The organism is Niabella digestorum, assembly GCF_036409055.1.
GTDB classification, from domain to species: Bacteria; Bacteroidota; Bacteroidia; order Chitinophagales; family Chitinophagaceae; genus Niabella; species Niabella composti.
Map to the genome: position 1 here is coordinate 1 of NZ_JAZGLY010000010.1, position 44,713 is coordinate 44,713.

47 protein-coding genes are annotated in these 44,713 nt (G+C 39.0%); 36 read left to right on the forward strand and 11 right to left on the reverse strand.

Features of this window, described 5'->3' with window-relative positions; translation table 11 throughout:
• The first annotated feature begins 83 nt into the window (after nt 1–83).
• From V2H41_RS13995 to V2H41_RS13400, 7 genes are all read left to right on the forward strand, one after another.
• On the forward strand, nt 84–338 hold the full coding sequence (locus V2H41_RS13995) for a winged helix-turn-helix domain-containing protein (RefSeq protein WP_409965727.1): 255 nt from the start codon (nt 84–86) through the stop codon (nt 336–338).
• A gap of 17 nt (nt 339–355) precedes the next feature.
• A complete protein-coding gene (locus V2H41_RS13375; protein ID WP_330975671.1) occupies nt 356–685 on the forward strand; it encodes a hypothetical protein in 330 nt (109 codons plus the stop codon).
• Between the two features lie 83 nt (nt 686–768).
• Nucleotides 769–1,014 carry a hypothetical protein gene (locus V2H41_RS13380; protein WP_330975672.1) on the forward strand — a complete coding sequence of 82 codons (246 nt, stop codon included), beginning with the start codon at nt 769–771 and terminating at the stop codon, nt 1,012–1,014.
• Between the two features lie 91 nt (nt 1,015–1,105).
• The gene (locus tag V2H41_RS13385; RefSeq protein WP_330975673.1) at nt 1,106–1,432 is read left to right on the forward strand and encodes an ArsR/SmtB family transcription factor; all 327 of its coding nucleotides are present in this window, start codon (nt 1,106–1,108) and stop codon (nt 1,430–1,432) included.
• Between the two features lie 11 nt (nt 1,433–1,443).
• Nucleotides 1,444–1,917: an SRPBCC domain-containing protein gene (locus V2H41_RS13390; protein WP_330975674.1), complete on the forward strand. Its 474-nt coding sequence runs from the start codon at nt 1,444–1,446 to the stop codon at nt 1,915–1,917.
• Nucleotides 1,918–1,938: 21 nt separating this feature from the next.
• Nucleotides 1,939–2,319, forward strand: a complete 381-nt coding sequence (locus tag V2H41_RS13395) for a DoxX family protein (RefSeq protein WP_330975675.1) — start codon at nt 1,939–1,941, stop codon at nt 2,317–2,319.
• Nucleotides 2,320–2,341: 22 nt separating this feature from the next.
• Nucleotides 2,342–2,962, forward strand: coding sequence for a dihydrofolate reductase family protein (locus tag V2H41_RS13400; protein WP_330975676.1), 621 nt, complete (start codon nt 2,342–2,344; stop codon nt 2,960–2,962).
• A 525-nt stretch (nt 2,963–3,487) separates the two neighbouring features.
• On the opposite strand, the gene V2H41_RS13405 is transcribed toward V2H41_RS13400, so the two are convergent.
• The gene (locus V2H41_RS13405; protein ID WP_330975677.1) at nt 3,488–4,267 is read right to left on the reverse strand and encodes a phytanoyl-CoA dioxygenase family protein; all 780 of its coding nucleotides are present in this window, start codon (nt 4,265–4,267) and stop codon (nt 3,488–3,490) included.
• A 711-nt stretch (nt 4,268–4,978) separates the two neighbouring features.
• Here V2H41_RS13405 and V2H41_RS13410 point away from each other — a divergent pair.
• From V2H41_RS13410 to V2H41_RS13430, 5 genes are all read left to right on the forward strand, one after another.
• Nucleotides 4,979–6,058 (forward strand): L-dopachrome tautomerase-related protein, encoded by a 1,080-nt coding sequence (locus V2H41_RS13410; RefSeq protein WP_330975678.1) that lies wholly within the window; start codon nt 4,979–4,981, stop codon nt 6,056–6,058.
• Between the two features lie 279 nt (nt 6,059–6,337).
• On the forward strand, nt 6,338–7,381 hold the full coding sequence (locus V2H41_RS13415) for an agmatinase family protein (RefSeq protein WP_330975679.1): 1,044 nt from the start codon (nt 6,338–6,340) through the stop codon (nt 7,379–7,381).
• A gap of 3 nt (nt 7,382–7,384) precedes the next feature.
• A complete protein-coding gene (locus tag V2H41_RS13420) occupies nt 7,385–7,936 on the forward strand; it encodes a hypothetical protein (RefSeq protein ID WP_330975680.1) in 552 nt (183 codons plus the stop codon).
• A 13-nt stretch (nt 7,937–7,949) separates the two neighbouring features.
• Complete coding sequence (locus V2H41_RS13425; protein WP_330975681.1) at nt 7,950–9,248, forward strand: radical SAM family protein; 1,299 nt, start codon at nt 7,950–7,952, stop codon at nt 9,246–9,248.
• 87 nt (nt 9,249–9,335) lie between these two features.
• Complete coding sequence (locus V2H41_RS13430) at nt 9,336–9,749, forward strand: CAP domain-containing protein (RefSeq protein ID WP_330975682.1); 414 nt, start codon at nt 9,336–9,338, stop codon at nt 9,747–9,749.
• 3 nt (nt 9,750–9,752) lie between these two features.
• Here V2H41_RS13430 and V2H41_RS13435 read toward each other — a convergent pair whose 3' ends face one another.
• Nucleotides 9,753–10,901, reverse strand: coding sequence for a mandelate racemase/muconate lactonizing enzyme family protein (locus V2H41_RS13435; RefSeq protein WP_330975683.1), 1,149 nt, complete (start codon nt 10,899–10,901; stop codon nt 9,753–9,755).
• A 147-nt stretch (nt 10,902–11,048) separates the two neighbouring features.
• Between V2H41_RS13435 and sufB the strand changes: the two genes are divergently transcribed.
• The 8 genes from sufB (at nt 11,049) to V2H41_RS13475 (ending at nt 17,709) form a co-directional block, all read left to right on the forward strand.
• On the forward strand, nt 11,049–12,533 hold the full coding sequence (gene sufB / locus V2H41_RS13440; protein ID WP_330975684.1) for a Fe-S cluster assembly protein SufB: 1,485 nt from the start codon (nt 11,049–11,051) through the stop codon (nt 12,531–12,533).
• 54 nt (nt 12,534–12,587) lie between these two features.
• Nucleotides 12,588–13,337: a Fe-S cluster assembly ATPase SufC gene (sufC, locus tag V2H41_RS13445; RefSeq protein WP_330975685.1), complete on the forward strand. Its 750-nt coding sequence runs from the start codon at nt 12,588–12,590 to the stop codon at nt 13,335–13,337.
• A gap of 53 nt (nt 13,338–13,390) precedes the next feature.
• Nucleotides 13,391–14,695: a Fe-S cluster assembly protein SufD gene (sufD, locus tag V2H41_RS13450; RefSeq protein ID WP_330975686.1), complete on the forward strand. Its 1,305-nt coding sequence runs from the start codon at nt 13,391–13,393 to the stop codon at nt 14,693–14,695.
• A gap of 122 nt (nt 14,696–14,817) precedes the next feature.
• A complete protein-coding gene (locus V2H41_RS13455; RefSeq protein ID WP_330975687.1) occupies nt 14,818–16,065 on the forward strand; it encodes a cysteine desulfurase in 1,248 nt (415 codons plus the stop codon).
• Between the two features lie 47 nt (nt 16,066–16,112).
• Nucleotides 16,113–16,547, forward strand: coding sequence for a SufE family protein (locus tag V2H41_RS13460; protein ID WP_330975688.1), 435 nt, complete (start codon nt 16,113–16,115; stop codon nt 16,545–16,547).
• A 23-nt stretch (nt 16,548–16,570) separates the two neighbouring features.
• On the forward strand, nt 16,571–16,882 hold the full coding sequence (locus tag V2H41_RS13465; protein ID WP_330975689.1) for an SUF system Fe-S cluster assembly protein: 312 nt from the start codon (nt 16,571–16,573) through the stop codon (nt 16,880–16,882).
• Nucleotides 16,883–16,892: 10 nt separating this feature from the next.
• Nucleotides 16,893–17,354, forward strand: a complete 462-nt coding sequence (locus V2H41_RS13470; protein ID WP_330975690.1) for an RrF2 family transcriptional regulator — start codon at nt 16,893–16,895, stop codon at nt 17,352–17,354.
• 145 nt (nt 17,355–17,499) lie between these two features.
• Nucleotides 17,500–17,709 carry a hypothetical protein gene (locus tag V2H41_RS13475; protein WP_330975691.1) on the forward strand — a complete coding sequence of 70 codons (210 nt, stop codon included), beginning with the start codon at nt 17,500–17,502 and terminating at the stop codon, nt 17,707–17,709.
• 85 nt (nt 17,710–17,794) lie between these two features.
• Here the strand turns inward: V2H41_RS13475 and V2H41_RS13480 are convergent, their stop codons facing one another.
• The 5 genes from V2H41_RS13480 to V2H41_RS13500 form a co-directional block, all read right to left on the reverse strand.
• Entirely contained in the window at nt 17,795–21,550 is a 3,756-nt protein-coding gene (locus tag V2H41_RS13480) for a sensor histidine kinase (protein ID WP_330975692.1), read from the reverse strand.
• Nucleotides 21,537–22,337 (reverse strand): nucleoside triphosphate pyrophosphohydrolase, encoded by an 801-nt coding sequence (gene mazG, locus V2H41_RS13485; RefSeq protein ID WP_330975693.1) that lies wholly within the window; start codon nt 22,335–22,337, stop codon nt 21,537–21,539. Before mazG ends, V2H41_RS13480 begins: the two co-directional genes overlap by 14 nt.
• A 39-nt stretch (nt 22,338–22,376) precedes the next feature.
• Nucleotides 22,377–23,189, reverse strand: coding sequence for an alpha/beta hydrolase (locus tag V2H41_RS13490; protein WP_330975694.1), 813 nt, complete (start codon nt 23,187–23,189; stop codon nt 22,377–22,379).
• Nucleotides 23,190–23,334: 145 nt separating this feature from the next.
• A complete protein-coding gene (locus V2H41_RS13495; protein WP_330975695.1) occupies nt 23,335–24,489 on the reverse strand; it encodes a 1-deoxy-D-xylulose-5-phosphate reductoisomerase in 1,155 nt (384 codons plus the stop codon).
• Nucleotides 24,490–24,542: 53 nt separating this feature from the next.
• Complete coding sequence (locus tag V2H41_RS13500) at nt 24,543–26,042, reverse strand: GH3 auxin-responsive promoter family protein (RefSeq protein ID WP_330975696.1); 1,500 nt, start codon at nt 26,040–26,042, stop codon at nt 24,543–24,545.
• 153 nt (nt 26,043–26,195) lie between these two features.
• Between V2H41_RS13500 and rplU the strand changes: the two genes are divergently transcribed.
• The 4 genes from rplU (at nt 26,196) to V2H41_RS13520 (ending at nt 29,158) form a co-directional block, all read left to right on the forward strand.
• Nucleotides 26,196–26,495, forward strand: coding sequence for a 50S ribosomal protein L21 (rplU, locus tag V2H41_RS13505; protein WP_330975697.1), 300 nt, complete (start codon nt 26,196–26,198; stop codon nt 26,493–26,495).
• Between the two features lie 73 nt (nt 26,496–26,568).
• Nucleotides 26,569–26,832, forward strand: coding sequence for a 50S ribosomal protein L27 (rpmA, locus tag V2H41_RS13510; RefSeq protein ID WP_330975698.1), 264 nt, complete (start codon nt 26,569–26,571; stop codon nt 26,830–26,832).
• Between the two features lie 186 nt (nt 26,833–27,018).
• Nucleotides 27,019–27,369, forward strand: coding sequence for a hypothetical protein (locus V2H41_RS13515; RefSeq protein ID WP_330975699.1), 351 nt, complete (start codon nt 27,019–27,021; stop codon nt 27,367–27,369).
• 103 nt (nt 27,370–27,472) lie between these two features.
• On the forward strand, nt 27,473–29,158 hold the full coding sequence (locus V2H41_RS13520) for a helix-hairpin-helix domain-containing protein (protein WP_330975700.1): 1,686 nt from the start codon (nt 27,473–27,475) through the stop codon (nt 29,156–29,158).
• Nucleotides 29,159–29,162: 4 nt separating this feature from the next.
• On the opposite strand, the gene V2H41_RS13525 is transcribed toward V2H41_RS13520, so the two are convergent.
• Complete coding sequence (locus V2H41_RS13525) at nt 29,163–30,554, reverse strand: sugar porter family MFS transporter (protein ID WP_330975701.1); 1,392 nt, start codon at nt 30,552–30,554, stop codon at nt 29,163–29,165.
• 273 nt (nt 30,555–30,827) lie between these two features.
• Between V2H41_RS13525 and V2H41_RS13530 the strand changes: the two genes are divergently transcribed.
• Both V2H41_RS13530 and V2H41_RS13535 read left to right on the forward strand, forming a co-directional pair.
• Nucleotides 30,828–31,277: a hypothetical protein gene (locus V2H41_RS13530; RefSeq protein ID WP_330975702.1), complete on the forward strand. Its 450-nt coding sequence runs from the start codon at nt 30,828–30,830 to the stop codon at nt 31,275–31,277.
• Between the two features lie 221 nt (nt 31,278–31,498).
• Nucleotides 31,499–32,287, forward strand: a complete 789-nt coding sequence (locus tag V2H41_RS13535) for a dioxygenase family protein (RefSeq protein ID WP_330975703.1) — start codon at nt 31,499–31,501, stop codon at nt 32,285–32,287.
• 789 nt (nt 32,288–33,076) lie between these two features.
• Here V2H41_RS13535 and V2H41_RS13540 read toward each other — a convergent pair.
• Entirely contained in the window at nt 33,077–33,898 is an 822-nt protein-coding gene (locus V2H41_RS13540) for an alpha/beta fold hydrolase (RefSeq protein ID WP_330975704.1), read from the reverse strand.
• Between the two features lie 573 nt (nt 33,899–34,471).
• Between V2H41_RS13540 and V2H41_RS13545 the strand changes: the two genes are divergently transcribed.
• From V2H41_RS13545 to V2H41_RS13580, 9 genes are all read left to right on the forward strand, one after another.
• The gene (locus V2H41_RS13545) at nt 34,472–35,506 is read left to right on the forward strand and encodes an ankyrin repeat domain-containing protein (protein WP_330975705.1); all 1,035 of its coding nucleotides are present in this window, start codon (nt 34,472–34,474) and stop codon (nt 35,504–35,506) included.
• The gene (locus V2H41_RS13550) at nt 35,496–36,242 is read left to right on the forward strand and encodes an SDR family NAD(P)-dependent oxidoreductase (RefSeq protein WP_330975706.1); all 747 of its coding nucleotides are present in this window, start codon (nt 35,496–35,498) and stop codon (nt 36,240–36,242) included. The genes V2H41_RS13545 and V2H41_RS13550 overlap by 11 nt, the downstream gene beginning before the upstream one ends.
• Nucleotides 36,243–37,391: 1,149 nt before the next feature.
• Nucleotides 37,392–37,853, forward strand: coding sequence for a Crp/Fnr family transcriptional regulator (locus V2H41_RS13555; protein ID WP_330975707.1), 462 nt, complete (start codon nt 37,392–37,394; stop codon nt 37,851–37,853).
• A gap of 185 nt (nt 37,854–38,038) precedes the next feature.
• Nucleotides 38,039–38,482: an alpha/beta hydrolase gene (locus V2H41_RS14000; RefSeq protein WP_419784746.1), complete on the forward strand. Its 444-nt coding sequence runs from the start codon at nt 38,039–38,041 to the stop codon at nt 38,480–38,482.
• Nucleotides 38,483–38,532: 50 nt separating this feature from the next.
• Nucleotides 38,533–38,859: an ArsR/SmtB family transcription factor gene (locus tag V2H41_RS13560; RefSeq protein WP_330975708.1), complete on the forward strand. Its 327-nt coding sequence runs from the start codon at nt 38,533–38,535 to the stop codon at nt 38,857–38,859.
• A 4-nt stretch (nt 38,860–38,863) separates the two neighbouring features.
• The gene (locus tag V2H41_RS13565) at nt 38,864–39,430 is read left to right on the forward strand and encodes a hypothetical protein (protein ID WP_330975709.1); all 567 of its coding nucleotides are present in this window, start codon (nt 38,864–38,866) and stop codon (nt 39,428–39,430) included.
• Between the two features lie 61 nt (nt 39,431–39,491).
• Nucleotides 39,492–39,965: a DUF6428 family protein gene (locus tag V2H41_RS13570; RefSeq protein ID WP_330975710.1), complete on the forward strand. Its 474-nt coding sequence runs from the start codon at nt 39,492–39,494 to the stop codon at nt 39,963–39,965.
• A gap of 12 nt (nt 39,966–39,977) precedes the next feature.
• The gene (gene arsB / locus V2H41_RS13575; RefSeq protein WP_330975711.1) at nt 39,978–41,012 is read left to right on the forward strand and encodes an ACR3 family arsenite efflux transporter; all 1,035 of its coding nucleotides are present in this window, start codon (nt 39,978–39,980) and stop codon (nt 41,010–41,012) included.
• Nucleotides 41,009–41,437: an arsenate reductase ArsC gene (locus V2H41_RS13580; RefSeq protein WP_330975712.1), complete on the forward strand. Its 429-nt coding sequence runs from the start codon at nt 41,009–41,011 to the stop codon at nt 41,435–41,437. Before arsB ends, V2H41_RS13580 begins: the two co-directional genes overlap by 4 nt.
• 293 nt (nt 41,438–41,730) lie before the next feature.
• On the opposite strand, the gene V2H41_RS13585 is transcribed toward V2H41_RS13580, so the two are convergent.
• The gene (locus V2H41_RS13585; protein ID WP_330975713.1) at nt 41,731–42,738 is read right to left on the reverse strand and encodes a TQO small subunit DoxD; all 1,008 of its coding nucleotides are present in this window, start codon (nt 42,736–42,738) and stop codon (nt 41,731–41,733) included.
• A gap of 54 nt (nt 42,739–42,792) precedes the next feature.
• A complete protein-coding gene (locus tag V2H41_RS13590) occupies nt 42,793–43,167 on the reverse strand; it encodes a hypothetical protein (RefSeq protein ID WP_330975714.1) in 375 nt (124 codons plus the stop codon).
• Between the two features lie 342 nt (nt 43,168–43,509).
• On the opposite strand from V2H41_RS13590, the gene V2H41_RS13595 reads away from it, so the two are divergent.
• Nucleotides 43,510–44,514: a DUF5655 domain-containing protein gene (locus V2H41_RS13595; protein ID WP_330975715.1), complete on the forward strand. Its 1,005-nt coding sequence runs from the start codon at nt 43,510–43,512 to the stop codon at nt 44,512–44,514.
• Nucleotides 44,515–44,713 lie beyond the last annotated feature (199 nt).

The following is a 44,713-nucleotide window of genomic DNA, read 5'->3' on the forward strand; positions in this document are numbered from 1 at the left end:
CTATACAATAAAGAGCTATAATTTTACTATCGGAAAGCATGGCTTATATATTTTAGATGTGGTAATCCAAAATTATTATAAACATGCTTTCTTTTTTACTTCTTTACATAACTAGCAACTTAGGTTACTTAGACTTTAACACTTTGAAAGAATTGCTCGGTGTAACTGACGGTAATCTAGCCAGCCACTTGAAATATCTAGAAAAAGCGGGGTACTTAACGTACAAAAAAAAGTTTGTGGGACGTAAACCAAACACAAACTATACAGCAACAACATCAGGTATCAATGCATTCAAAAAGCATATCCATGCAATTGAAAAATTATTGAATAGTCATTAATCTTAAAACACACTAAAATGAAAACACCACATACATCAACAAACAAGTCTAATAAAAGAATCTTCGGTATTTTAGGAAGCATCGCTGTGCTAATGCTTACATTTCTTGTCCTCCAATTAACTATCGGTACTGGAGTAGACGGCCAAGGCTTTAATTGGAAACCTTTAGACTTCCTCGTTGCAGGACTTCTATTATTATGCACTGGCTTATCCTGTGAGTTAGTTTTAAGAAGTGTAAAAAGTTTCAAAAAAAGAGTAGTCAACTGTGGTATAATTTTATTGATATTGTTGCTGGTTTGGGCAGAGTTAGCAGTTGGTATTTTTGGCTCTCCCTTTGCTGGTTCATAACTAAAAAGAATAAAAAACACCATACTATAGGGGAAGCAAATAAAAAATTGACAACATCATATAGCTCAAACATAATTTTACCTTTGAGAGATGGGAAAGGTGAATATGATACTGACACTACACGCTACAAAGAGCTATTTATTACGGCAAAACCCAAAACCATCAACAAAGGCTTGCTACAAGCCGGTGAAAAGTTCTTCGATGAAGCATTTCTACAAGGTTCAACAGTTGTAATGCTGTTGAACCTTTGTGCTTTGATTCGCTCCCGAATACTAGTCCCTAGCCGCCATTGTAAATCGACCTCCTCCCCTATGCCTCTTCCTTTTTAGAAATAATTTTAAAAAACTGGCAAATAAATTTGCGCAAGTAAAAACTTGCATTTAAATTCGCAAGTAATTACTTGCTTATTAAATATGTATTATGAATACCAAGCGAGATGTTTTTCAAGCCATAGCCGATCCTACTCGAAGAGCTATTATTCATCTGGTGGCTCAACAGCCTCAGAATGTAAATGCGCTCGCGGAAAACTTTGATATGACGCGCCAGGCGGTTTCCTTACACGTTAAAATTTTAATAGAATGCGGACTTATTACCGTTAGACAGCAAGGCAGAGAACGTATTTGCGAACCCAAGCTCGATGGGTTAAGAGAAGTTTCTGGTTGGGTAGATCAATACCGAAAATTCTGGGACCGCAAATTTGACGCATTGGAAAATTATTTGGCAAAAATTCAAAAAAAGAAAAAATAAAACACCTACAAATGAAAGCATCCAACACCTTCAAACAAGAAGACAATATTCTTACCCATACAAGACTTCTTGATGCGCCAATAGATTTAGTTTGGGAAGTATGGACCACTCCCGAACATATAAAAGAATGGTGGGGCCCCAACGGCTTTTCGCTTACTACTAAATCAATGAATGTAGCAGTAGGTGATCAATGGGAGTTTGTCATGCACGGAATGGGCCGCGATTGGTACAACAAAATCCAGTATATAGAGGTAAAAAAGCCTCACCTTTTGTCTTATCGACACACAGGGGCAGCGCATGAAGATTATAATTTCACTGTTTCCGTTTTCTTTGAAGAAGTGGACGGCAAAACATTATTGACAATGCAATCCGTATTCAAGTCAAAAGAAATTATCGAAGAGTTAAATAGAAAAGTAAACGCCATTGAAGGTGGCAAGCAAACATTAAATAGACTTGAAAACTACCTTATCTCATTAGTTAATTAATCCTACATTCATCTAGAAACAATGAAAAATAAAACACTCTATTGGACAATAACGATAATATTTTCCTTATTTATGGCATTAGGTGCCGTCCCTGATATTTTAATGATTGATGCAGCAAAAGAAGTGGCCATGCATTTGGGCTATCCCCTGTATCTATTGCCGTTCTTGGGCATCGCTAAAACTTTAGGTGCCATCACAATACTGATACCTAAATTTGACAGATTGAAAGAATGGGCCTATGCTGGTTTGTGTATAAATTTAACAGGAGCTACCTACTCGATACTTCAAATTGATGGTTTTGGAATCAATATACTCATCCCCGCTATTGGCATGCTATTACTTGCAGTCTCTTATGTCTTTTGGGTTAGATTGAAATCATTTCAATTAGCAATACAAAATTAAACTAACGAAAAACAACTAAATCATGAGCAAAATAATCTTTGACAGCGGCATATCCCTTGACGGATTTTTCGCAGGAGACAACAGGGGACCCAATAACCCAATGGGCGGCGTTTCAGAAAAAATTCACAAATGGGTACTAAATCAAAAAGCATTTTGGGAATACTTAGGCATAGAAGGTGGCAAAGAAGATAATTTTGAAGGCCAACTTATTAGAGATGTAAATGCAAGAACAGGTGCATTTATTATGGGAAAACGCATGTTTGAAGAAGGTGAAGTCAGCTGGCCGGAAGATTTGTACAAAGCAGATGTTTATGTATTAACTCATGAAAAACGGGAACCTTGGGTTCAGAAAGGATCCACAACATTTTACTTCATTAATGATGGAATAGAAAATGCCTTGGAAAAAGCAAAACAATCGGCAAAAGGAAAGGATATCAGAATACAAGGCGGGGCTAATACAATTCAACAATTCTTAAATGCAGGACTGGTGGACGAGTTTTTTATTCATATTGCACCCGTATTTTTAGGTAGTGGTTTTCGGCTTTTTGACGGCATTGACAAAGACAAATATGAACTTCAAATTGCAGAAGTGATACCGTCTGACCTCACAACGCATATAAGGTATAAGCTGATTAAAAAATAGACACAACGACTGGCTACCTATGTATGCCCACCAAGTAAACACCATCGCAGCATGTAACCTACGATACGGGACTTAAGCACTTAGGGAAATAGATTGAGTTAAAAAATGAATACTTAAAACATCTCAAACTGCACTCATTATTTTTCGCTGATTCTCCTTCTGTTTTATTTTCACGATCGGATCCTTCGCAATCGTCCTGGTCAGGAGTAAGTTGCGCATATAGCTGCCGGCTTCAAGAATGAGTACTTTTGAATTATAGCGTTCCTATAGATAAAGAAACCTCTTGAAATGCTTATGCTTTTGATAAAAAAATGCATTGCCCTTTTTTCCATCGAGGCCAAAGTAGACTTGTATGAGGATGGATTAAAGAATATTGCTGTTGTGCTGAGCTATAAAGCAATAAAAAGAAAACCCAGACCAATGATTTCTTGCGATGGGATTGCAACAGCCCCCATAAACAACGGTACAATCTTAAAAGAAAGAGGCTGCCAAAAGCAACCTCTTTCTCGATAATATATTTCAAAACTAGCCAATTCCTAAGCGAATAGCTTCTTCCACAGGAGTATAACCGTTATCACTACCCGCAATACACAATTCACCTCTTAACAACAAAGGCGGTTGTGCCATAAACTTGGGGACAGTTCCTCTATGGGGTTGAGCAGCATGCACCAAGAACGGATGGCATAGATACACCGTACCTGCTTTACCGGTTGCATACACTTCTCTCCTTTTAGGCAACTCGTCAAGCTTAGCAGCAAGTTCCATAAAAGAAAGTCCTTGATCGCCTTCTTTAGCAAGCAATCTTGCAACATCGATATGAGAGCCTTCATAAATAATGGTAGGCGCATCATTCTCCGTAACATCTGAGTACAGCACCAACATTAAAAGTGCCCTACCTTTAGATTTGACATTGACACGCCATTCCAGAAAATTATTCGGGTCTTCTCCGGGAAAACTAGCATCCACATGCTTACCGGTATCGTTGGGTTGTTTATCCGAAGGAAATCTTACCGGAAATGTTCCTACATTTCGGCAAGGAATCCATCTATCTTTACCAATCAGTTGGTCAAAAATGGCATGCATTGTTTCGCTATTTAGTGACTCCACAAAAGGCTCTTGTGGATACATACCCAAACGTATAACAGGCGCTGTCCAGGTAGCAGCATCATTCCTATCAAAAGGAATATCCTTCCATAGAATATCTACGGCCTTATCTGCAATTTCTTTAGAAAAAGCATTGTCTATACGTACATAACCCTGATGAATAAATTGCTCTATTTCTTTTGTACTTAATATTTCAGACATATAAATGGATTTATGAAAAGCATATAGAAACGGTAAGTCCTTACCGTATCATATACTCAGTGAACACAAAAATTTAATATAGGAGAAAACGCGCTAATTGTAACGAATTAGCGGATTGCTTAGAAGTTAAGCCGAGAGGATATTATAACATTACGGTCATTCTCATAATGCAAAGGTAAAAAATATTGATAAAAGATAGCACCTCACATCCAATTACTACAACCTGCTTTCAGACATATTGCACCCGACTTAACATGAAAACATACCTTTATCATTGGATAAACATCGCATACCCTAAAAACTCTTCCTTCAATTGTACATTGTTGTATACACACTGTCACCATCGCATCCTTTTTTAGTTCATACAATGATTATTTTATTAAATAATCCGTCCCTCCTACTCTATCTATATAACTCATTATCATACTCATGACATAATAAAATGGTATATCCTCTGTACAGTATGACTGTTACTATACTTTTTATCCGTTATTGCATAGTTACCTTACTATACTTAGTTTTGTAACTATAAAAATTATAGTAAATAAATATTTTGAAAAACACTTTATTAAAAACCGATTAAGAATAGATATATAAGATATAAATCAAACGCTCCAATTACTAACGAAAAATACAGCAGCTAACCATCAATCATGTTTCACTTTACATACATCATTCACTCAATTTAAAAAAATGAAAAAGTATATTTTAATGGCAGCAGTTCTAATGAACTTTAAAGTTCAAGCACAAATTGTAAAACACGAAGTTTTCGCAACCGTAGAGCAATCTGTTGGTAATATTGCCTTTACTGCGAATGGCGATTTAGTTTATAGTCATCATCCCTTTTTTAACCCGCAGTTTCGGGTAGTGAAGTACAATGCTCACACCCAAACAATAACACCATTCCCCAATGAAGAGTGGAACACTCCACGAGAAACAGACGACCATTACCTGAGTAATGTTTTGGGCATCAGAAATGATGAAAACGGCATTGTATGGATTTTGGATATGGGACAACGCAACCCCATTACACCGAAAATTGTAGGGTGGAATACAGTTACAGATCAATTAGAGCGCATTTATTATTTACCGGAAACTTCAGTTGTGCCTACTTCTCAGCCAAACGACCTGATCGTGGATACAAAGCATAATGTTTTTGTAATAGCTGACGAAGGAATTGGAAATGGTGGAGATGGTAGTACGGCAGCATTAATCGTGGTGGATATGAAAACAGGTAAAACAAGGCGGCTGTTGCAAGGCACACGAAGCACATTACCTGAAAACGTACCCACCAACATCAACGGAAAACCTTTGGCTATTAATGGCAAAAACCTCTTAGTAGGTTGTGATGGAATCACAGCAGACAAAAATTTTGAATGGCTGTATTACGCACCGCTAAATGGTAGTAAATTATATCGCTTAAAATTAGAGGACTTATTAAACGAAAGTTTGACAGAAAGTGAATTGGATAATCGAGTAGAAATTTATTCAGACAAACCCAATAATGGCGGCTTAAGTATCGATGATGAAGGCAATATCTACCTAACAGCAATGGAAAATAACAGCGTAGCAGTTATTCTTGCTAAAGACAAAAGCATACACAATATCGTAGTAGACGAATACCTACTTTGGCCAGACGGCGTAAGCTATAATCATGTAGATGGCTATATGTATGTTTCGGCAGCCCAAGTGCATTTAGGTGCCGTTTTTAACAACGGAAAAAATTTAGCAAATGCTCCCCTTTATATTTTCAGGTTTAAGCCATTGGCAAAAGGCGTTCCTTATAGATAATATGAGGTAAGTTGATAAATATATCGCTATCATTAAGTTGGCTTGTTAGATACCTATACATGGTCATATTAAAGCCAACTTTTTGTTATAAATCTGTTTACACTTTTTAGAAAACAACTTCATATTTTAACAAAACGTGCATATAAAAAATGTAAGTTTGACTAATTATAGAAAGACTTGAACATTTAGTAAACGAAAAATCAACCGCATATCAAGCATCTCAGCTCCTTTAAGTTATAAAATAAGCGTATCTTGCGCGCTGGTTTTAAACTTTGCGTGATGCTGGATTTAAGGAACTTTGATCAAAACGCCGTAAGCAACCCCGATAACAATATTTTTGGTTTACCCAGTACGGAGGAAAATGCGGAGCTCATTATTATGAACGTACCTTGGGAAGTCACCGTAAGCTACGGTTCGGGTACGGCCAAAGCGCCGGAGGCTATCTGCAAAGCCAGCCTACAGGTAGATTTGTACGACCCCCATTTTCCCAATGCATGGAAAAGAGGTTTTTACCTTACCCCTACCGATAAGCAATTGCAGCTTCGAAGCAGTTATTTAAGAAAAGAAGCCGAGCTTTATATCGATTATATCTCACGCGGTGAATCACTCGAAGCCAATCAGTTCATGTGCAAAACCATCCGAGAAATCAACGAGGGTAGCGATTACCTGAACCAATGGGTGTACGACCAGGCTATGAGCTATCTGAACAAAGGAAAGCTGGTAGGTCTACTGGGTGGAGATCATAGCACCCCATTCGGGTTATACAAAGCCTTAGCCGAACGGTACGATGCCTTCGGTATTCTGCAAATTGATGCTCATTGTGATCTTAAAAAAGCTTATGAAGGATTTGAATATTCCCATGCCAGCATCATGTACAATACCCTCAAAGAAATACCTCAGGTAAAAAACATTTTACAGATAGGCGTGCGCGATATAAGCCAAGATGAGTGGGAATACATACAAGAACATCCGGATCGTATCGGCGTTTACTTCGATCAAAATATTAAGGAAAGGATGTTTGCCGGTGATACCTTTAAAAATATCGCCGGAGAAATTATAGACCGCCTGCCGCAGAATGTACATATCAGCTTCGACATAGACGGTCTAGATCCCAAACTTTGTCCGGATACAGGCACTCCCGTTCCGGGTGGCTTTGAGCTGGATCAGATATTTTATATTTTTCATGAAATCTTGAAAAGTGGACGCCGGATTATCAGCTTCGACTTGGTAGAAGTAGGTGTTGGCGAAACTGAATGGAATGCCAACGTAGGCGCCCGTGCTTTATTCAAACTTTGTAATGTGCTGGCAAGCAGTAATAGCTAAAGAATGTATCAATTTATCATACCCAATAAGAAGCAACAGATTTATTTTGTTTTTGCTGTAGGCATTATCCTGCTTAACATTATCGGAGCGGCGGTGTACAATTTTACCATCGGCGCAGATGCTACCAACGCCTGGGTGTTTGCAGTAGCCTGTATTGTCATCTTTAGCATCGTCCTTTATTTTTTCTCGGCACCAAGGCGATATCGCTTTGCTGGAACTTTGATACTGGTATTCGGTATTTTTTGGATGAGCCGTACTTTTTATCAGCTGTTTTTTGTGAATCTATTACTTTGGGGGCTGTACACAGTTGCGCGTCGAAATCTAGTGGTGACCGTATCGGAAAAACATATTTCTTATCCTTCCTTTCCGGTTAAAATGATTCAGTGGAATATGATAAACAATGTGGTGCTAAAAGATGATATCCTCACCATCGATTTAAAAAATAATAAAATCTATCAACATCTCATTGAATATCTCGACGGAGAAACAGATGAAGCAGAATTTAACGACTTTTGCAGAAAACAGTTGCAATACAGCCACTCTCAAGGCAGTTAAAATAAAATAGCACATGTCACTTCCATCATCACCATATCTTTTATATTCCGACGGGAAAGGAAATATTTTCGAAGACCGCAGTTTGTATGTAACCGGTCGCACCGGTTGGGACGCCGTACCTATCCCCAATGACGAATGGATTGAACTACCCGATGGCGGTTGTTTGTACGAACTTCCCGGACGCAGGGGTATTGGTATCGATGTGAAAACCGGAGAAATGCGCCTTTGTGAAAAAGGCTGGGCTGTGGCAGCTTTTATTCCTCCCGCTCATACGGGATTTTACCTCTCGGCTTACGAAACGGAACCCGGTGCACCTACCCTCCCTCTGTTCTGCTATACTGCTGTGGGTTGGTATAATGAAAAATTTTATGTACCTGCGGTAAGAATTGAGCAGGATATAAGGCAGGAATGTGCCGGTTTTGATGCTGGCAAAGTAAAGCAGGGCGTGGAATATCTTACTAAAGCTTATCCGCATAATCGTTTGGTTAAGCACCTGGCGGAGAATTGCGCACTCACTTATCATTGCCCTGCAGCACGCAATTATTTTATGGGCCGATGGGAATGTCCGGTACCGGCTTCTCCCGCCTGCAATGCCAACTGTATTGGCTGTATTTCCCTACAACCCGACGAAGAACCCATCGTTTCCACACAGGACCGTCTGCAATTCAAACCCTCAGTGGAAGAGATTGTAGAATTTACCGTTCCGCATCTGGAAACAGCCCCCTATCCTCTTATCAGCTTTGGACAAGGATGCGAAGGAGAGCCACTGTTGATGTGGGAAACCATCGAGAAAGCCATTATCGAAATTAGAAAGCATACCGATAAAGGCTCTATCAATATTAATACAAACGGCTCCCGCCCCGATGCCGTAAAGCGGCTCTGCGAGGCTGGACTCAACTCTATTCGTGTAAGTACCAACAGTGCCCGCCGCGAAATCTATATGCCCTATTACCGCCCCAATAATTACGATTTTGAAGATATTATCGAGAGTCTGAAAATCGTAAGCAGCTACGGAGGGTGGACATCCATTAACTACTTTGTATTTCCGGGCATGACAGACAGTGTAGCGGAGTATGAAGCATTGCGCAAACTCATCAGAGAAACCGATCTAAAAATGATTCAGTGGCGCAACTTTAATATAGATCCCGACTGGTATCTGGGAAAGATAGATGTTACCGATACTGGAGACTGTATGGGCATGAGCGTATTACTGCAGGAAATCAGAAAAGAGTTTCCCAACCTCAAATATGGATATTATAACCCACCCATGGAGCGGATTAAAGGGAACTACGAGGTAGACTTTGCACATTAACCTCAACCTAATATGAAACGATTCACATTTTTATTCCTAACAATATGCCTCGCTATTGTTGCCAGCCATTGTTCGTCGCAATCAAAAATGATGAGGGCATCTTCAGCTTCGGGACAGGAGTTGCTCCAGGCTATCAATGCCGTTAGAGCCAAAGGTTGCAACTGTGGCAACACATACATGCCTCCTGTAAAAGCGCTTCAATGGAATGCCAAACTGGAAGTCGCCGCCCAAAACCACAGCAATTATATGCACCGCAGAAAATTGCTAACGCATAGTGGCCCCCATAATACAACGCCCGCCGATAGGGTTAAAGCTGCAGGCTACCCATGGAGTTACGTAGCTGAGAATATCGCATTAGGACAGCCCTCGGTAAAAGAAGTTATGAATAGTTGGTTGCAAAGTGTGGAGCACTGTAAAAATATTATGAGCAATAAGGCAACAGAAATGGGCGCCGCCCTAAAAGGCGAATTTTGGACTGCCGTGTTTGCCGCGCCCATGTAACAGTTATTTTTTAAATAAGCCCTTATACGCTATCCCCAAGCCGGGGGCATTACTGTATATAATCTTTCCATTGTCGTACTCGATACCTGTAGCCAGATCTTCCTCCAACAACAAGGGGCCATCCATATCCACATGATCGATGAAAGGCAAAAGATGCGCAATAGCTGCAGAGCCGATAGTGCTCTCGTTCATCGAGCCTACCATCACATTCAGATTGAGTTTGCGGGCATTTTTAATCATGCGCAAAGCAGGCGTAATACCACTACATTTGGTGAGCTTTATATTGATGCCATGAAAATGCCCCACGCATTTTTCTACATCATTTTCAAATACGCAGCTTTCATCGGCATATAAGGGCAATGAGGATTCCTGATACAATACTTTCATTCCTTCCCAATTATCTTTAGCTAGTGGCTGCTCCACAAACTCTACACCCAATTCTTTCAGCTGAGGAATCAACTTAAGTGCCGTGTCCAAGTCCCATCCGGCATTGGCGTCTACGCGAATCACGGCATCCGTTTTTTCTCTGATGGCTTTTACAATGGCAATATCATATGCCGTTCCTACTTTAATTTTATAAATCGGCCAGGGCTTTTCTTCCACCTTCGCCAGCATTTTTTCCACCGTATCTATACCAATGGTATAATCCGTTATGGGATTATCAGCGGGATCACCTTTCCAAATCTGGTAAAGCGGTCTACCCGACATTTTGCCGAATATATCCCAGGCCGCTATGTCTAGCGCACATACCAAAAACGGATTTTGAGGTAACAGATGATGCAGAAAATGCCAGAAACGCTCGGGATCAGTAAAAGCAAACCTCTCAATCATACTACGCTTAGCTTCCAGATCGGCGATCATATCATCCACCGTAATATTATAATACGTAATAGCGGGCGCTTCCCCATAGCCTTTGATACCGAAATGTTCCAGCTCAACCACCAATGTGGGTTGATGTGTTTTGGTACCTTTAGAAATAGTAAAAGGATGACGGAATTTTAAATTGAACGGATGGTAATTTATCTTCACTGTTTTAGGAACTAATAGGTTAAAGGAATGTTCGCAAAGATAACCTGCTTTTGCCTCACAATCCGCAAAAGGTTGTTGTTTTTCATTATGCTCGACCTTTGAAGGGAACTGCCGTTTTTCCAATGAAAAATCACAGAATTGTAAAACCTCTCTTTTGCTAGTGTAAAACGCTTATACCTGCAACAAAATGCAGGAGGATGTGTTGGTATTTTAACCAGCTTTAACGTATTTCATTTATACTTTTTAGTATAAATAACTTACTTTTGCAACATGAATACAGATACAGAACAATTATCAAGTACACAGGCAGCGGAAACAGACTTAGACCCCATAGAAATTCACGTCAATAGCGAGTATAAATACGGGTTTGTAACCAATATTGAAATAGAATCTGCTCCCAAAGGACTTAATGAAGACATTGTGCGGTTCATTTCACAAAAAAAGAATGAACCGGAATGGATGCTGGAATGGCGACTGAAAGCATTCGCACAGTGGCAGAAAATGCAGGAGCCGCATTGGGCAAACCTGAAATACCCTCCTATCGACTATCAGGATATTATATACTATGCTGCCCCTAAACAAAAAACCAAGCCCAAAAGCCTAGACGAAGTAGATCCCGAATTGCTAAAAACTTTTGAAAAACTGGGTATCTCCCTGGAAGAACAAAAACGCCTTACAGGTGTGGCCGTGGATGCCGTAATAGATAGTGTGTCTATAGGAACCTCTTTCAAGGAGCAGTTGGCAGAACTGGGTATTATATTCTGTTCTATCAGTGAAGCAATTCAAGAACATCCAGATCTGGTACGCCAATACTTAGGTAGCGTAGTGCCGGTAACCGATAACTATTTTGCCGCACTAAACTCCGCCGTATTCAGTGATGGTTCTTTCTGCTATATCCCTAAAGGCGTACGTTGCCCAATGGAGTTATCCACTTACTTTAGGATTAATGCCGAAAATACCGGCCAGTTCGAGCGCACACTCATCGTAGCCGATGAAGGCGCTTACGTAAGTTATCTCGAGGGATGTACAGCTCCAATAAGAGATGAAAATCAATTGCATGCAGCAGTTGTTGAAATTGTTGCTTTAGATAATGCCGAAGTAAAGTACTCCACCGTACAAAACTGGTATCCCGGAGATAAAGATGGTAAAGGAGGTATTTACAACTTCGTAACCAAACGTGGTATTTGTAAAGGTATCAACTCTAAAATTAGTTGGACTCAGGTGGAAACCGGTTCATCTATTACTTGGAAATATCCTAGTGTAATACTGCAGGGTGACAATTCTATTGGAGAATTTTATTCTGTAGCAGTGACCAACAATTACCAGCAAGCTGATACCGGAACCAAGATGATTCACCTCGGGAAAAATACGAAGAGTCGCATTGTAAGTAAGGGAATATCAGCAGGTTATAGCAATAACAGCTATCGAGGTTTGGTACGCGTGGGGAAAAATGCTACTAATGCACGCAACTTCTCTCAGTGCGATTCCCTGCTATTGGGCGATAAATGTGGCGCACACACATTCCCCTACATCGAGGTGAAAAACAACACCGGCATTGTTGAACACGAAGCCACCACTTCCAAAATTGGGGAAGATCAAATCTTCTACTGTAATCAGCGCGGTATCGATACCGAAAAAGCTGTCGCCCTTATTGTAAATGGTTTCGCTAAGGAAGTAATGAACCAATTGCCGATGGAGTTTGCGGTTGAAGCTCAAAAACTATTGGCTGTCAGCCTAGAAGGAAGCGTTGGATAAAAATTAACTTGATATAAAATTCATAAAGTTTAAAATCAGATAATACCAGATAATATGTTGACAATAAAAGATCTGCGCGCAGGCATCGAAGGAAAAGAGATATTAAAAGGCATTAATTTACAAATAAACCCCGGCGAAGTACATGCGATCATGGGACCCAACGGTTCCGGAAAGAGCACCTTAGCTTCTGTACTTGCCGGAAAGGAAGATTACGAAGTAACAGGCGGCTCGGTAGAATTTATGGGTAAAAACCTATTAGAGCTCTCTCCTGAGGAAAGAGCAGGTGAAGGCCTCTTCTTGAGCTTTCAATATCCTATTGAAATTCCGGGACTTAGCACAACCAACTTCATGAAAACTGCAGTTAATGAAATTCGTAAATATCGCGGTCAGGAAGAGCTAGATGCAGTATCTTTTCTAAAGATGATGAAGGAGAAAATGGCGCTAGTGGAGATTGATCAGGCCATGCTAAGTCGTTCTCTTAATGAAGGTTTCTCGGGTGGAGAAAAGAAGCGTAATGAAATTTTCCAGATGGCTATGCTGGAGCCGAAGCTGGCTATATTGGATGAGACCGACTCAGGTTTGGATATCGATGCTATCCGCATCGTAGCAAATGGTGTAAATAAATTGCGCAATTCGGAAAATGCGGTGCTATGTGTGACGCACTATCAACGCTTGCTGAACTATATCGTTCCAGATTACGTTCACGTGTTATATAATGGTCGTATCGTAAAATCGGGCACCAAGGAATTGGCACTAGAGCTGGAGGAAAAAGGATACGATTTCATTAAAACAATGGCAGTTTAATTTGAGTTATTACATGCAAATTAACTCATTTTCAATTTATCAGATTAAATTAAATGGATACTATAACATATTTTAAAAAGCGTTTTGAAGAATTGCAAGCCCATCCGGTAGATGGACATATCAAGTCCATGCGGGATTCGGCATTTGCAGAATTTTCCCAAACAGGGATACCTACCGTAAAGCACGAAGAGTGGAAATACACCCGCATTAACGATTTTTTCAGCAAGGATTATCATTTTTCTACCGATATAAAAGAACAGCAGTTAACTGCGCAGGACTTAGCTCCTTTTCAGATTCCTGGGCATGAGGATGCTAATTTGGTGGTATTCGTAAACGGGCATTTTAATAGAGAGTTATCCCATACACGTTCTGAAGAACTGGAAATTTTGTCTTTACAGGAAGCTGCAGGTCATGAAAAGTATGCTCCCATCGTAAAGGAGCATCTGGGCCATAGTGCAGATTATCATAGAGACGGCGTCAATGCTTTAAACACTGCATTTATTCAGGAAGGTGTGTTTGTACACGTGTTTAGAAGCAAGGAAGCTAGTCACCCCATATATTTATACAATGTTACGGATGCCCGTCGGGGAAACATCTTTGCGCAACCACGTTGCTTGATTCATGTAGCAGAAAACGCCAAAGTGCAGATTGTAGAAACTTATATTACACTGGGGGCGGATGAAAGTTTTACCAACCAGGTAATTGAGGTTGCGGTGGAGCAGGATGCCATCTTCGATCTATACAAAATCCAGAACGATGCTCCCAACTCCAAGCTGGTAAGCACTACTCACGTACATCAGACCGGTAAAAGCATAGCCAATGTGGTGACCGTGTCCCTCAATGGCGGTTTGATCAGAAACAACTTGAATATGGTGATGTCAGCCGAGTATTGCGAAGCCAATCTTTTTGGCTTATATCTGGGCGACCAACATTCCCATATGGACAACCATACGGTGGTAGACAACCGTAAACCCAACTGTCTGAGCAACGAACTATACAAGGGGGTCTTGAACGGAAATGCTACCGGCGTTTTCAACGGAAAGATTTTTGTACGTCAGGACGCACAAAAAACCAACGCTTATCAGAGCAACCGTAATATTTTGCTTTCTGATAACGCTAGTGTGAACACCAAGCCGCAGTTGGAAATCTTTGCAGATGACGTAAAATGTTCGCACGGCTGTACCGTTGGCCGTCTGGATGAGGAAGCGTTGTTCTATATGCGTTCTCGTGGTATCAGCGAGAAAGCAGCCACAGCCCTCCTCTTACACGGTTTTGCTCAAGATATACTAGAGAAAATTCAGCACGTTACCACCCGCGAATTTGTAGAGCAGCTGGTGGCTGACAAGCTGCATTTATAATCGAGAGTGCTACTAATGAGAGGAAGACGGAGGAATAATATCAATAATAACCTTTAAAATATTGTCTTCTTAAACCCTTTAGCCCGACGGCAAAAAGAAGACGTGCGAATGAGGGGTTTGTTATGCAAACAGCAACTTTAAATACCAATAAGGCCTTTGACGTGCATTCCGTACGAAAGGACTTCCCCATTTTGAACCGGGAAGTGAAAGGCCATCGCCTGATATATTTTGATAACGCTGCGACTTCTCAAAAGCCTCAGTCGGTTATTGATGCATTGGTACATTATTATACACAGTATAATGCCAATGTACACCGTGGCATTCATTCCCTGGCGGAGGAAGCTACTGCTGCTTTTGAAGCCACCCGCGATGCGGTTAAGCACTTTATCAATGCTGCCGCACGGGAAGAAATCATTTATACGCGGGGTACTACCGAAAGTATTAATCTGGTAGCTTACAGCTGGGGACGTCAGCACCTTGCGCAAGGAGATGAAGTGATTGTCTCGGGTATGGAGCACCATTCCGACATCGTTCCATGGCAGATAGTATGTGAAGAAAAAGGCGCTCAACTCAAAGTGATCCCGGTGAACGAACAAGGAGAACTAGAGCTGGAGGAATATAGAAAACTCCTCAGTTCACGTACCAAATTGGTGGCTGTAAACCATGTATCCAATGCGTTGGGAACGGTAAACCCCATTCAAGAAATTATACAATTGGCCCATGCGCAAGGAGCTCTTGTGCTCATCGATGGTGCACAGAGCGCTATGCACCTCGATGTTGATGTGCAGGCATTGGATTGCGACTTTTTAGCTTTCTCCGCACACAAAATGCTAGGGCCAACCGGTATGGGTATCTTATATGGCAAGAAACATCTTTTGGAGTCTATGCCAGTATTTATGGGGGGTGGCGAAATGATTAAGGAGGTAACCTTTGAGAAGACCACCTACAACGAGCTCCCCTATAAGTTCGAGGCAGGTACGCCTAATATTGCCGATGCCATTGCCTTCAAGCCGGCTATTGAATATATCAATACAATCGGTAAGGAAAATATCCGCAAACAAGAAGACCTGTTGTTGCAGCACGCCACACAGCGCCTAAAAGAAATTGAGGGACTAAGAATCATCGGCGATAATGACCATAAAGTAAGCGTGGTGTCTTTTGTGATTGATGGGGTGCATCCTCAGGATGTGGGTATTTTGCTGGACAATAAAGGTATTGCTGTACGCACGGGGCATCACTGTGTGGAGCCGCTGATGCAGCGTTTTTGTATCCCCGGAACCATTCGAGCCTCTTTTGCGTTCTATAATACAGTAGAAGAAATAGATTTAATGGTTGAAGCTTTGCAGAAAGCCGTTAAAATATTAAGGTAATCCAAGGGAAGCTGCTGTTGATGGCAGCTCTCGAAAATAACAGACGAATGACCGAAACGCAATCTATCGAACAAATAGAAGCCGAAATCGTAGACGAGTTTTCGCTTTTTGAGAACTGGGACGATAAGTATGAATATATCATCGACCTAGGTAAAAAACTACCCCCGCTGACAGAGGAGCATAAGAAAGATGAAAATAAAGTAAAGGGATGTCAGTCTACTGTATGGTTGGTGGCCGATTACAAAGATGGTAAAATATTTTATCAGGCCGATAGCGATGCGATCATTGTAAAAGGGCTTATATCTATGCTGATAAGAGTGCTGAGTGGCCACACCCCCGACGAAATCCTGAATGCTAAGATGGATTTTATCAATAAAATAGGAATGACGAGCCATCTGGCTCAAACCCGTTCCAATGGATTACTGGCCATGGTAAAACAAATGAAGAATTATGCTTTGGCATTTAAAGCCTTGAACCAGTAACCATCATTCATAACCTAAAGAAAATGACTGAAGCCGAAATACGAGAAAAAATCATTGAAACACTCAAGGGTATATACGATCCCGAGCTGCCCGTAAATATTTACGACCTGGGATTGATATATAAAATTGAAATCAATGACGATCATAACGTTTTTATCCTCATGACGCTCACGGCTCCCGGCTGTCCGGCCGCACAAACTCTTATATTAGAAGTGGATGAAAAAGTAAGACAGCTTGAGGGGGTAAACGATGTGTTGGTCACCTTAACTTGGGATCCACCATGGGAGAAAAGCATGATGAGCGAAGCAGCTCAACTCGAACTAGGTTTTTTATAAAAAAAGCATTATGAAAATTACTGCTCAGGAAGAGTACGGATTGCGGATTCTCATACGCATCGCCTCCTGCAAAAGCGGCGAAGGTATGAGCATTCCACAACTCAGTGAAACGGAACAGCTCAGTCAGCATTACATAGCCAAACTAACCCGTCTGTTGAGGATGGCTAATTTTATCCGTAGTACCCCGGGTAATAAGGGAGGCTACGTATTGGCCCGCCCGGCATCGGAAATTATTATTAAAAATGTTTTGGAAGCGTTGGGCACCCCGCTCGACAAAGAATTTACGGATGAAACCGGTGCCGTAATGCGGTTTTGTACCAATTCGGTGGATTGTTCATCCAGGTCTCTCTGGCAAATGATTCAAATGACGGTAAATAACTTGCTGGAACGCATTACTTTACAAGATCTGGTTACTGAAAATGCCAATCGCGACACTATTTTTGATAAACTCAGTAAAGAATTTTTGGTATAAAGCAGATATTTTTATATTTGCAAATCGTAGTAACCTGTAACACAACCATTTAATTTAATAAAAAATTTTACGCATACAGGGTTACCAAATCGTGTTTTGCGTATTAATTAATAAATTATAATTTTTTAAAACAAAAAAAACAATCATGAAAAAATTATTTGCAATTGCATTAATCGCTGTATCATTTGCAGCTTGTAACAGTGGTGAATCTTCAACTGAAGCTTCTGCTGAAGCTACAGCTGACTCTTTAAGTGCTCAAGTTGAAGCTGTTGCTGATTCTGCTCAAGCTACTATTGACTCAGTTGTTGCTACAGTTGATTCTGCTGCAGCTGCTGCTGTTGATTCTGTGCAATAATTTGGCAACAAAGAAAAACTTCTTGAGAGTTAATAAAGAGCCGGTTGAAGACCGGCTTTTTTTATTGTCGAAGGATTTCACCGTATTAATCATCCACCAGCGGAATTGTCAGGAAGAAAGTAGTACCCTTTCCAGCTTCGGTTGTAAAACTGATATCCCCTCCTGTTTGCTCCAAGATACCTTTGCACATCGCTAGCCCTAAACCTGTACCTGAACTTTTAGTAGTAAAATTGGGGGTAAAGATTTTCTGTTTCATTTCCTCACTTATGCCTACCCCATTATCTATTACACTAATACGCACTTTGCCGTCCACTATTTCCTCCAAAATTGTAATCTGACAATTGGCATCATCGCGTTTGGCCTCATTGGCATTGGAAAATAAATTAGTGAAAACCCTGTTCATTTGTGCCTTATCGGCAAAAATATTCAGTTCTCGAGGCAGCGGCTTCCATACAAAATCAATATCTGGATTTTTACTGTAAATGGTAATCAGCGACTGAATCACTTCGTGCAGGTCGAAGATTTCCTTATTGGCATGATTGATATTGGCAAACTGTGAAAAATTCGCAGCGATTTTGGACAGATAATCTATCTGCTCTACCAAGGTTTTTGATACGCTGGCTGTAAGCTGCGGTACATTAGGGCTACCACTGTCAATGGCTCTTTGAAGATATTGCAAGCTCAACTTCATTGGTGTCAGTGGGTTTTTAATTTCATGCGCCACTTGGCGGGCCATTTCACGCCAAGCTTCCTGTCTTTCGGATTTGGCCAACGCGTCCGCATTTTCTCTAAGTTTTACCACCATTCTATTATATTCCGTAACCAGGCCCCCTATCTCATCATTTTTATTCCACACAATCATTTCATTGTTTTTGGACAGATTGAGCTGCATGATTTTTTCCTTAATTAGTGCGAACGAACGCGTAATACGGTTGGCAATTAACAGTGCCATCAAACCGGTGATCAGGAAGATAAAGGCATTTAGATTAATAAGGGTTACCAGAAAGCGGGACATCTCATGGTTGAATACTTGTTGCGAAGTAAAATAAGGGATGCTGAGGTATGCGTTGAAAAAACCATCGCTGCTGCGGATGGGTGCATACATACTGGTATATTGAAGATTGGACACCTTCTCTTTTTGTGCATGCTCGATGCGTCGCATTTTGAATAAGTAGAAAAATGCTCTTGGGTCAATCTGTGTACTCAGAAAGCCCTTAGTGTAAACATCGGGCTGACTGGTAGCCAACAAACGGCCGGTAAAATCATAGATATTAGCATCCACACCATGAATATCAGCAACGCGCTTAATAATTTCATCTAAGGGCGTTGAATTGATTGAATCCTGCCTAATTCTCTGCTCATAAATAAGACTTCCCAACTCCCGATGCGATTGTAGCTCATTCAGCATGATGCTCATGGTTTGACTCAGTCGCTCTTCATTGGAATACTCAAACCGCTTGGTATAAAACGAAATGGTTGCAACACCAATTACCACAAACGATAGAATCGTAATAAGGATAAAGGTATTGTGAATCTGCCCTCGGATACTGGTAGAGAATTTTATACGTGACGGTAGCTTTTTATTCAATATAAAATTGAGCAGACGAGTGGTAAGTCTTATTAAAGCCAGCAATAACAAAAATGTACAAAAGATATAAGAAAACAACGTTATTGTTTCTAATGCCACCTCCTTCTTTCGAGTCATCACTATAACTTTGTCCTTGCTAGCCCTATACCATAATTCGCTATATCCGTCTTGCTCGCGCAACTCAAACTTAGCTTTGGGTATCTGCGTCTCCACTAATGTGGAAGTAAAAGGATATTTTTTAGAAGAAGCTACGAGAAGCTTGTGCGAATAGATAGCATAATTGTATACGGTAGAGTTGGAAAATTCCCAATCCCGATATTGCCTGAAAAGTTCAGGACTAAGAGATACCACAGAAAACTTTTTAGGTTGGGAAATAATGTATACAGTTCCCAACGATTTACCGCTGGAGTCGCTAATAGGTCGGTAGGTGATATAGGCAAAACGGTCGTATTCCGGTTCATAAAAATAGAGGTCGGGGACATCGGTAGGTCTTGACTGTCGACTCAAGATGGTATTTAATGCCTCATAGGAAATATTATCCGGATTATATAATGGTTGATTGAGGCTATCGAAAATATAAAGCTGACCATCATAATTTTTAATATATCGAATGTAATTATTAGAGAGAATGCTGTCTCTCAAATAGCAATTCTCATTTTCATCATAAAACCTATGAAAATTGCGCTGAAAAAAGTCATTGTTCAGATAAGCACTGGCAATAGCCATCAGTCGCTCTGTAGAAGGATCACTTTGTGTATCCAGTTTCTCTATATAATTTTTTCGCTGAATCAGCTCGGCCTTTTTAATTTCACTGAGCATGAGCAATGACAAACTCACCGAAAAAATAAAAATCCACACTACAATACCTGCGATGTTGAATCTTATAAAATGGTTGAGGGTTTTTTCATAGTTAAAAAGAAATGTATATAACAACAACCATAACAAGCAATATAATGATAAATGGATGCTTGCAGGAGGAACGAATAGGGCGATATACATCAATCCAACTAAAGCGATCAACAAATACAACCAATATACATTGAATGCAAAAGACGGGAACAGATAACGATAAAGAATACGTGTAAAATAATGATAGCCTAATACCAGAAACGCCAACACAAGAAATCCTACCGCAGTATAAATATTCAGACTAAAAAAATTGGTAACATCAAAAGAAATTTTGGAATCAATTATGATGCTTCGAATGACATGAATAACGACAAATGTCAGCCCCAAGAGTAAGGATATACACGCCACGCCTAATAACCAGTTATTCCTACGTATGGGTGGCAATATCTCTTTATGTTCAGTAGACCGGATACGATTCCATATAAATACACCCAACCAACAAAATAATAAGCTATTAATAAGCAAATCACCTAGGCTAGGTAACAGAAAGCCTGAAGCGAAAATTTGTGGTGAAAACAACTCCAAGCTCCCCAACTTAAATGGTTCTCGGAAAACATATAACAAGGCACGAAAGGCAAGCATGCATCCAAGAAAAATGGAAATATCACTCTTACCTCGCTTTTTTACAACTTTTAAATACAGCAAAAAATACAAGGAAAGAAATATCAAAAAGAAACTAACCAGCCTTATAACTACAACTATTAGGCTTTCGTATTCATTTGTGATCTGTCCTGCTTCTTTTAAATAAATATACGTTTTCCCTGACGCAGATTTGATGGCATACTCAGTAGGTATTTCACTGATGTCGGCGATTTTATCCAGTTTGGTGTTTAAAGGAAAAGATTGCTTAAAAAATCGCGTGTCGACGAAAAATTGAGATTTGATCAGTATTGCACAATATATATTGATGCCCGGTACTTCCGGATTGTACAATCTTTTAATTAGATAATAACCGTTGCTTAGACGAACAAATTGTTCATCATTCTTATTATCGAGTAAGCTATCCGGCAACATGGTATGTGCCGAGCTCCAGAATTTCAGATACTGAGCCTTATCCAGTAATCTGTAAACATATAAAGAATAGTACTTATCGTACAACAATTCCAAATCGGCCTGCGTCTCTTTGCCTGTTTTCAATCTTTGCAGCAGAGCCGTATCATTTAAAACAGTAGCAATATCTTTTTCCTGTACGTGCAGTTGTCTTTGAAGCTCTTTTGCACGATGTTCTACGGATACTTTATCAAAAGGGAAGAATTTCAGCGCAAATGATACAATGAACAGGGCTATCGATGCGATTAGCATGAAATAAGCCCAGAAGATGCTATTTCTCTTAAACAGGTTCATTGTTTTTTTCTGCGGTCTTAATGCTGTTCCATATCGCATCCATTTCGGACAATGTCATATCGCCCAGATTCTTACCTTGACTTCGGGCGATATCCTCCATTTTTCCGAAGCGTTGTTTAAATTTTTTATTGGTGTATTCCAGTGCCGCATCTGCATCCACCTTCAAAAACCGTGCATAATTTACAATGGAAAACAAAAGATCGCCCAATTCTTCTTCCTGCTTTTTAATAGATTCCTTTTCCACTGCTTCTTTCAGCTCGTTCAATTCTTCCTGAATTTTTAGCCACACATCCTCTTTATTGTCCCACTCAAAGCCTACCTGCTTAGCTTTTTCCTGCAAACGCATGGCTTTTACCACACTGGGTAATGAGTCGGGCACTCCGCTCAATACAGATTTTTTGCCCTCTTTGAGTTTGAGCTTTTCCCAGTTTTGCTTCACGTCTTCTTCGTTGCGCACTTGCTTCAATCCTTCAGGCAGCTCATCCGGCGGATAAACATGTGGGTGGCGCACAATTAGTTTCTCACAAATACCCGTCAGTACGTCCTGAATGGTAAACTTTCCCTGCTCTGTGGCGATCTTTGAATAAAATACCATATGCAGTATGAGATCGCCCAGTTCCTCCTTGATATTATCCCAATCCTCCTCCAAAATAGCATCGGCAAGCTCGTAAGTCTCTTCTATCGTTAATTGTCTTAAAGACTGCAAGGTTTGCTTTCTGTCCCAAGGACATTTTTCCCTTAAGGTATTCATGATTTCTACGAGCCTGTCAAATTCCTGCTGCGCCATTGGTCTAAATTTATTAAATGATGATGAGTAAATCAACCTTTATTTTTGCTGAAAGAAATTGTGGAAAAAAAGCAACTGATATTTTACCGCATTTTCCCAATAGGGCCAATTATGAGCGCCCGGACGGACGATATAATCATGTTGTATATTTCGGTACAATAATGCTTCGTGCAATTTCTGATTCACTTCATAGAAGAAATCTTCTGTACCGCAATCGATGATAATCTTTAACGTTTTCGGTTCAATTAGGTGTAGCATATTGATGACGGTGTTTTGCTCCCAACGCTCAGGATACGCTGCATATTTACCTAAACGTTTAGCAATTTCCCAGTTATTAGGGAAAGGACGAAAGTCCACGCCTCCGCTCATACTTCCGGTAGCGCCAAATACATCCGGATGCTTGATGGCCAGATATAAAGCACCATGCCCACCCATGCTCAGTCCGGCGATAGCGCGACCTTTGGCACTTTTAATGGTGGAATACCGTTCATCTACCCATTGCACTAGCTCTTTCGAAATATAGGTCTCGTACTTATAGGAAGGATCAACAGGGCTGTCCCAGTACCAGCTACCAAAACCTCCATCTGCACATACAATAATCATATTGTATAAATCGGGAGCCTGCCGTACGGCTTCGGCTTTAGGCCAGTCGGCATAATTGCCGCTGTATCCGTGCAACAAATACACTACAGGATACTGTTTGTTTTTATCGTATTTATCAGGAGTAATAATTACAGCCTTGATAGTTTTGTTCATGGCTGTACTATGTGTTTCAACAGTATCCACTTTCGATGCATTAACCTGTGCAAAAGCAAAAATGGAGATAAAAAACAGTAAGGTTCTGAGCTTCATTTTTAAATGGTTTAAAGAACGAATATACATGTTGCAGCGCAAAAAATAAAGGCACAACATTTCAATGACCATAGTCATTACAGGTCTTGTAACAAAATTATTTTATTGGCGAAGGAATAAAGATAATGGCACGCGCACCTCATAGCTAGAGCCTAATGATGTCTGCTGCCAGCGTGCGGGCTTCGGCATCACTGTCAAGATACTCTTCCAATGTTGGCGATTCAATGAAGGGTATTTTACACATCACATTTTCGATAACATCGGTCATTTCCAGGAAGCCTATTCGGTTTTTAAGAAAGGCATATACCGCAATTTCGTTAGCGGCGTTCATAATACAGGGCAAATTACCGCCTTTATGTAGTGCATCTATAGCCAGCACCAAGTTTCTAAAGGTTCTATAATCCGGTTCTTCGAAGGTGAAAGTGCTGAACTTTTTGAAATCAAAACGAGGATAATTATTGGGGATACGCGCGGGGAACCCCAATGCATACTGAATAGGTAGCCGCATATCGGGAACCCCCAGCTGCGCCTTCATACTGCCGTCTTCAAACTGCACTATACTATGAATGGCACTTTGCTGATGGATGAGTACTTCTATCTGATCGGGATGTAAATTAAAAAGCCATTTGGCCTCGATCATCTCCAGACCTTTGTTCATCAATGTAGCAGAGTCAACCGATATCTTGGCCCCCATTTGCCAATTGGGATGCTGCAAAGCATGTTCTCTTTTTACATTTACCAAGAAGTTCGGCTTCCTTCCTACAAAAGGTCCTCCCGATGCAGTGAGATATATCTTTTCGATTTTATTTCGCGTTTCGCCAACAAGACATTGGAAAATGGCCGAATGTTCCGAATCCACCGGAATAATAGGCACCTGATTTTCCACTGCCATATTCATCACGATATCTCCCGCCACCACTAGGGTTTCCTTATTCGCGAGTGCAATGGCTTTTTTATTTTCGATGGCTTTCAAGGTGGGTTTTAAACCGGCAAATCCTACAATTGCCGCCAACATCATATCATAACAATCCATAGCGGCCACTTCTTCTAACGCATCTTCACCTGCAAACACCTTGATGGATGTATTAGAAAGTGCATCTTTTACTTTCGTATAATGTGTTTCATCTCCTATCACCACAATATTGGGATCAAACTCCAGCGCCTGCTCCACCAGTAATTCATGATTATTATAAGCCGTGAGAATTTCCACGGAAAACTTATCCGGATTGTCTTTGATGACTTCCAATGCCTGCTTTCCTATAGAACCCGTTGATCCGAAAATCCCTATTCGTTTTACCATTGCTTATACTAACTGTTAACTATAGCCCTGATGAATGAATTTGATTTCAATATTTAATTTTCCAAAGCCCACTGTTTAAGTACATCGGCAATTTTTCTGTCGTTACTTAAACGAGGCACTTTATTTTGTCCGCCCAATTTACCGATTGATTTCATATAATCAATGAATCCGTTTTTACGGATAGGTGTTATTCGCAACGTCTGCAAAATATGACCCGAAATTAAATCATCATAATAGATGTTCTTCTGTCGCAGATAATTGTCCACCTTCAACGCAAAGCTTTGCAAGTCTTGGGGCGGATTGGCAAATTCTATAAACCACTCATGATAACTTTTTCCCTCATCTTTACTGATATAAGGAGCAACTGTAAACTCTGTAATCTGCACATTTTCTTCCGCAGCAGCTTTCAAAATGCTGTATTCCACCTCCTCGCCTATCACATGTTCTCCAAAAGCCGAAATAAAGTGCTTGGTACGACCGGTAACAATAAGTCGATATGGTGCTGTTGATACAAATTTTACCATGTCGCCGATATCGTAGCCCCATAATCCCGCATTACTATTAATAATTAAGGCATAATTGACACCTTTTTGTACATCCTTTAGTGAAACGCGTTTGGGATTAGGTTTGCCGATTTCTTCTTCTGGAATAAACTCAAAGAAAATGCCACTATTGGTATTCAGCAGCAATCCGGGTTCGTTTTGCGAATCTTGAAAAGCAAAGAACCCTTCCGAAGCCGGGAAGGTTTCAATACCGTCCACTACTCGGCCGATGCTCTGATATAACTTTGCTTTATAAGGTTCAAAATTTACTCCTCCGTATACCATTACCGAGAAATTGGGAAAAATTTCCCCTACGGGTTTGCCTGTGCGTTTCGTTAGCTCATCGAAATACATCTGTACCCATGGTGGAATGCCGCTAATCAGGGTCATGTTCTGATGCAGTGTTTCGTCTACAATTTTATTCAGTTTGGTTTCCCAATCTTCGATACAGTTGGTTTCATATTCGGGCAACTGATTTCTGCGCAAATAGCGCGGTATGTGGTGGTTCACAATACCACTAAGGCGTCCAGTGGGGATACCACTTACCCGCTCCAGCTCAGGCGAACCACTCAGAAAAATCATTTTACCGTCGGCAAAGGCGGTATTACCGGTTTCATCCATATAGCACAATAGGGCATTGCGCGCGCCATTGATATGATTGCTGATGGAATCCTTAGTAATAGGAATATACTTAGTACCGCTGGTAGTGCCCGATGTTTTGGCAAAGTAAATAGGTCTGCCCTTCCACAGTACATTATGCTTTCCTTCCTTGATAAGATGGATGTAAGGCGAAAAAGCCTCATAATCTCTTATCGGAACAGCATCTCTAAACTCTTCATAAGTATTGATGGCATCGAAATGATGTTCTTTGCCAAAATGTGTATCTCGAGCGGTCTTAATAAGATTTTTTAGAATGGCTTGCTGATCATCTACAGCTGTAACCATTCCTTTTTTTATATTTTTGGAAACAATAGAGGCAAATGGCTTAGCTAAAAAAGATTTGATTTTCATTTATTTATCAAGTTTTCCTTATGGCTAGGGAGCCTTAAAGTTAGGCAAATATAACAGGTGTAAGTAATGAAGCAAAAATCCTTGAATAAACTTTAAGGATTTCTATTGTAAAATCAAAAATAATACATACCTTTGCGGCCTAATTTTTATACGATGATAGCAGTAATTAAGGTGGCAGGACAACAGTATAAGGTAGAAAAAGATCAAACCTTATATGTTCCCCATATCGAAGGAAAAGCAGGTGATCCAGTAAACTTGGAAGTATTGTTTGTACATGCCGATGGTAAACTTTCTGTAGGCGCTGATGTGAATGCAAAAGTAAGCGCTGAGATTGTTGACCAAGTTGCAGGCGATAAAGTTATTGCGTTCAAAACCAAAAGAAGAAAAGGTTTCCGTAAAAAGAAAGGTCACCGCACTCTTTACACTAAAATTAAAGTAACAGGTATCGCATAAACCTGTTCGGGTTGAAAACTCACAGAGTAATTTCAACAGTATTTAATGTATTCAACTTTTAAATCAATAAGAAATGGCACATAAGAAAGGCGAAGGTAGCGTAAAAAACGGTCGCGACTCAGAAAGCAAGAGATTAGGTGTTAAGGTATTTGGCGGACAACCGGTAATTGCCGGAAACATCATCGTTCGTCAACGTGGTACTGTTTACCATCCCGGAGCTAACGTTGGTATCGGAAGAGATTTCACACTCTTCGCTCTGACCGATGGTATTGTTGAATTTAAAAAAGGAAGAAAAAACAGAACTTACGTTTCTGTTGCCGAAGTTCCTCAAGCCTAAGAACGTTTTTTCGAGATTACTATATCCGAAAGTAAAGTACTTTCAAAGGGATGGCATTAGCCATCCTTTTTTATTTTAATCTCTTCAAACCCGATTCTACACTGCATTTCAGCCTACCAATGCTTTTCTTTTCTCATGTCACATAAATGCAGATGTGGATAACCTATGGAAAACTCTTGATAAGATGTGGAAAAAAAATTTGGCGATATATTAAATTTCAATAATTTTACCGACGATAATCCATTTACTAATCTATTAAATTCTAAAACAATGGCAAAAGCAGCAGCTAAAAAAGCAGCTTCCAAAAAAGCTGCAACTAAAAAAGCAGCTCCTAAAAAGGCAGCAGCTAAAAAAGCAGCTCCTAAAAAGGCAGCAGCTAAAAAAGCAGCTCCTAAAAAAGCAGCAGCTAAGAAAAAAGCAGCTCCTAAAAAAGCAGCAGCTAAGAAAAAAGCAGCTCCTAAAAAAGCAGCAGCTAAGAAAAAAGCAGCTCCTAAAAAAGCAGCAGCTAAGAAAAAAACTGCAGCTAAGAAAAAATAGCATTTTATCTTATCGAGCTTATAAAACCTCCTCTGCGGAGGTTTTTTTTTGCCCATTAATATTTCCCTCACACCACAGCCATATTTTTTAATATTTTGCACCTATGAATAATGCAGAGATAGCCGAACACTTTTCCCTTCTGGCCAAACTGATGGACATTCACGGGGAAAACCCCTTCAAATCAAAAACCTATTCTATTGCTGCTTATCACATCGAGAAGCTGGAGTACCCCCTTGCAGAGACCGACCGAAATGCTATTGCCGGCATTAAGGGACTGGGTCCTTCGGTAGCAGCCAAAGTGACGGAGCTACTGGACACCGGTACAATGACTATCCTGCAAGAATACATCGATAACACACCCGAAGGCGTTCGCGAAATGCTCCGACTGAAAGGCCTAGGCCCTAAGAAAATTCATACGATCTGGAAGGCAATGGGCATCCAGTCGATAGGTGAGCTGGAATATGCCTGCAACGAGAACCGCCTGACACGATACAAAGGTTTTGGCGCCAAAACGCAAGCAAATGTATTGGAAGCAATACAGTTCTATCATCAGCACCTCGGTCATTTTCTGTATGCGCAGGTGGATGCGGTCTACCCCACCATTCAAAACTATCTGGAACAACTATTTGGAAAAGATAAGGTATTGGTAACGGGCGAATACCGTCGGCAACTTCTTACGCTGAAAGAACTGGAATTTGTTGTGGATGCCACCAAAGCTATTATCAAACCTAAATTTCAAACAGCTTATCCTCCCGAACTACTGGAAGACAATGAAGATTCGCTTTTATATAAACTCACCAACGGATTGAAGCTACGCTTATATTGCAATTCAACAAACATTTTTGCCAAACAGTTTTTGACTTCCTGTAGTGAAAACTTTAAAACAGCTTTTTTTACAGAACAATCGCCCGAATCTTTTGCTGCAACCCACTATACAAGCGAAGCGGAAATATTTGAAAAAGCGGGATTGCCCTATATTCCACCATATCTGAGAGAAAAAGATAGTATCATTCAATACACAAAAAACAAAGGGGTACCTACTATTATACGTGAGGAAGATATCAAGGGCATTATTCACAACCATAGTACTTGGAGTGACGGTATCAATACGATTGAAGAAATGGCGGCTGAGCTCATTAGAAACAATTTTGAATATCTGGTCATTTCCGATCACTCGAAAACGGCCGCTTATGCCAACGGATTATCGGAAGAAAGAATATTGCAGCAACATGAACAGATCGATGAATTGAACAAAAAATTCGCGCCCTTTAAAATATTCAAAAGCATTGAAAGCGATATCCTCAATGACGGTAGCTTGGATTATGCCGATGAGATACTCAGCAAGTTTGATCTGGTTATTGCATCAGTGCACAGCAATTTGTACATGAGCGAAGAGAAAGCCATGCAACGCTTGCTAAAAGCAATTGAAAATCCCTATACCACTATTTTAGGCCACCCTACGGGTAGGCTGCTATTGAGCCGAAACGGCTACCCCATCGATCATAAAAAAATCATTGATGCCTGTGCAGCGAATCATGTAGCGATCGAAATCAATGCCAATCCACATCGTCTGGATTTGGACTGGCAGTGGATTGACTACGCCATGGAAAAAGGAGTTTTGCTCTCCATCAATCCAGATGCACACTCCATCAGCGGCTTCAGCGATATTAAATACGGCGTATTGGCAGCCCAGAAAGGCGGCCTTACTGCCGAATATAATCTGAGTAGCTTTAGCCTTGAAGCATTTGAAGCCTATTTGCAAAGAATCAAAAGCTTGAAGCAAGGATAAATGGTTAATCCTTCACCAGCTGCTGTTCCAGCTCCTCCAGTGAAATGCCTTTGGTTTCAGGCATCTTGGTGAGCACCCAAATCAGTTGTAATACCATCATAAAGGCAAAGAAGGCAAATATAGGCCATGGATTGTCTTTGAATATACCGTTTTCAGCATCCAAAAATACCGGTGTGATTAAAGTGATAATTGCAGCAAATACCCAGTGTATGCTGGAACCAAAAGCCTGTCCAGCCGCACGCACTTGATTGGGAAAGATTTCAGAAATGAATACCCATATTACGGCACCTTGCCCTATCGCATGTGATGCAATGAACAACATTAAAAATACTAATAGAAAAACGGCACCAGCTCCCGCATAAAACGCCCAAGCTACGATGGCCAGACTGATGATATAACCAATGGAACCTGCTATAAGCAAGGTTTTGCGCCCTGCCCGGTCAATAAAATAAAGGCCAACAAAAGTGAAAATAAGATTGGTAAGACCGATTAAAATAGAATTACCAAGAGAATCTTTTGCAGCCAGCCCTGCACGTTCCAGTATTTCAGGGGCATAGTACAAAATAAAATTGATTCCACTCCATTGATTGAAAAAAGCAATAAAAAAAGCCAGCCATAATATCTTTTTGTAACGTGAAGCAAAGAGGCCCGCCCCCTTTGCCTGCGGCTCTTCCTTCTGTCCGGCTTTCTCAATGAGGTTGATTTCCTTTTCAGGATCTTCTACTCCAAGTTGCAACATCACGGTTTTAGCTTTCTCCCTATCATTTTGAACTGATAGTAACCAACGCGGACTTTCAGGGATGCTAAATACCATGATGGTATAAATTACCGAAGGAATAACCATAACACCCAACATCCAGCGCCAATCATTGGCACCGTCCACACCCTGCAAACAGTAATTAGATAGAAACGCAATCAAAATACCGAAAACGATATTGAACTGGTACATCGCTCCCAGTCGTCCACGTGTTTTGGGAGTAGAAATCTCAGAAATATAAGTAGGCGCTACCACCGATGAAACCCCAATGCCTACCCCTCCTATAAACCTGAAAAAGGAAAAGGTATAAGGATCCTGCGCCAAAGCAGTCCCTAAAGCCGATAGCGTAAACAGTATGCCTATCCATAACAATACTTTCTTTCTTCCATAACGCTGAGTGGGAATGCCACCAAACAGAGCCCCTATTACAGTACCCCACAAAGCCATAGACATAATAAAGAACCCATGAAACCATGGCGAAGTGTGCCAAAGCTCCTTAATAGGCAGGTTAGCACCAGAAATTACTACTGTATCAAATCCGAAAATAAAGCCGGCCAGTGCGGCAATCAATGACAGACCCAAAATGTTTCTGCTGCGCTGTGTGGACGCATGCACGGTGGACTGGGGTGAGGTTTGCATAAATAAAAATTGGTTTACAATCGTTATAAAATCTATTTACAATACCTGACAAGCTGATCAGAACGATGCGGTAAATTACTTTGTTTTCCAAAAATCGCCTCATACAAAAACGATTTCGTATACAACAGCTCTAAACCGCTATATTTTAACCACCCAAAATCCGTCATTCACCGACCCTTTCCCTAGTGTTCGCCAGATTCCTATTGACAGGGGGCATCTGTACATGCTATGTTTGCATTGTAATCAATCACTAAAACATAAAAACACAATACAATGAAAAAACTGATTTTCTCCGCCGTTTTTGCCATCTCATTTGCAATGAGTGCCTTTGCCATAAATCCCAACAATGTTGATGACAAAGTATTGAAATCTTTTAATGAAACCTTTGCAGGAGCCACTCAGGTTAGCTGGACTCAGGTTGCCAACCACTATGAAGCCTTTTTCATCTCAGGGGATGTTAAAACCCGAGCATTACTAGATCATAAAGGTCGCATTTTGCAAACCATCCGTTATTACGGTAAGGGACTGCTTCCTGCAAGTGTAGCTGATGCTGTTACCGAAAATTACAAGAATAAAGAAATTTTTGCGATAACTGAAGTTCAAAATAAATACGGTACTAACTACCGCATCGTTCTGAAAGATCAAAAACAATACCTGCACCTTAATGCCAACAGCAAGGGTGATATTGAAGTAGCAAAAGTTTTCAACAGAGGTGATCAATAATATATAACACGTTCCGCATTCCCCGGCTAATGCTTTGGCATTAGCCTTTTTTGTTGTACGAAACAACCAAATGATAAGTATCTTTGTTAAATAAATGATGTTTAGACATTGATTTATACAAGCTATAGTAAGGATAGTTAAATTTGATTTTGTTTACACCAATGCATACACTTAGTACCCTAAAGGCTTTTACTGACACGCTCCCCATCCAAAGCAAACGGATGCCGGTATTATTTACCTCTCACGGAAATCCGATGGATATTCCGCTTTCAAAGGAAGAGCGCCCTTTTTGGGAGCGGCTGTTTGAACTGGGCAATTACCTTAAACAGCATTACGACGTAAAGGCGGCGCTGATCATTTCAGCGCATTGGTGTACGCGTGGTACATACGTAAACATATCGCAGGAGCAAAAGCAGATATTCGATTACTATGGTTTTCCAGAGCATTATTATCAGGTATACTACCATGCACACGGGGCTCCTGATGTGGCCAAAGAAGTTAAAAAGGTAGCTCCCATTGTGCAGGAAACTACCGAATGGGGGCTTGATCATGGTGCCTGGCCTATGCTGATGCACCTATTTCCCGAAGGAGATGTGCCGGTATTTCAAATGAGCATTGATTACTATGCCCCACCCTCCTACCATTATGAACTGGGTCGGCAGCTGAAACCTCTGCGCGAAAAAGGTGTACTAATCATCGGCAGTGGTGCTCTCATCCACAACCTACCGCTTGCCAGCCGAAAGTTATTTACGAACGACATGACGCCTTACGGATGGGAAGCCGAATATGATGCCTGGATTAAAAAGCAGATTGACGAACGCAACTTTGAAAACATCATTCATTACGAAAACAGTCACCAATTAGGAAAACTAGCCGCTCCCACTCCAGATCATTTTGTACCCGTACTTTACAGCTTAGGGCTCACCGACTCCAAAGATGCGATCCGCTACTTTTACGAAGGCGAACCCTCCCTTCCTGCTTTTAGTGAGAGGAGTTTTGTGGTGGAGTGATGCGTATGCATCTTATAATCCTCTATTCCATTGGAAGAATTTAGTTACAAGGAGAAACCTTACCACAATAAGACACTTGAAGATCACCTCGGTTTGGCCGCACACGAAGAAATGTATAACCTTTTAAATGCATATTGGAAGGAAGAATAAGAAAACTATCGAAGCTATGCACAACACAACAGTCTCCACTATCTCTCATCCAAGATTTAGATTATAAATTTATATAACAGCCCCTCTTATTTTTAATAGCAAAATTACAACTCAAGACCGGGGCTAGAGCTCTGTGTGGGGGGAACTCCGTTCGAGCCTCTCCCACTTTCGGAGTCGGAAAACTTTACAGCCTCAGAAAAATTGTACAGCAAATTAATTTTGATGAGCCCGAAGTTTGTTGGCCAAATCCAAGCGTAACAATCAGGACCATCATAGTATAAAGAACTTTCCAAATAGGGTTAAAAAATTCTACATGCACAATCAGATAAAACTAAGATATCTCACAATCTGGTATGAATATGGTTTTAGATCAATGCGAAAATGCAAGTAAACCCCTATCTGAAACACAAAAAAAGAGATGCAAATAGCATCTCATCTACTAATATAATATTATGAAGTCGAGACCTTGAAAACTTCTTAAGCTTCGGATTAAATTTAACCATCTCCTACTAAATACACCATGTCCATTTCCCTCAGATTAGATGGATTGCTCATCACCTATATCCATTTCATTGATTCTCGAAAGCCATAAAAAGAAGATGAAGAAGGTGAGACGAAGATCCCACCTTCAGGGGATTCTTAAGATTTAATAAAGTCTAAAATATCCTTGTTAATGATATCTGCATTTACGGTAAGCATTCCGTGTGACAATCCCGGGTATATGATTATTTTACCTTTTTGTAGTAACTCTATCGAACGCAGAGCAGTGGCCTCATAAGGAACAATCTGATCATCATCACCATGTAATACTAAAACAGGCACATCTACAGTTTTCAAATCTTCGGTAAAATCAGTCTCAGAAAAAGCTTTTACACTATCGTATTGTGATTTTACGCCTCCCATCATTCCTTGTCTCCACCAATTATCTCTCAATCCTTCGATCAGTTTGGCACCATCCCGATTGAATCCGTAAAACGGAATTGGCAATTCTTTGAAAAATTGATAGCGATTGTTTTTAGTATTATTACGGATATCATCTAAAACCTCAATGGGAACTCCCTTGGGGTTGTTTTCGTTTTTAATCATATAAGGAGTTACAGCCCCGATCAATACCACTTTAGACACTCTTCCTTTTCCGTATTTAGCCGCATACCTGATAGCTTCTCCCCCTCCAGTGGAGTGTCCCACGTGAATAGTGTTTTTCAAATCCAAATGCTCCACTAACTCATTCACGTCAGAAGCAAATGTATCCATATCATTTCCTACTGCAGTTTGAGTGGAACGACCATGCCCCCTACGGTCGTGTGCTATAACACGATATCCTCGTTCAAGGAAATACATAATCTGTGCATCCCAATCATCAGATGACAAAGGCCAACCGTGATGAAAGAAAATTGGTTGTCCTGATCCAAAATCTTTATAAAAGATTTCTGTTCCGTCTTTAAGTGTTAATGTTTTCATAATGAAGTAATTTTAGTTGTTAGCAAATTTTCTAACACAAAGTTGGTATGTAAACGAGGGCTGTTCAATGGACGGATTTCGCTATAAATTGTATTTTTTTCCCCTTTACCAGAGTTCGAAGAGTAAAAAAGAATTGATAAGCCTTAGCCAACACACCAATTATATTATAGTATCGGATTCTACAGATAGCAAAATCAGTAAGATAGGATGGGTACGTAACTCGTTATAAGTATAGCCTCTGATATTTTCCAATTAATAATTCTACTTTTCGATGCTTCTAAAGCGTTAATTGTGTATAGAAGCAGTATGCTTATAAAAGCCTACAAAATATAAAAAAAGAAAATAAAATCTTAAACCAGTTTAATATTTTCCCGAAACTCATCTAATATTTTTGATCCCTAAAATCGCTTCTAAATATGGGCATTACAAAATGAGACTTAGAATCTTTTATCATGACCTCTTGATGGCATTTATATATGACTGAGAAGATAGTTATCTTTTTATATAGCATTCACAATTGATCTTTTCATTAGTGAATGTATTGTTCTTTTGCAAAATATAAAAAGAAGTTGTATGCGTAAAAGAATTTATATAAGCGTTCTTATATTTTTTTGTTGTTGCTACTCCTTCCAAAACATTATCCTTGCTCAAAGCATAAGCGGCCTTCATGAAGCTATTAAGAAAGGAGATTCTTTGCATGTAGAAAGAATAATTGAAAAAGATAATCGTGCAGTGTTTCTACTGGATTCCATTACCGGAGCTACGCCGCTTCACTATGCGGTACAGGGAGGCAATGTCCACATCGTTCAAAAACTTGTAGAAGCAGGAGCTCTTTACAATCAGCCTTCGGGTTTACATGGAATGACACCTCTCATGGTAGCAGTTTGGCACCAAAATATAGATATCGTTAGGTATCTACTAACAATACCAGACATTTACTTAGATGCGCAATCAGCAGATGGTAGAAATGTTTTTGATATGCTAGGGAAAGAAAACAAAAATGATAATTCCGTTATCGAAAGTCCTCTCAGTGAAATCGAAAAATTATTGAAGGAAGCCAAGAATCGTCAAATTATTGATAAACACAGCAAACAAATGATTCATATAATTATTGATAGCACACTGGAGGATTCCATAAAGGCAACTAAAGTGGCTTCACTTTTGTTGAAAGGAGCAGATGTTAATTATGTTTATCCATGTGGACACGGGCCTAACAGTCGACATACCCCCTTATTAATCGCTGCCCGAGATGGGCATACCAAAACAGTAAAAGTATTATTGGATGCAGGAGCAGATATGACGATAACTTGCGGATTGATGAAGGCTACTCCAGCACACAAAGCTGCTTATATGGGTAATAACCAAGTGATGAGGTTATTAGTAGATCATCCCGATTTTAAGAAAATCATAGATCAACAAGGTCCTTTTAACGGCTACACGGCCTTACACGATGCCGTTTGGCAAGGGCATACGGACATCGTAAAGATTTTACTGGATGCCGGAGCTGCTATAGATTTAAAAGGCTGGGATGGGCTCACAGCTTATGAATTAGCAGAAAAATATAATAGAACAGAAATTATAAACCTTTTTGAAAACTATGGCAAATAATCATCCTAAGACAATTTTTATTACAGGCGGAACATCAGGAATTGGACTTGCTACCGCAAAAAAATTCTTCGAAGAAGGTTATCAAGTAATTCTTACCGGCAGTAATGAAAAAAAACTACAAAAAGTCATTGAAGAATATCCCTCTTTTCAAGCCTTTATATCAGACGCATCTAAAACCGAAGATATAAATAATCTATACTCAAAAGTAAATGCCTATACAACAGGACTAAATACACTTTTTGTAAATGCAGGTATAGGTATGTTTAAAAGATTCGATGAAATTAGCTATGAGGACTTTGATAAATTAATTGCCATTAATTATAAAGCAGTTTTCTTCACTATACAAAAGTTGCTCCCACTCATGCAAATAGGCAGTAGTATAATTATTAACGCCTCATGGACACATTTGAGAGGACTTCCCACTGCGGCATTATACGCATCTTCCAAAGCTGCTATTGCTTATTTGGCCAAAGTATTGGCACTGGAATTAGCGCCTCGCAAAATACGCGTTAATACGATTAGTCCGGGGTATACCAATACCGATCAGTTTAATGAATCGCATATAAGTCCCGAGCGTTATAAAGCTACAATAGCAAAAGTCCCTATCGGTCGATTTGCTCACTCTTCTGAAATTGCTAATACAGTTTTTTTTCTTGCTTCTGATATGGCATCCTATATAAATGGACAGGAACTAGTTGTTGATGGAGGACTAACAGCTGTTCATTTTGATGAATAATTTTACAAAAGAAATTGAAACTATGATCAATTCCCAATGTCAATGGGAGGATTGTCATTAACTATCAATTGTCCACTATCGAACAGCCTAATAATTGCACTAAGGCTAATAAGTTTAGGTAAATCGACTTTAGATAAACCCATTTACAAATATTGGATAGATCCTGATATTGCTATCTGCCCCCTGACATAGAAAATTAACTACAAGATTAATACTAAGTCTTTAAACTGGATTTCCCAATTGGCGCTGGATGACAGCAACTAAAAAACTATCCTTTATGCTTGCTTCAGAAACCCAATATAAATATCGGGAGAAGGTATGGAATACCTGCGAAAAGCCTTGGAAAGAAGTTTAATAAATCTCTGTAACAATTGGCTTATGAGCTCATTTTCCATTCATTAAAGATGAACGACAAAAATATATTTGGGACAAAGATATAGACACTACTAAATTAGCAATTGGTCACAATAAAGAAGGGAAGGCTTATGAAATAGTAGAAAAATAAAACGCCCAACGCTGCAGATGACTTGTTGACAACGATAGAAGATTATGGAAAGTTTCTAGCCAGTGCTCAAAAGTGGGATAATTGATCAAAAATATTTTGAAGAAATGACACAAAACCAAGTTATAACTAAGAAAAGAAAGTATTTGGGTCTAGCATCGGGAATAATCCTTACGAAAGCCTATTAAAACATTATTTGAGCACATATGGTCAAAAAATAATTGATATTTAAACAAAATAAAAAGTACACTCCCAGAAAAATTAAATTAAATCATAGGCCAAAATAAGCATGATGGAGTAGTTTTAATCCGAATATATAATGTCCAATAAAATCCTGTGGTAAACTTCAATAGCACCTTATACCAAAAACAGTCAATTTTTTCTTAATTTCAATTAAATCGTGCTAGGACAAACGAATGGCAAGATAGTACTCAATATCCGCTATTCATAGTATTCTCTTAGCCAATAGGGGTAAAATATTACCGTCAAATCAAAAATGTTTTTTAATGCAAACCTTTGCAAGTAAAAATCATCTCAACGGTGGAACAGATTAAGCATTTTTTCGAAATAAGTATGCAGACTTTACTGAGCAGGACTGGCATAGAATAGCTTCAAAATTTATTCAACAGGAATTCCCTAAAAAGACCTTGATTCTGAAAAAAGGTCAAGTAGAGCGATACGTTTCTTTTATTGAAGAAGGTATTGTTCGATACTATATACCCAAGGAAAATAAAGAAATCACTTTTGAGCTTACTTTTGCTAATGACTTTATTGGTGCTTATGACTCTTTCCTCACCAGACAACCCTCGGTATACCACATCGAAACCATCACTCCAACAAAATTGTGGAGACTTTCCTATGAGGATGTGCAAACCCTATATCGTGAAACTGAAAGAGGCAATCTGATAGGTCGACTCGCAACGGAAAAACTATTTTTAGAAAAAGTAAAACGTGAAATCTCTTTTTTAAATGATACTGCTGAAGAGCGTTATTTAAACCTCCTCACAGAACAACCCGAATTAATTAAAAAAATCCCTTTACAGTATATCGCTTCTTATATTGGTATCACCCCTCAAGCATTAAGTAGGATAAGAAGACGAATTTCTTAACCCAGGTTCATTGTTTGATATGGAACATTCAATTTCCTTTGCAAAAAGGAATGAGCATACGTTCAATATCACTATTCACCTTGTTAATTATAAAAACAATGATCGGGCAATCACAAACAGCTACATCGGTAACCTATGTACATTCTTCCTCTCCAAGTTTTAAATCTCAGTTGTTACAGTCATTGATGACAGTGGTCGGGAAGAAAAAGGATATTGAGAAGCGCATTAAGAGCAACAGATACCCCTCCGAACCTACAGAACCTACAAGTGATTTGATATCTGACTTTAATACTGAAATACGGAACATCAATAAGAGAAAAGTTTGGACGTTTACACCTAAACAAAGTAGTTCATCTAAAGTAATCCTATACATACATGGAGGTGGGTATATATCCAACCTAACAAAATATGATTGGGATCTTGTACATGAACTACTAGAAAAGACTAATTGTTCGATAATAGTACCTGATTATCCTTTAGCTCCATTTTCTAACTATAAAGATGTGTACGCCTATTTTAAAGTTAGGTGCAACCCTGTCGAACATCCGTACATAAATCGACAACACTCTAAAAAATCAAACTCATTTAACTTTTATAGTCAGTTGAAATTTATTTCAAAAAATAATTGACTATTAATATCTTTATCGTAATATTGCAATCTAAAAATAACACTTAGGCAATGGGAGCGACTAAAACAGAACTCTTTACAGACAAACAAAATCAAATTGCGACAATCGCAAAGGCGTTGGGACATCCTGCAAGAGTGGCAATTATCGAATATTTATTGACTGTGGACACTTGCATTTGCGGCGACATCGTAAACGAATTGCCACTTGCACAGCCGACAGTTTCGCAACATTTGAAAGAACTCAAAAACGCAGGACTAATAAAAGGAAATATTGAGGGCAATGCCATTTGCTACTGCATTGACGAAAATACTTTCAATATTCTGAAAGACTATTTTTCAAAAATCATATTAACCGTAACCAACCAAAAATGTTGTTAATCGTATGGAATTTACTTTTTTAATATCAATTATCTTGCTTATTGCTTATGCCGTTTTAGGTTTGTTTGACGGAGTATTTTTACATCTCTATAAATACCGTTTGTATGAACATAAGGAAAGCAAATTTGAACATTTAACTCATACCATTCGGGCGGTTTTATTTTCGGGTATTCTTTATAGTCTATTTATAGGCATCGAAAATAATCAACTGTTCTTTATCGGAATAGCGTTGATTGTACTTGACATTATTACGTTGATTGTGGACGCTTATGTAGAAAAAGACAGCCGTAAATTTATGGGTGGTTTGCCTCGTTGGGAGTACATCATTCATCTTTTGGTAAATGGTTTTCACTTTGCATCTATCGCTGTATTTTTGGTTATTAAAATTAACCTTACAGACAATGGCATAACTCTGCAAAACAGTTTCCAGCAGTATTCAAATTTTCACATCTTCCGAACAATAGCGTTAAACCTTTTGCCCGGTGCAATCTTAATAGGATTGTTACATATTTTGGTTTATATCCCAAAATTCAATTTCTATTTTAAAAAAGTTCAATTCAAATGTTGCTAAGACATTTTTTTTAAAATAATAAAATCGCAATATTGCAATAAAACATATAAAGTATAAAAAAATGAAACTATCAGAAGTAAAAGCACTTTTACCAACTTTAGAAAATGTAACATTCAAATTGGAAAACGGCTCTTTCGTTCCAGAACATTTTCACGTAACCGAAGTCGGAATGGTTACAAAAAACTTCATTGATTGTGGTGGAGTAATTCGTACAGAAAAAACCGTAAATTTTCAGCTATGGAATGCCGATGATTTTGAACATCGTTTAAAACCTTCTAAACTTTTAAACATCATTAAACTTTCCGAAGAAAAATTAGGCATTGAAGATGCAGAAATTGAAGTAGAATATCAAAGTGACACAATTGGAAAATATGCGTTGGCTTTTGACGGAACAAATTTCATTTTGCAAAACAAAACAACTGCTTGTTTAGCACAAGATGCGTGTGGAATTCCGTCCGAGAAAGTAAAGAAGAATTTATCCGAACTATCTGTAAATCAAAATGCTTCTTGTACACCAGGTGGTGGATGCTGTTAAAAGTATAAGCATATGCAACCAAAATTAAAATTTCTCGACCGCTATCTGACCCTATGGATATTCCTTGCAATGGCGGTAGGTGTAGGATTGGGTTATTTATTTCCAGATATTTCCAATGTAACGAACTCCCTTTCTGTTGGCACAACCAATGTGCCGTTGGCTATCGGATTGATATTGATGATGTATCCACCTTTGGCAAAAGTCGATTACAGTTTGTTACCTAAAGCTCTAAAAGACAAAAAAGTAATTGCCATTTCCTTGATATTAAATTTGGTTATCGGGACCGTTTTGATGTTTGGTTTGGCCGTTCTGTTTTTACGAAACGAACCCGAATATATGTCGGGATTAATTTTAATTGGTCTGGCAAGGTGTATCGCAATGGTTATTGTGTGGAGTGATTTGGCAAAAGCAAACAGAGAATACACGGCATTATTGGTCGCCCTAAACAGTATCTTTCAGATATTGACTTACAGTTTTTTCGTTTGGCTTTTCATCAACATATTGCCCAATAAATTAGGGATTGCTAATTTCAATATAAGTGTTTCAATGAAAGAAGTTACACAAAGCGTTTTGATATATTTAGGCATTCCTTTTTTTGCTGGTTTCGTGAGCCGTTATTATTTGGTAAAATCGAAAGGTATCGAGTGGTACAATAGAAAGTTTGTTCCAAAAATATCGCCTATTACATTGTATGCTTTACTGTTTACCATTGTGCTGATGTTCAGTTTAAAAGGCGACAAAATATTGGAGTTGCCTTTAGATGTCATAAAAATAGCGATACCATTAATCATTTATTTTGTACTCATGTTTTTCTTGAGTTTTTTCATTAGTAAATTTCTAAAAGTCCCTTATGATAAAAACGCATCTATTGCATTTACAGCTACTGGCAACAACTTTGAATTGGCAATTGCGGTCGCCATTGCGGTATTTGGCATACACTCGCCTCAAGCATTTGTGGGTGTTATCGGTCCTTTAGTTGAAGTTCCTGTTTTGATATTATTAGTCAGAGCAAGTCTATTTTTAAAACGAAAATATTATAAACAATGACAAAGAAAATTTTAGTGCTTTGCACAGGAAACAGTTGCAGAAGTCAGATAGCGGAGGGTTATTTACGACATTTTGCGAACGGAAATGCAGAAGTTTACAGTGCAGGCGTCGAAACACACGGAGTAAACCCAAAAGCCATTGCAATAATGCAAGAAGACGGAATTGATATTTCAAATCATACGTCAAACAACATTGATGAATATTACGACATTGATTTTGATTTTGTCATTACAGTTTGCGACAATGCCAAAGAACGTTGTCCGTTTTTTCCAACTAAAGCAAAGAAGTTTCATCACAACTTTTCAGACCCAGCAAAAGCAACAGGAACAGACGAAGAAATTAATGAACAGTTCAGAGAAGTCAGACAGCAAATTAAAGAATACTGCGAACGATTTATAGCGGAAAATCTAAAGGGAAACCAATAAGGGCAGCACCTAACAACGGTTTTGCAAAAGAGCGGGCTTAGTGCTAAATTGAAAGTTTGTGCTTCGTATTCCGCCAATGCTGTTCGCATTGGCTACGTTCGTGCAAAATTGAAGCTATCCGCTTCGATTTTCCGCTCTTTCGCAAAGCCGTCAAACGTTAGTGGCAATGGCGCCGCCGACAACAACAGCCGTAAACCTGAAATTCAACAGGCACATTTAGTTTTTACCGACATTCCAAAAAACAAAAAAAGCTGTCGCATTATCACGACAGCTTTTTTATGCTAACAAATCTGTTATTTTATTTCAGTAATCCATTCTATTCCGCTGATATCAATCAGTTTCAATGCGTAATTTTCTTTGAGCGTAATTCCTTCTAAGTCAATCGTCAAATCGGCTTTTGCACCAAGCGGTAAAATCAGGCTATGTTTTCCCGGTTTGATTTTTGCCACATAATGATTATTTATTTTTTCTTTCGGAAATTGAGCTAGTTCCTCTTGCCCAATGGACTTTATGACCTGATTGTTTTCGTCCAAAATCTGTATTCCAATCAAAAAAGAACCGTAAACATCCGCACCCTCAACCCTGAATAGTTGAAAAGAAAGTTGTGAGCCGTTTTGCTGAATATTTGAAATTTCAACTTTGGGCTTGACCGATTTGTTATGAAGCGTACCAAATACACCTCCGTGGAAATATTGGTTGGTAAACAAAGTTAATCCAAAAATAAGCAACGACATGACCAGAACTTTTGGAGCTAAATTTTTTATTGGAAGCTCGCCCGAACCTAAAAAAGCAAACCATTTTTTATTGGTAAACTGATAGGGTTTATTCATTAAATAATTGTCTAACGAATAAGCTCCGCTACCTGTTAAGAACAAGACAAAGCCACTTGCCACTCCCAACACACCTATTTGCCATTCGTCCAAACAAGTCGTTCCAATCCAACCAGAACCCAAAAGAATTCCCATCGCCAAAAAGAACACCCCAATGCTCATCAGCCTTGTAAATAACCCCAAAATAATGAACAAGCCGACAATGGCCTCTACAATCGTAAAAATAACCATTGAAATTTGCAACGCTTCGGGGTTGGAAACCAAATATTCAATAATCGGTTTGATGCCCAAAGCATTGGGGAGAAAGTGATTGAATTTTTCACCTATATAGCCCGCTTCTTCGGGAATAAGTTTGTTGTCTAAAATCAACCTTCGCCAAAAAGCGGAAAAATAAGTCCAGCCGATTACCCAACGTAAAGGTAGCGTAAAAAGTCCAGCCTTGCCGACTGCACTGTCAATATATTGTTTCATTGATTTTTATATTTTAATTAAACGTGAAAATGATATGATAATACGAAAGCAAAATCACGCTATATCAATTTTCAGCCGTTTGTATAAAATATATTTTGGAGGACTGTTGCCCGAAGATGTTTTTGAATAATCGTTGTAACCTTTGGAAGAAAGTACGACAAAACACGAATTATTGACAACCTGAACAGGCTCAATTTCTTTATTAATTTTCGCTTTTTTTACAACCGAAATTTGCTGGTTATCATTTTGCGAATACGAACAGCTATTTGTCGGAGCAATTGTCTTTGACTTGTTGAGCGGTTTGGCATAATCCGTACTGACCACTTGAGACAATGCCTCCTTGACAGTACAAGGACTTAACGAAAACAGAACAAACCACATCAATAAAATATGTCTGATTTTTTTGATATGGCTTTCCTTTTTCGTCATCTCTACAAAGATACAGTTATTTTGATTGGATTATGTTAAGATTGCCTAATAAACGGCTTTTCACCATTAAATGTTTTGTTACTTAAAACTAAATTATAGTGAATGACTAATAGCCACAGCCACTAACAAAGGTTTTGCAAAAGAGCGGGTTAAGTGTTAAATTCAAAGTTTGTACATTTAACCACAAAACCATTTTTTATTTGCTTTTAAAATGTAAATTAGCAAATTGAAAAAATGGTTTTGCTCACGTTAGTGCTAAATTGAAAGTTTAGGCTTTCTAACCCGCTCCTTCGCCAAGCCCTGAAACGTTAGCAGAAACTCTAAACAAACATTTCGCATAAAATGAAATTATTTTTGAATGACAAAATTTTCACGTTATTCCAATTTGAAAAAGAAAATGACTTCGAATTAGAAGTCGTAAAAAATTCAAAAAAATTTTTTGGAAAAAACTCTATTTATATAGATGCCAAAAAGAAAATTCATACAATATCTTTAGGAAATTCAATACCTGATGGATTTTTATTTGATATGTCTGATAAAAAAAATCCTGAATTTTATATTGTAGAAGTAGAATTGGCGAGTCACGATTTTTATAGGCACATTTTCCCACAGATAACAAAATTTTTTGGTTTTTTTAAAAATCATAAAGGGCAAAACGATCTGATAGAAAAAATTTTTTCACACATCAATGAAGATGATGAAGTAAGAAAAGAGTTTAAAAAATATCTTGGGGAAAAAGAAATTTATAAATTCATCAAAGATACTATCGAAAAAAGTCAAAATATTTTGCTAGTAATAGATGGTGACAAAAAAGAGCTCCCCGAAATTATGGAAACATATACTGAAACTTGGGGAAAAATGGTTAAACTCATACAAATCAAAAAATACTCAAACTTGACAGAATCTATTTACACAATGCATCCTGATTTTGAAAATATTGAATTTGCAGAAATTGAAAATGAACAAGAAGAAGATGATATAGCGCAAGAATATGATGAAAGTATCCATTTAGAAGGTGTAAATGATGAAATTAAAGATGCATATTTTAAAATTAAAGATTATTTGTTGAATATAGATCCAGACCTAATCTTTAATCCTAAAAAGCATTATATTTCAATTCGTAAAGAAAAAAATATTGCATTTTTTATTTTAGGAAGAAAAAAATTAAAAATAGTTGTGCTTAATCCTGAAGATGAAACTCGTAAAATAATAAAGCATCATCAGATAAAGTCTCTAACAGCAAGTGTTCAAAAATTTTGGAACGGTCCAAGTTGCGCTATAATTCTTGAAAATGAAAAGAATTTAGATGAAGTAAATATTTTATTAAAACAACTGATCGAAAAATAAGAGCTTCTGCTAACAAGGGTAACCGTTGCACAACTCTCTATTTTTCCAAAGAATCTTTAAAACCCAAAAAATTCAACCTCTTTTAAGTCGATTTAAAGGAGGTTTATTTTTTAGTTGTAGTTCAAAATGCTAAAATTTGAGTGGCTTAAAAATGAATTTTTGAGCTCGTGAAGATGCGTTTTTAGAAAACAGTACACTT

Bases quoted from the DNA above. Each gene is read 5' to 3' on its own strand.
- V2H41_RS13460 (WP_330975688.1), top strand. From the start codon at position 16,113: ATGACCGAAACGCAATCTATCGAACAAATAGAAGCCGAAATCGTAGAC.
- V2H41_RS13590 (WP_330975714.1), bottom strand. From the start codon at position 43,167: ATGACGAAAAAGGAAAGCCATATCAAAAAAATCAGACATATTTTATTG.
- V2H41_RS13540 (WP_330975704.1), bottom strand. From the start codon at position 33,898: ATGAAAACATTAACACTTAAAGACGGAACAGAAATCTTTTATAAAGAT.
- V2H41_RS13470 (WP_330975690.1), top strand. From the start codon at position 16,893: ATGAAAATTACTGCTCAGGAAGAGTACGGATTGCGGATTCTCATACGC.
- V2H41_RS13535 (WP_330975703.1), top strand. From the start codon at position 31,499: ATGCCGGTATTATTTACCTCTCACGGAAATCCGATGGATATTCCGCTT.
- arsB (WP_330975711.1), top strand. From the start codon at position 39,978: ATGCAACCAAAATTAAAATTTCTCGACCGCTATCTGACCCTATGGATA.
- V2H41_RS13480 (WP_330975692.1), bottom strand. From the start codon at position 21,550: ATGAACCTGTTTAAGAGAAATAGCATCTTCTGGGCTTATTTCATGCTA.
- V2H41_RS13405 (WP_330975677.1), bottom strand. From the start codon at position 4,267: ATGTCTGAAATATTAAGTACAAAAGAAATAGAGCAATTTATTCATCAG.
- V2H41_RS13415 (WP_330975679.1), top strand. From the start codon at position 6,338: ATGCTGGATTTAAGGAACTTTGATCAAAACGCCGTAAGCAACCCCGAT.
- rplU (WP_330975697.1), top strand. From the start codon at position 26,196: ATGATAGCAGTAATTAAGGTGGCAGGACAACAGTATAAGGTAGAAAAA.
- V2H41_RS13995 (WP_409965727.1), top strand. From the start codon at position 84: ATGCTTTCTTTTTTACTTCTTTACATAACTAGCAACTTAGGTTACTTA.
- V2H41_RS13385 (WP_330975673.1), top strand. From the start codon at position 1,106: ATGAATACCAAGCGAGATGTTTTTCAAGCCATAGCCGATCCTACTCGA.
- V2H41_RS13465 (WP_330975689.1), top strand. From the start codon at position 16,571: ATGACTGAAGCCGAAATACGAGAAAAAATCATTGAAACACTCAAGGGT.
- V2H41_RS13490 (WP_330975694.1), bottom strand. From the start codon at position 23,189: ATGAAGCTCAGAACCTTACTGTTTTTTATCTCCATTTTTGCTTTTGCA.
- V2H41_RS13565 (WP_330975709.1), top strand. From the start codon at position 38,864: ATGGAATTTACTTTTTTAATATCAATTATCTTGCTTATTGCTTATGCC.
- V2H41_RS13570 (WP_330975710.1), top strand. From the start codon at position 39,492: ATGAAACTATCAGAAGTAAAAGCACTTTTACCAACTTTAGAAAATGTA.
- V2H41_RS13410 (WP_330975678.1), top strand. From the start codon at position 4,979: ATGGCAGCAGTTCTAATGAACTTTAAAGTTCAAGCACAAATTGTAAAA.
- V2H41_RS13500 (WP_330975696.1), bottom strand. From the start codon at position 26,042: ATGAAAATCAAATCTTTTTTAGCTAAGCCATTTGCCTCTATTGTTTCC.
- V2H41_RS13545 (WP_330975705.1), top strand. From the start codon at position 34,472: ATGCGTAAAAGAATTTATATAAGCGTTCTTATATTTTTTTGTTGTTGC.
- V2H41_RS13475 (WP_330975691.1), top strand. From the start codon at position 17,500: ATGAAAAAATTATTTGCAATTGCATTAATCGCTGTATCATTTGCAGCT.
- V2H41_RS13580 (WP_330975712.1), top strand. From the start codon at position 41,009: ATGACAAAGAAAATTTTAGTGCTTTGCACAGGAAACAGTTGCAGAAGT.
- V2H41_RS13390 (WP_330975674.1), top strand. From the start codon at position 1,444: ATGAAAGCATCCAACACCTTCAAACAAGAAGACAATATTCTTACCCAT.
- rpmA (WP_330975698.1), top strand. From the start codon at position 26,569: ATGGCACATAAGAAAGGCGAAGGTAGCGTAAAAAACGGTCGCGACTCA.
- V2H41_RS13550 (WP_330975706.1), top strand. From the start codon at position 35,496: ATGGCAAATAATCATCCTAAGACAATTTTTATTACAGGCGGAACATCA.
- V2H41_RS13395 (WP_330975675.1), top strand. From the start codon at position 1,939: ATGAAAAATAAAACACTCTATTGGACAATAACGATAATATTTTCCTTA.
- V2H41_RS13430 (WP_330975682.1), top strand. From the start codon at position 9,336: ATGATGAGGGCATCTTCAGCTTCGGGACAGGAGTTGCTCCAGGCTATC.
- V2H41_RS13425 (WP_330975681.1), top strand. From the start codon at position 7,950: ATGTCACTTCCATCATCACCATATCTTTTATATTCCGACGGGAAAGGA.
- V2H41_RS13530 (WP_330975702.1), top strand. From the start codon at position 30,828: ATGAAAAAACTGATTTTCTCCGCCGTTTTTGCCATCTCATTTGCAATG.
- V2H41_RS13525 (WP_330975701.1), bottom strand. From the start codon at position 30,554: ATGCAAACCTCACCCCAGTCCACCGTGCATGCGTCCACACAGCGCAGC.
- V2H41_RS13400 (WP_330975676.1), top strand. From the start codon at position 2,342: ATGAGCAAAATAATCTTTGACAGCGGCATATCCCTTGACGGATTTTTC.
- mazG (WP_330975693.1), bottom strand. From the start codon at position 22,337: ATGGCGCAGCAGGAATTTGACAGGCTCGTAGAAATCATGAATACCTTA.
- V2H41_RS13495 (WP_330975695.1), bottom strand. From the start codon at position 24,489: ATGGTAAAACGAATAGGGATTTTCGGATCAACGGGTTCTATAGGAAAG.
- sufB (WP_330975684.1), top strand. From the start codon at position 11,049: ATGAATACAGATACAGAACAATTATCAAGTACACAGGCAGCGGAAACA.
- sufD (WP_330975686.1), top strand. From the start codon at position 13,391: ATGGATACTATAACATATTTTAAAAAGCGTTTTGAAGAATTGCAAGCC.
- V2H41_RS13520 (WP_330975700.1), top strand. From the start codon at position 27,473: ATGAATAATGCAGAGATAGCCGAACACTTTTCCCTTCTGGCCAAACTG.
- V2H41_RS13585 (WP_330975713.1), bottom strand. From the start codon at position 42,738: ATGAAACAATATATTGACAGTGCAGTCGGCAAGGCTGGACTTTTTACG.
- V2H41_RS13420 (WP_330975680.1), top strand. From the start codon at position 7,385: ATGTATCAATTTATCATACCCAATAAGAAGCAACAGATTTATTTTGTT.
- V2H41_RS13375 (WP_330975671.1), top strand. From the start codon at position 356: ATGAAAACACCACATACATCAACAAACAAGTCTAATAAAAGAATCTTC.
- V2H41_RS13455 (WP_330975687.1), top strand. From the start codon at position 14,818: ATGCAAACAGCAACTTTAAATACCAATAAGGCCTTTGACGTGCATTCC.
- V2H41_RS13560 (WP_330975708.1), top strand. From the start codon at position 38,533: ATGGGAGCGACTAAAACAGAACTCTTTACAGACAAACAAAATCAAATT.
- sufC (WP_330975685.1), top strand. From the start codon at position 12,588: ATGTTGACAATAAAAGATCTGCGCGCAGGCATCGAAGGAAAAGAGATA.
- V2H41_RS13595 (WP_330975715.1), top strand. From the start codon at position 43,510: ATGAAATTATTTTTGAATGACAAAATTTTCACGTTATTCCAATTTGAA.
- V2H41_RS14000 (WP_419784746.1), top strand. From the start codon at position 38,039: ATGACAGTGGTCGGGAAGAAAAAGGATATTGAGAAGCGCATTAAGAGC.